57 protein-coding genes and 1 pseudogene (1 of these 58 only partly in view) are annotated in these 54833 nt (G+C 62.6%); 25 read left to right on the top strand and 33 right to left on the bottom strand.

What is annotated here, in order from left to right; all coding sequences use genetic code 11:
- Positions 1-153 precede the first annotated feature (153 nt).
- Complete coding sequence (gene leuA, locus CO670_RS14190) at positions 154-1878, top strand: 2-isopropylmalate synthase (RefSeq protein ID WP_097590810.1); 1725 nt, start codon at positions 154-156, stop codon at positions 1876-1878.
- A gap of 310 nt (positions 1879-2188) precedes the next feature.
- Here the strand turns inward: leuA and CO670_RS14185 are convergent, their stop codons facing one another.
- The 4 genes from CO670_RS14185 to CO670_RS14170 all read right to left on the bottom strand — a co-directional run bounded on the left by CO670_RS14185 (position 2189) and on the right by CO670_RS14170 (position 5356).
- Entirely contained in the window at positions 2189-3031 is an 843-nt protein-coding gene (locus CO670_RS14185; RefSeq protein ID WP_088673043.1) for an anti-sigma factor, read from the bottom strand.
- A gap of 1 nt (position 3032) precedes the next feature.
- The gene (locus tag CO670_RS14180) at positions 3033-3542 is read right to left on the bottom strand and encodes an RNA polymerase sigma factor (RefSeq protein ID WP_097590809.1); all 510 of its coding nucleotides are present in this window, start codon (positions 3540-3542) and stop codon (positions 3033-3035) included.
- A 186-nt stretch (positions 3543-3728) separates the two neighbouring features.
- The gene (locus tag CO670_RS14175) at positions 3729-4289 is read right to left on the bottom strand and encodes a hypothetical protein (RefSeq protein ID WP_097590808.1); all 561 of its coding nucleotides are present in this window, start codon (positions 4287-4289) and stop codon (positions 3729-3731) included.
- A gap of 158 nt (positions 4290-4447) precedes the next feature.
- Positions 4448-5356, bottom strand: a complete 909-nt coding sequence (locus tag CO670_RS14170; protein ID WP_097590807.1) for a metallophosphoesterase — start codon at positions 5354-5356, stop codon at positions 4448-4450.
- 70 nt (positions 5357-5426) lie between these two features.
- Between CO670_RS14170 and CO670_RS14165 the strand changes: the two genes are divergently transcribed.
- Positions 5427-5906: an NUDIX domain-containing protein gene (locus CO670_RS14165; RefSeq protein WP_097590806.1), complete on the top strand. Its 480-nt coding sequence runs from the start codon at positions 5427-5429 to the stop codon at positions 5904-5906.
- A 30-nt stretch (positions 5907-5936) separates the two neighbouring features.
- On the opposite strand, the gene CO670_RS14160 is transcribed toward CO670_RS14165, so the two are convergent.
- Positions 5937-6947, bottom strand: a complete 1011-nt coding sequence (locus CO670_RS14160; RefSeq protein ID WP_097590846.1) for a glutathione S-transferase family protein — start codon at positions 6945-6947, stop codon at positions 5937-5939.
- Between the two features lie 227 nt (positions 6948-7174).
- On the opposite strand from CO670_RS14160, the gene CO670_RS14155 reads away from it, so the two are divergent.
- On the top strand, positions 7175-7738 hold the full coding sequence (locus CO670_RS14155) for an N-acetyltransferase (protein ID WP_097590805.1): 564 nt from the start codon (positions 7175-7177) through the stop codon (positions 7736-7738).
- A 6-nt stretch (positions 7739-7744) separates the two neighbouring features.
- Here CO670_RS14155 and CO670_RS14150 read toward each other — a convergent pair whose 3' ends face one another.
- The 5 genes from CO670_RS14150 to CO670_RS14130 are packed head-to-tail and all read right to left on the bottom strand — an operon-like array spanning position 7745 to position 14991.
- Positions 7745-8161, bottom strand: coding sequence for a GNAT family N-acetyltransferase (locus CO670_RS14150; protein WP_097590804.1), 417 nt, complete (start codon positions 8159-8161; stop codon positions 7745-7747).
- A 4-nt stretch (positions 8162-8165) separates the two neighbouring features.
- On the bottom strand, positions 8166-10235 hold the full coding sequence (locus CO670_RS14145) for a hypothetical protein (RefSeq protein WP_097590845.1): 2070 nt from the start codon (positions 10233-10235) through the stop codon (positions 8166-8168).
- Between the two features lies 1 nt (position 10236).
- The gene (locus CO670_RS14140; protein WP_097590803.1) at positions 10237-13050 is read right to left on the bottom strand and encodes a DUF4159 domain-containing protein; all 2814 of its coding nucleotides are present in this window, start codon (positions 13048-13050) and stop codon (positions 10237-10239) included.
- Complete coding sequence (locus CO670_RS14135) at positions 13047-13967, bottom strand: DUF58 domain-containing protein (RefSeq protein ID WP_097590802.1); 921 nt, start codon at positions 13965-13967, stop codon at positions 13047-13049. The genes CO670_RS14140 and CO670_RS14135 overlap by 4 nt, the downstream gene beginning before the upstream one ends.
- A 13-nt stretch (positions 13968-13980) precedes the next feature.
- Positions 13981-14991, bottom strand: coding sequence for a MoxR family ATPase (locus CO670_RS14130; protein WP_097590801.1), 1011 nt, complete (start codon positions 14989-14991; stop codon positions 13981-13983).
- 158 nt (positions 14992-15149) lie between these two features.
- On the opposite strand from CO670_RS14130, the gene CO670_RS14125 reads away from it, so the two are divergent.
- From CO670_RS14125 to CO670_RS14115, 3 genes are read left to right on the top strand one after another with little or no spacing between them, the layout of a single operon-like run.
- Positions 15150-15773 carry a DUF1285 domain-containing protein gene (locus tag CO670_RS14125; RefSeq protein ID WP_097590800.1) on the top strand — a complete coding sequence of 208 codons (624 nt, stop codon included), beginning with the start codon at positions 15150-15152 and terminating at the stop codon, positions 15771-15773.
- A complete protein-coding gene (locus CO670_RS14120; RefSeq protein WP_088690072.1) occupies positions 15770-16420 on the top strand; it encodes a CoA pyrophosphatase in 651 nt (216 codons plus the stop codon). Before CO670_RS14125 ends, CO670_RS14120 begins: the two co-directional genes overlap by 4 nt.
- Positions 16417-17682 (top strand): CCA tRNA nucleotidyltransferase, encoded by a 1266-nt coding sequence (locus CO670_RS14115; RefSeq protein ID WP_097590799.1) that lies wholly within the window; start codon positions 16417-16419, stop codon positions 17680-17682. Before CO670_RS14120 ends, CO670_RS14115 begins: the two co-directional genes overlap by 4 nt.
- A 170-nt stretch (positions 17683-17852) precedes the next feature.
- Here CO670_RS14115 and CO670_RS14110 read toward each other — a convergent pair whose 3' ends face one another.
- From CO670_RS14110 to hemF, 3 genes are all read right to left on the bottom strand, one after another.
- Complete coding sequence (locus CO670_RS14110; protein WP_010029983.1) at positions 17853-18038, bottom strand: DUF1059 domain-containing protein; 186 nt, start codon at positions 18036-18038, stop codon at positions 17853-17855.
- A 112-nt stretch (positions 18039-18150) separates the two neighbouring features.
- Positions 18151-18414: a hypothetical protein gene (locus tag CO670_RS14105; protein ID WP_097590798.1), complete on the bottom strand. Its 264-nt coding sequence runs from the start codon at positions 18412-18414 to the stop codon at positions 18151-18153.
- Between the two features lie 103 nt (positions 18415-18517).
- Positions 18518-19429, bottom strand: coding sequence for an oxygen-dependent coproporphyrinogen oxidase (gene hemF / locus CO670_RS14100; RefSeq protein ID WP_097590797.1), 912 nt, complete (start codon positions 19427-19429; stop codon positions 18518-18520).
- 174 nt (positions 19430-19603) lie between these two features.
- Between hemF and CO670_RS14095 the strand changes: the two genes are divergently transcribed.
- The gene (locus CO670_RS14095) at positions 19604-19864 is read left to right on the top strand and encodes a hypothetical protein (RefSeq protein ID WP_088673060.1); all 261 of its coding nucleotides are present in this window, start codon (positions 19604-19606) and stop codon (positions 19862-19864) included.
- Positions 19865-19867: 3 nt separating this feature from the next.
- On the opposite strand, the gene CO670_RS14090 is transcribed toward CO670_RS14095, so the two are convergent.
- Together CO670_RS14090 and CO670_RS14085 are read right to left on the bottom strand one after the other, a co-directional pair.
- Positions 19868-21514 carry a Na/Pi cotransporter family protein gene (locus CO670_RS14090; RefSeq protein WP_097590796.1) on the bottom strand — a complete coding sequence of 549 codons (1647 nt, stop codon included), beginning with the start codon at positions 21512-21514 and terminating at the stop codon, positions 19868-19870.
- A 193-nt stretch (positions 21515-21707) separates the two neighbouring features.
- Entirely contained in the window at positions 21708-22169 is a 462-nt protein-coding gene (locus CO670_RS14085) for a tRNA (cytidine(34)-2'-O)-methyltransferase (protein ID WP_097590795.1), read from the bottom strand.
- Positions 22170-22552: 383 nt separating this feature from the next.
- Between CO670_RS14085 and CO670_RS14075 the strand changes: the two genes are divergently transcribed.
- Complete coding sequence (locus tag CO670_RS14075; protein WP_097590794.1) at positions 22553-24409, top strand: ABC transporter ATP-binding protein; 1857 nt, start codon at positions 22553-22555, stop codon at positions 24407-24409.
- A 95-nt stretch (positions 24410-24504) separates the two neighbouring features.
- A complete protein-coding gene (locus CO670_RS14070; RefSeq protein WP_097590793.1) occupies positions 24505-24774 on the top strand; it encodes a ribbon-helix-helix domain-containing protein in 270 nt (89 codons plus the stop codon).
- A 344-nt stretch (positions 24775-25118) separates the two neighbouring features.
- On the opposite strand, the gene CO670_RS14060 is transcribed toward CO670_RS14070, so the two are convergent.
- Positions 25119-25349 carry a CopG family transcriptional regulator gene (locus CO670_RS14060; protein WP_097590792.1) on the bottom strand — a complete coding sequence of 77 codons (231 nt, stop codon included), beginning with the start codon at positions 25347-25349 and terminating at the stop codon, positions 25119-25121.
- A 162-nt stretch (positions 25350-25511) separates the two neighbouring features.
- Between CO670_RS14060 and CO670_RS14055 the strand changes: the two genes are divergently transcribed.
- A complete protein-coding gene (locus CO670_RS14055) occupies positions 25512-27425 on the top strand; it encodes an ABC transporter ATP-binding protein (RefSeq protein WP_097590791.1) in 1914 nt (637 codons plus the stop codon).
- Here the strand turns inward: CO670_RS14055 and CO670_RS14050 are convergent.
- The gene (locus CO670_RS14050; RefSeq protein WP_097590790.1) at positions 27381-28313 is read right to left on the bottom strand and encodes an endonuclease/exonuclease/phosphatase family protein; all 933 of its coding nucleotides are present in this window, start codon (positions 28311-28313) and stop codon (positions 27381-27383) included. The genes CO670_RS14055 and CO670_RS14050 overlap by 45 nt on opposite strands.
- 286 nt (positions 28314-28599) lie before the next feature.
- Here CO670_RS14050 and petA point away from each other — a divergent pair, with 286 nt between their 5' ends.
- From petA to CO670_RS14030, 4 genes are all read left to right on the top strand, one after another.
- Positions 28600-29178, top strand: coding sequence for a ubiquinol-cytochrome c reductase iron-sulfur subunit (petA, locus tag CO670_RS14045; RefSeq protein WP_097590789.1), 579 nt, complete (start codon positions 28600-28602; stop codon positions 29176-29178).
- 14 nt (positions 29179-29192) lie between these two features.
- Entirely contained in the window at positions 29193-30473 is a 1281-nt protein-coding gene (locus CO670_RS14040; protein ID WP_097590788.1) for a cytochrome b N-terminal domain-containing protein, read from the top strand.
- Between the two features lie 25 nt (positions 30474-30498).
- Positions 30499-31380, top strand: a complete 882-nt coding sequence (locus CO670_RS14035; RefSeq protein ID WP_097590787.1) for a cytochrome c1 — start codon at positions 30499-30501, stop codon at positions 31378-31380.
- A 114-nt stretch (positions 31381-31494) separates the two neighbouring features.
- Positions 31495-32037 (top strand): adenine phosphoribosyltransferase, encoded by a 543-nt coding sequence (locus tag CO670_RS14030; RefSeq protein ID WP_097590786.1) that lies wholly within the window; start codon positions 31495-31497, stop codon positions 32035-32037.
- Between the two features lie 17 nt (positions 32038-32054).
- Here CO670_RS14030 and CO670_RS14025 read toward each other — a convergent pair whose 3' ends face one another.
- Positions 32055-32522 (bottom strand): MaoC family dehydratase, encoded by a 468-nt coding sequence (locus tag CO670_RS14025; RefSeq protein ID WP_097590785.1) that lies wholly within the window; start codon positions 32520-32522, stop codon positions 32055-32057.
- Complete coding sequence (locus tag CO670_RS14020; protein ID WP_097590784.1) at positions 32519-33010, bottom strand: MaoC family dehydratase; 492 nt, start codon at positions 33008-33010, stop codon at positions 32519-32521. Before CO670_RS14020 ends, CO670_RS14025 begins: the two co-directional genes overlap by 4 nt.
- A 193-nt stretch (positions 33011-33203) precedes the next feature.
- Between CO670_RS14020 and CO670_RS14015 the strand changes: the two genes are divergently transcribed.
- Complete coding sequence (locus tag CO670_RS14015; RefSeq protein WP_097590783.1) at positions 33204-34283, top strand: hypothetical protein; 1080 nt, start codon at positions 33204-33206, stop codon at positions 34281-34283.
- Positions 34284-34302: 19 nt separating this feature from the next.
- On the opposite strand, the gene ychF is transcribed toward CO670_RS14015, so the two are convergent.
- Positions 34303-35406: a redox-regulated ATPase YchF gene (ychF, locus tag CO670_RS14010; RefSeq protein WP_097590782.1), complete on the bottom strand. Its 1104-nt coding sequence runs from the start codon at positions 35404-35406 to the stop codon at positions 34303-34305.
- Between the two features lie 330 nt (positions 35407-35736).
- On the opposite strand from ychF, the gene clpS reads away from it, so the two are divergent.
- Positions 35737-36048, top strand: coding sequence for an ATP-dependent Clp protease adapter ClpS (gene clpS, locus CO670_RS14005; RefSeq protein WP_097590844.1), 312 nt, complete (start codon positions 35737-35739; stop codon positions 36046-36048).
- 6 nt (positions 36049-36054) lie between these two features.
- On the opposite strand, the gene CO670_RS14000 is transcribed toward clpS, so the two are convergent.
- The 5 genes from CO670_RS14000 to CO670_RS13980 all read right to left on the bottom strand — a co-directional run bounded on the left by CO670_RS14000 (position 36055) and on the right by CO670_RS13980 (position 41250).
- On the bottom strand, positions 36055-36474 hold the full coding sequence (locus CO670_RS14000; protein ID WP_097590843.1) for a GNAT family N-acetyltransferase: 420 nt from the start codon (positions 36472-36474) through the stop codon (positions 36055-36057).
- A gap of 34 nt (positions 36475-36508) precedes the next feature.
- A complete protein-coding gene (gene pth, locus CO670_RS13995; protein WP_097590781.1) occupies positions 36509-37240 on the bottom strand; it encodes an aminoacyl-tRNA hydrolase in 732 nt (243 codons plus the stop codon).
- A gap of 93 nt (positions 37241-37333) precedes the next feature.
- A complete protein-coding gene (locus CO670_RS13990; protein ID WP_097590780.1) occupies positions 37334-38059 on the bottom strand; it encodes a transporter substrate-binding domain-containing protein in 726 nt (241 codons plus the stop codon).
- A 23-nt stretch (positions 38060-38082) separates the two neighbouring features.
- A complete protein-coding gene (locus CO670_RS13985; protein ID WP_097590779.1) occupies positions 38083-40434 on the bottom strand; it encodes an EAL domain-containing protein in 2352 nt (783 codons plus the stop codon).
- 207 nt (positions 40435-40641) lie between these two features.
- Positions 40642-41250, bottom strand: a complete 609-nt coding sequence (locus tag CO670_RS13980; protein ID WP_097590778.1) for a 50S ribosomal protein L25/general stress protein Ctc — start codon at positions 41248-41250, stop codon at positions 40642-40644.
- Positions 41251-41598: 348 nt separating this feature from the next.
- On the opposite strand from CO670_RS13980, the gene CO670_RS13975 reads away from it, so the two are divergent.
- Together CO670_RS13975 and CO670_RS33640 are read left to right on the top strand one after the other, a co-directional pair.
- On the top strand, positions 41599-43062 hold the full coding sequence (locus tag CO670_RS13975; protein ID WP_097590777.1) for a hypothetical protein: 1464 nt from the start codon (positions 41599-41601) through the stop codon (positions 43060-43062).
- 51 nt (positions 43063-43113) lie between these two features.
- Complete coding sequence (locus tag CO670_RS33640; protein ID WP_280951344.1) at positions 43114-43248, top strand: hypothetical protein; 135 nt, start codon at positions 43114-43116, stop codon at positions 43246-43248.
- Positions 43249-43331: 83 nt separating this feature from the next.
- Here the strand turns inward: CO670_RS33640 and CO670_RS13965 are convergent, their stop codons facing one another.
- The 6 genes from CO670_RS13965 to lgt all read right to left on the bottom strand — a co-directional run bounded on the left by CO670_RS13965 (position 43332) and on the right by lgt (position 49296).
- Entirely contained in the window at positions 43332-44264 is a 933-nt protein-coding gene (locus CO670_RS13965) for a ribose-phosphate pyrophosphokinase (protein ID WP_088673086.1), read from the bottom strand.
- A gap of 94 nt (positions 44265-44358) precedes the next feature.
- Positions 44359-45171, bottom strand: coding sequence for a hypothetical protein (locus CO670_RS13960; protein WP_097590776.1), 813 nt, complete (start codon positions 45169-45171; stop codon positions 44359-44361).
- 93 nt (positions 45172-45264) lie between these two features.
- Positions 45265-46416 (bottom strand): Xaa-Pro peptidase family protein, encoded by a 1152-nt coding sequence (locus CO670_RS13955; protein ID WP_097590775.1) that lies wholly within the window; start codon positions 46414-46416, stop codon positions 45265-45267.
- A 5-nt stretch (positions 46417-46421) separates the two neighbouring features.
- Complete coding sequence (gene pgeF / locus CO670_RS13950; protein WP_097590774.1) at positions 46422-47216, bottom strand: peptidoglycan editing factor PgeF; 795 nt, start codon at positions 47214-47216, stop codon at positions 46422-46424.
- A gap of 111 nt (positions 47217-47327) precedes the next feature.
- Entirely contained in the window at positions 47328-48428 is a 1101-nt protein-coding gene (locus CO670_RS13945; RefSeq protein ID WP_097590773.1) for a class I SAM-dependent methyltransferase, read from the bottom strand.
- A 19-nt stretch (positions 48429-48447) separates the two neighbouring features.
- Positions 48448-49296 carry a prolipoprotein diacylglyceryl transferase gene (gene lgt, locus CO670_RS13940; RefSeq protein WP_097590772.1) on the bottom strand — a complete coding sequence of 283 codons (849 nt, stop codon included), beginning with the start codon at positions 49294-49296 and terminating at the stop codon, positions 48448-48450.
- Between the two features lie 203 nt (positions 49297-49499).
- Here lgt and CO670_RS13935 point away from each other — a divergent pair, with 203 nt between their 5' ends.
- From CO670_RS13935 to CO670_RS13920, 4 genes are all read left to right on the top strand, one after another.
- A complete protein-coding gene (locus tag CO670_RS13935) occupies positions 49500-49760 on the top strand; it encodes an accessory factor UbiK family protein (protein ID WP_064684479.1) in 261 nt (86 codons plus the stop codon).
- Positions 49761-50151: 391 nt separating this feature from the next.
- Positions 50152-50652 (top strand): YbjN domain-containing protein, encoded by a 501-nt coding sequence (locus CO670_RS13930; RefSeq protein ID WP_088673092.1) that lies wholly within the window; start codon positions 50152-50154, stop codon positions 50650-50652.
- On the top strand, positions 50653-51480 hold the full coding sequence (gene proC / locus CO670_RS13925) for a pyrroline-5-carboxylate reductase (protein WP_097590771.1): 828 nt from the start codon (positions 50653-50655) through the stop codon (positions 51478-51480). It begins immediately after the preceding gene.
- A gap of 11 nt (positions 51481-51491) precedes the next feature.
- The gene (locus CO670_RS13920) at positions 51492-51833 is read left to right on the top strand and encodes a tRNA-binding protein (RefSeq protein WP_097590770.1); all 342 of its coding nucleotides are present in this window, start codon (positions 51492-51494) and stop codon (positions 51831-51833) included.
- Between the two features lie 8 nt (positions 51834-51841).
- Here CO670_RS13920 and CO670_RS13915 read toward each other — a convergent pair whose 3' ends face one another.
- Positions 51842-52543: an MBL fold metallo-hydrolase gene (locus tag CO670_RS13915; RefSeq protein WP_097590769.1), complete on the bottom strand. Its 702-nt coding sequence runs from the start codon at positions 52541-52543 to the stop codon at positions 51842-51844.
- Positions 52544-52830: 287 nt separating this feature from the next.
- On the opposite strand from CO670_RS13915, the gene CO670_RS13910 reads away from it, so the two are divergent.
- Both CO670_RS13910 and CO670_RS13905 read left to right on the top strand, forming a co-directional pair.
- Entirely contained in the window at positions 52831-53448 is a 618-nt protein-coding gene (locus CO670_RS13910; RefSeq protein ID WP_097590768.1) for a DUF1236 domain-containing protein, read from the top strand.
- A gap of 245 nt (positions 53449-53693) precedes the next feature.
- Positions 53694-53963, top strand: a complete 270-nt coding sequence (locus CO670_RS13905; protein WP_088673097.1) for a hypothetical protein — start codon at positions 53694-53696, stop codon at positions 53961-53963.
- A 98-nt stretch (positions 53964-54061) separates the two neighbouring features.
- On the opposite strand, the pseudogene CO670_RS33360 reads toward CO670_RS13905, so the two are convergent.
- Positions 54062-54185: pseudogene (locus CO670_RS33360) on the bottom strand (branched-chain amino acid aminotransferase); the annotation flags it as partial.
- A 348-nt stretch (positions 54186-54533) separates the two neighbouring features.
- Here CO670_RS33360 and CO670_RS13895 point away from each other — a divergent pair.
- A protein-coding gene (locus CO670_RS13895) for a MarR family transcriptional regulator (RefSeq protein WP_097590767.1) crosses the window boundary here: on the top strand, positions 54534-54833 show its 5' portion. It continues 192 nt past the right edge of the window; the window shows 300 of its 492 coding nt (coding positions 1-300); the start codon lies at positions 54534-54536; its stop codon lies off the right edge, out of view.

The following is a 54833-nucleotide window of genomic DNA, read 5'->3' as shown; positions in this document are numbered from 1 at the left end:
CGCCCGGCGGCCGAAAGCCCGCCCGGCCATCGCTCCTCGCGACTCACTTTCAAAATTGACGTAACGACCGACGAAGGTCCGCATTTGTTTATCGCCAAGCCCGACGTGATCGGCTAAGAGGCGGAACGAATGCCGGGACGAGGAGACAAGACAATGGACAACACCACCAGCCGATCCTCCGCAGGCGCCAAGGGTATGCCCGACGCCGCGGTGAAATACCGGGCCTATCCGCAGGTAAGCATCCCCGACCGTACCTGGCCGACGAAGACGATCACCAAGGCGCCTGTCTGGTGCTCGGTCGACCTGCGCGACGGCAACCAGGCGCTCGTCGATCCGATGGGTCACGACCGCAAGGCGCGCATGTTCCACCTGCTGCTGGAGATGGGCTTCAAGGAAATCGAGATCGGTTTCCCCTCGGCTTCGCAGACCGATTTCGACTTCGCCCGCTGGTGCGTCGAAGAGGGCAACGTTCCCGCAGACGTTTCGCTGCAGGTGCTGGTCCAGTGCCGTCCCGAGCTCATCACCCGCACCTTCGAAGCGCTGGAAGGGGCAAACCAGCCGATCGTGCATTTCTACAATTCGACCAGCGAGCTGCAGCGCCGCGTCGTCTTCGCCAAGGATGTCCAGGGCATCAAGCAAATTGCCGTCGATGCCGCCAAGATGATCACCGACATGGCCGCCAAGGCCGGCGGCGGTTATCGTTTCGAATATTCTCCGGAGAGCTTCACCGGCACCGAGCTGGAGGTGGCGCTGGAAATCTGCAATGCCGTCATCGAGGTGGTGAAGCCGACGCCCGACAACAAGCTGATCATCAACCTGCCGTCGACCGTCGAGATGGCGACGCCGAACGTCTATGCCGACCAGATCGAATGGATGTGCCGTAACCTCGACAACCGCGAAAACCTGATCGTCTCGCTGCATCCGCACAACGACCGCGGCACCGGGATCGCCGCCGCCGAGCTGGCCTTGCTGGCAGGCGCCGACCGCGTCGAAGGCACACTCTTCGGCAATGGCGAGCGCACCGGCAATGTCGATGTCGTGACGATGGCGCTCAACATGTTCACGCAGGGCGTCGATCCTGGCATCGACTGCTCGAACATCGAGCGCATCAAGGAAGTGTTCGAATATTCGAACCAGATGGCGATCTCCGAGCGTCACCCCTATGTCGGCGAGCTGGTCTATACCGCCTTCTCCGGTTCGCACCAGGATGCTATCAACAAGGGCATGAAGGCCGCACAGGTCGCCAACCATCCGGTCTGGGAGGTGCCTTATCTGCCGATCGATCCGCGCGATGTCGGCCGTTCCTATGAGGCGATCATCCGCATCAATTCGCAGTCCGGCAAGGGCGGCATCGCTTATATCCTGCAGCAGGATTACGGGCTCAACTTGCCGCGCAACCTGCAGGTCGAATTCCGCGAAGACATCCAGCGCATCACCGACGTCGAGGGCAAGGAGCTTCCCTCGAAGCGCATCCATGACCGCTTCATCGAGCGATACGTGACGCAGCCCGATGCGCGCCTCAGGTTCGTCGATCACCACACCTATCCCGATACGGAGCGTAAGGGCCAGCGGATCGTCGCGGCCGAGATATCGGACAATGGCGAGATCAAGCGCATCGAAGGGCGCGGCAACGGCCCGATCGACGGTTTCATCAACGCACTGTCGCATTATCTCGGCATCGAGATGTCGGTCGAGGATTATTCGGAGCATTCGCTGCAGCACGGCTCGAATGCGGCGGCGATCTCCTATGTCGAGACCTCCTATCCCGGCGGCAAGCTCTTCGGCGCCGGCATCAATACCAACATCGTCGCGGCCTCGCTGGAAGCGATCGTCTCGGCCGCCAACCGGGTGCTCGAGGTGAAGGCCGGCAAGGCCTGATCTGCGAGGGTTCAGGCCGCGACCGTGCTGGCATGGCGCGGCCTGACGAGGAGATTGGCTTCGTTGAGTCTTCACTGAGCGCTAGCGAAACGCAATGAAAGAAGTGCCGTGCGGCCCCCTCATCCGCCCTACGGGCACCTTCTCCCCACTGGGGAGAAGGGGGAATCGAGACGTCACGGCATATCTCTTCTCCCCTCGGGGAGAAGGTGCCGGCAGGCGGATGAGGGGGCTACCGATGCTGATGGTCGATTTTGTTATGGTTCCGCCAGCTCCGCTGGCGGTAATCATTCGACACAGGCGATAGTCGGTATCAAATCGCCGTGGCGATCTTCATGGCGAGCTGGCCGAGGGTTGCTTCGGCGGAGGGGCCGGCGAGCACATAGGAGGTGCCGGCATTGTGCCATGTCACGAGGCCGATCTCGTCCTTGATCGTTTCCTTGAAATCGTCGGTCTCGGGCGGCTGCGCGTCCTTGCGGAAGCAGATGGAGATGATGTCGCCGTCGGAATTGGAATAGACGAGCTGGCCGACAGGGCGGTTGTCGCCGAGAATGACGCGGGCGCCCTGGAAGGTCCAGGATTCGGCGCTGAGATCGGGCACGCGGAAGGGCACGCCGATCGCTGTCGTCAGCCAGCTGGAGATTTCCTCGGCCTGCGAGGCCGGCACTTCGACAAGGTGGCGGGGTTGGCGGATCAGCAGGCGCTGATAGGCGGTGACGTCGCCGAGCCAGTCGCTGGTGTTGGCCGGAGCCGCTGTCGAGGTCGTGGTGGCGATCTCGTCGGCATCGGGGCTGACGCCGACGAAATAGCCGATGCCGCAGCCGACGACGAAGAGGATGAGGGCGGCGGCCAGCGCCTGCGGGCCGCTCGGCGCCAGCTTCACCGGCGGGCGGGTGGCGCGCTGGGCGATCGGCGTCTTCGGCGGCTGCGTGCTCTTGATCGAGCGGACGAGGGCAAGCGGGACCGGTTCCTTCAGCACATCGTCGAGGCGGCGGCGGCCGAAATCGGCGCCGTGACGGAGCTTCTCATGCAGCCGGCGCGCATTCTCGTCGCTTGCCAGACGCTGCTCCAGTTCGTGCCGCTGTTCGGGCGAGACTTCGCCGTCGAGGAGGGCGGTGAGCTGGGCTTCGAGCGGCAATTTCCTAAGATCGAGCAATTCAGTACCTGTGGATGGGGTGGGTGCCGGCAAGTCCGGCGAAATGCAGCCTTGCGGCGGCAAGCTGGGAGACGACGCTTGCCGCGGAAATGCCCATGATGTCGGCCGCCTGCTGGTAGCTGTGGCCTTCGACGTCGACGAGCAGGAAGACGCTGGACACGCCGTCCGGCATTTCGGAGATCATGCGGTGGATCGCGTCCGGATCGACCGAGGCCGAGCGGTCGCGCGCGGCATCGCGAATGTCGGTGACGTTGCCGCGGGCGGAGGCTTTTGGCTTGCGCTTACGGCTGTCATCGGTCCATTGCTGGCGGGCAAGCGTGTAAATCCAGCTTTCCAGCCGGCCTTCGCCGTTCCACTGATGCCCCTTGGCAATGGCGCGCAGACAGACGGTCTGGACGAGTTCATCGGCAACGGCAGCCTCACCCGCGAGCGTGATCGCGAAGCGGCGAAGGCGGGGCAGGAGGCCGACGAGATCACGCCGGAGGTCGATGGTCGTTGCGGGCTGACGCATTGTCTATCCAAGAAGCATTCACGATGGTTTCGCGGACGAAGGTTCGCCGTCGGGCGCGAAACCGGCTTTTATCGGCACCGGAGATGCAGGTACTTTATGAAACAAGTCTCCTGCACTTCGCAAGCATTCGGTCGTCTTATCCCCTTTTCCCAAGGGATTTTCGCAATCTAGCCCGCAAAGCTTGCGTCAATATGTCCTGTAGCCGTTCAGGCTCTGCAGCAGGGAGCGATAGGCCCAGGTGCCTTCGCCGCCGCGGTCGCGGATTTCGACGAGCTGCACGCGGGCGCCCTGGATATCTCCCTGTTCGACCAGCGCCATGCCCATGTAGGAGCGGGCGAGGATGTAATTTTCATCCGCTTGCAGCGCCTTGCGGTAGTAGGACATGCCGAGTTCCATGCGGCCGGCCTTGCGGTTGGCATAGCCGAGATAGTTCAGAATGCGCGGGTCGTTCTGATTGTCGGCAAGATTGAGCACGGTGATGGCGTTTTCATACTGGCCGTAATAGGCGAATTCACGGGCGAACTTATAGAGGTCGTCGTCGTTGAAGCTGCTCTTCTTCGGGGTGACGCATTCCTTCTTGGTCTTGTCCCAGACCTTGCCGCCGGTGCAGGTCTTGGTCGTCTCCGTCTTCGGCGGCGGATTGGTGTCGTCGTTGCTGTCGCCGGCCGCGAAGGCGGCCGTTGCCATGCCGAAGGCAAAACCGGCGGCAAGTGTCACTCTGCACAGGCGATGGAAGGGGGAAGTCATTGGCGGCTCCGTTCTGAGGCGATGCAGTTGGTCGGATTGTACGCTTAACGCCGGAAATACCAAGAGGGTAAGCAATGCCGGTGACAAATGTTGCGGCGCCGGCCGGACAGCTTCCGAGCTTGCTTCAAGTGCCGCACAAACAGAGTCTACATTCTGCGCTAACGCGCGAAAATATCGACGCTTTCCGGCATGACCGCGTCGCCCGCCCGGTTCAGGCTGAAGCGCTCGCCGGTGAGCTCCCAGGCGCCCGGAGAGCCGTCGATGGAAAAGAGGTTATAGGCCGCCGGCGGCTTGATGCTGCCGGGTCCCTGCGAGGCCGAAGCGATGCCGACGACCGGCACCGGCTGCACCTGGCCGCGCAGCCAGTGCAGCGTGTTCAGATGCGTGTGGCCGTGCAGCACGAGCTCGGCGCCGCCGGTCGAAATCACGGCCGCGAAGCGGCGGATGCCGATCATGCGCTTGTGGAAGGCGGTGGCGCCGCGGATCGGCGGATGATGGATCATGACGACGCGGAAGAGGCCGGCTTCGCCGGCCGCGCGCAGCATGTTCACCGTGTCGCGGGCCTGGCGCGCGCTGAAAAAGCCGGAGGCGGCGAAGGGGGGCGTGGCGACGGCCGTGGAGCAGCCGACGATCGCCACTTTGTCGCGGACGCGCAGATAGGGAAAGATATGGCGGTCTTCCTGCCAGTGCGGCGAGGCGAGGTCGCCACGGACGTAATCATACCAGGCGCGCATCGACTTCTCATAGGCGCCCGGCACGTAGGCGTCGTGATTGCCGGGAACGACCGAGGTGTCGGCAGGATCGCCGAGCGCGCGCAGCCAGGCGGCGGCGGCGCGGATCTCGATGCCGCTCGCCAGATTGACGAGATCGCCGGTGACGGCGAGGTGATCGGCCTGATGGGCGCGGATATCATCGAGCAGCAGATCGAGCGTGCTGCCGAAAAGGTGCTTGCGTCGGTTTCGATGCCAGTTCACAAAGCCGGTTATACGTTTTGAAAACAGCTCTTGAATGGAAAGACGGGGCAGCGGTCCGAGGTGGACGTCTGAAATATGCGCGAGCTTGAACATGCTACGAGACATAGACCAGCTTATTGACAAATCAAACACATCCGGCGCGACGAAAAGCCGAAACGGAACGATGGTGGATAAAGAGAAGCGGCCCCCTCACATCAGGCTGGCGCTACGCCTGCTGCATGTCTATTTTTCCTTCGCCCGCGGCATGACCATGGGCGTCAGAGCCGCCTGCTTCGATGCGGAGGGCCGGATATTCCTCGTGCGGCACAGCTATATCGGCGGCTGGCATATGCCCGGCGGCGGGCTGGAGCGCAACGAGACGGCCGAAGAAGCACTGGTCAAGGAGCTGCGCGAGGAGGGCAACCTCAGGATCATCGGCAAGCCGCATCTGGTCCAGGTCTATTTCAACACCACCACCACCCGGCGCGACCATGTCGTGTTCTACCGGGTGACCGTCGAGCAGACGGCGCCGCGGCCGCCGGACTGGGAGATTTCCGACAGCGGGTTCTTCTCGCTCGACAGCCTGCCCGAGGGCACGACCGAGGCGACGTATCGCCGCCTCGCCGAGCTTCGGGGCGAGCAGGAGCCCGACCACCGCTGGTAAGCGTCAGGCCGCGTAGAGCAGCTTAAAATCCTACAGCGTCCTTTGCGCGTCTGAAAAGACGCGCGGCGCTGTAGCACGACCATGAGGCCTGTCGAGATCGAGCGCCGGGCCGACGGGAACGATGCCGGTCGGGTTGATCGTCTTGTGGCTGCGGTAATAGTGCTGCTTGATGTGCGTCAGGCTCACCGTCTCGGCAACGCCTGGCGTCTGGTAGAGATCCCTGAGATAGCCGGGCAGGTTGCGGTAATCGGCGATGCGGCGGATGTTGCACTTGAAATGGCCGACATAGACGGGATCGAAGCGCAGCAGCGTGGTGAAGAGGCGCCAGTCGGCCTCGGTCTGCCTGTCGCCGAAGAGGTAGCGGCCCCTGCCCAGGCGCTCGTCGAGAATGTCGAGCGTTTCGAAGAGCTTGCCGACATTTTCCTCATAGGCTTCCTGAGTGGTGGCGAAGCCGGCCTTGTAGACGCCGTTGTTGACGGTGTCGTAGACGGTGGCGTTCAGCGCGTCGATCTCGGCGCTGAGATGTTCCGGGTAGAAATCGGCCTTCGAGCCCGTCAGTCCGTCGAAGGCGCTGTTGAACATGCGGATGATCTCGGCTGATTCATTGTTGACGATCGTGCCGGTCTGCTTGTCCCAGAGGACGGGGACGGTGACACGGCCGGAATAGTGCGGGTCGGCCTTGACGTAGATCTGCCAGAGGGTGGCGGCGCCGAAGAGCGGGTCGCCGGTGGCGCCGTCGCCGGTCTTGAACTCCCAGCCGTTCTCGAACATCAGCGGATGGACGACGGAAACCGAAATAAGCTCCTCAAGCTTCTTCAGCTTGCGGAAGATCAACGTGCGATGTGCCCAGGGGCAGGCGAGCGAGACATAGAGATGGTAGCGTCCGGCCTCGGCCTTGAAGCCGCCGCCTCCGGAAGGACCGGCCGAACCGTCCGGCGTCACCCAGTTGCGGAACTGCGAGGGCTGCCGCTTGAATTGACCCTTGCTCTCCTTCGTGTCGTACCAGACGTCATGCCAGACGCCGTCCATCAGCATTCCCATGATCTTCATTCCCTAAATTGCGTTGGGGCCGAAGTTAGCTGAGATAGCGGGGCTTTGCAGGCGGTAAAGATTGAACAGTGCGTCACGTCGTCCACGCGGCTGCATAATTCGGTGTGCTGCCGTGTGCATTTTGCGTTGGACGGCGGAAATTTTTCCTGCTATCGGCCTTTTCACGATTTGAGAGACTCCTGCCTGATGTTCATTTCCAGAAACCCGCGACGACGCTGATGCTCCCGAACGCCCAGGGCGTGTTCGAGACCCATCAATCTGTCCATCCGGTTTCTGTCATCATGTACAAGCACGATCTCGTCTATCTCACTGAAGACGCGTCTCATGACGCCGCCATCGAACACATCAACGAAGAAGCCTTCGGTCCGGGCCGCTTCACGCGTGCCGCCGCGCGCATCCGCGAGCAGGGGCCGCATGATATGTCGCTGTCCTTCATCTGCACCGACAATGGCGAGACGATCGCCTCCGTGCGGATGACGCCGGTGCTCGCCGGCACGGTAAAGGGACATCTGCTCGGGCCGCTCGCCGTCCGGCCCTCGCACAAGAATATAGGCATCGGCCGCGAACTCGTGCGGATTGCGGTGGAAGCGGCAAGGCGCAAGGGCTCGGAAGCCGTCATCCTGGTCGGCGATCCGCCCTATTACGGCCCGCTCGGCTTCGAGAAGGTGAGCTATAACGCGCTTGCCTTTCCCGGACCGGTCGATCCCGGCCGCGTGCTCGTCGTTCCGATCGCCGAGGGCGTGCATGAGCGGCTGACGGGCACGATTGCCTGGCGCGAGTGATGAAGCCTACAGGTTTTTCCTGAGAAAGCTGCGCGTGCGGCCTTCCGGAAAATCCGCGAGTTCGCCGAAGACTTCGTAACCCTGGCGCAGATAGGCGCCGAGAGCCTGCGGGTTGAAGGTATCGATCCAGGCGCCGCGGCAGCCGCGGGCTTTCGCCTCTTCTTCCGCCTTTGCGAGAATCCTGCCCGCGAGACCGGTCCCGCGCAGCGTATCGGGAATATAGAGCATCTGGATAAAGAGCCAGCCCCAGGCGGTAAAGCCCGACAGGCCGCCGGTCACCTTGCCGTCGGTATCGCGGATGAGGACGGCGAGCGGCCGGCGATCCGCGGGGCCGACATCGCCTGTGTTGAAGGCCGTGAGCGCATCGGTGATCGCCGCCAATTCCTCTGGTGAGGGCGACGCGGTGAGCTCGAACTCCGGCATGTGATTACCTTCCTTCGCGCCACCACATGGCGCCGAAGGCGAGCAGCAGGATGCCGACGCCGGCGAAGCCGGCAAAGAGCGGCAGCGTGTTGATGCCCTTCAGAACCGTCTCGCTGGTCATGCGGATCATCATGCGATCGCTGTCGGAGACGCGGACCTGGCCGCGCACCGGCAGGATCGGCGGCACGCTGACCGCGCCGCTGTCGCTGGCGACGCGGGTCACGAGACCCTTGCTCCTGTCGGCGACCGGCTGCAGCACATCCGTCGTCGAGATCATCGCCTTGAATTCCGGGGCATCGACCGCGCCGATATGGACGAGCGTCGACAGCCTGCCGTTCTGGATCTCGAAGAGGCCGATCTCGTCCATCCTCTTCTCGGCCTTGTAGAGGCCGGGTTCGGTCTGGGTGAGCGGCAGGGTTTCGGTCTTGCCGGAGGGGTAACGCACGGTGGCGTTGCCCGGATTGTCGCCGATCGTCTGGCGGGTGACTTCAAGCGTGCGGCCGGAGGCGCGCGCCGTCAGCGCTTCTTCCTCGAGCGCCGGTTCCTTCATCAGCCAGTGGGCGATCCGGCGATAGAGCGAGACGTTCGGACCGCCGCCTTCGAAGCCGCGCGCCCAGAGCCAGCCCTGGTCGGAAAGCAGCATGGCGACGCGGCCCTGGCCGGAGCGGTTCAGGACCAGCAGCGGATGGCTGTCGGCGCCGAGCATGATCGTCTCGCCTTCCGGCTTCTCGACGTCGACGCTGCGGAACCAGCGGCCCCAATGCGGCGGGTCCTCGCCCGAGCCGTCCAGGCCGCGCGTGACGGGATGCTTGCGGCCTTCGTCGGAGAGGCGGGGATAGAAGGCCTTCTCGATCATCTGGCCGGTGGGCATGGCCGGCAGCACCGTGGAAAGCGGCGTCATCGCGATGGAATCGGGGCCGGCATGTTCGGGGCCGGCGGCGATCAGCAGCGCGCCGCCGTTTTCGACATATTGCGCGATGTTGTCGTAATAGAGCAGCGGCAGCACGCCGCGATGCTGGTAGCGGTCGAAGATGATCAGGTCGAAATCCTTGATCTTGTCGACGAAGAGTTCGCGCGTCGGGAAGGCGATCAGCGACAGCTCGTTGATCGGCGTGCCGTCCTGCTTTTCCGGCGGACGCAGGATGGTGAAGTGGACGAGATCGACCGAGGCGTCGGATTTCAGCAGGTTGCGCCAGGCGCGCTCGCCGGCATGCGGCTCGCCGGAGACGAGCAGGACGCGCAGGTTCTGGCGGATGCCGTCGATGACGTGGACGGCGCGGTTGTTGGCGGCGGTGACTTCGCCGGGAAGCTCGGCGACCGAGAATTCGAGCACATTGCTGCCGCCGCCCGGCACCTTGAAGGAGAAGGGCGTATCCTGGCCGGGCGTCGCCCGCAGGGTGGCGATCTCATTGCCGTTCAGCTTCACCGTGACATCGGCGGTGCCGCCGGGGCTCGGGCCATCGTCGAAGACGCGTAGAATGACCTGCTGTTCCTCATTGACGATGCCGAAGCGCGGTCCCTTGATGACTTCGATGCGGCGGTCGAATTCGTTGGCCTTGCCGGTCACCAGGCCATGGATCGGCGCATCGAAGCCGAGCGCCTGATTGGCGGCCGGGACATCATGGACCTCGCCATCGGTCAGCATGATGGCGCCGCCGACGCGCGAAGGCGGGACATCGGCGATGTTGGCGGCCAGCGCATCGAAGAGGCGCGTGGAAGGCACGTCCGAATTGACGTCGCCTTCGACATCGATGAAACGCGGCTCGATCTGGGGAAAGCGGGCGAGCTGTTCCTTCAGGGCCGCAAGCGCCTCGTCGGTCATCTCTACGCGGTCGGGCGTCTGCTGGCTCTGGCTGCGGTCGACGATGACGGGGACGATCGTCGACAGCTGATCGCGGTCCTCCTGCAGGAGCACGGGATTGGCAAGGGCCGTCAGCAGGGCGGCCGCCGCCAGCGTCCTGATCCAGGCGCCGCGGACACCGCGCCAGATCGCGAAGGCGGCGATGAGCGCGCTGAGGCCGGCCAGTGCGGCCAGGATCGGCCAGGGCAGGAAGGGCGAAAAATCGAACGTCATCTCATTGCCCCAGCCGTTCGAGGAGGTCGGGAACATGAACCTGGTCGGTCTTGTAGTTGCCCGTCAGCATGTACATCATGATGTTGACGCCGGAGCGGTAGGCATATTCGCGCTGCATTTCGTCCGACGGCACGGTCGGCAGCATCGGCGTGCCGTTCGCGTCGATCGCCCAGGCGCCGGCGAAATCATTGCCGGTGATCAGGATCGGCGAAACGCCGTCGGCCGTCGCGGCCGATTTTTCGGTCGCTTCGCGCCCGCCCTGCCTGGCTTCGATCCAGAGGGGGCTGCCGGTATAGCGGCCGGGGAAGCTCGACAGCAGATAGAAGGATTTCGTCAGCACGTGATCCGATGGCACCGGCTCCAGCGGCGGAATGTCGAGATTACCGAGGATTTCCTGCAGCCGCTGGCCGTTGGCGCTGACATTGCCGGCATTGTCCAAGGCGCTGATCTGATCGCGCGTATCGAAAAGCACGGTCCCACCGTTGCGCATATAGGCGTCGATGCGGCTGATCGCGGCCGAGGAGGGCATCGGCGCCGTCGCCGAAATCGGCCAGTAGATGATCGGATAGAAGGCGAGTTCGTCCTTGGTGAGGTCGAGGCCGACCGGCGGCGCCGGTTCCAGCGTCGTGCGGAAGGTCAGGAACTGGGTGAGACCCTCGAGGCCGCGCTCCGAGATATCGTCCACCTCCTGCTCGCCGGTGACGACATAGGCGAGATGGGTGTTGTCCAGCCTCTCCAGCACGAGGTCGTCGCCGGGCCTTGTGTCGTTGGCATGCGAGGTGCCGAGCTGCATGAAGAAGCCGGCGCCGATGGCAACCGCGAGCATCGCCGCCGTGCGCACGGCCGGGCGCGAGCGTGAGAAGGCGCCGTTCATGAAGAGGACGATCAGGCTGTCTGCCAGAAGCAGCAGAAAGGCGAGGAGGAAAAGCGCGGGCTTCGCCGACCAGCTCTCACCGCCGATCAGGCCTTCGCGCACGGCATTGGTGCCTGTCGTGTCGAGCGGTTTCAGTTCGGCCTCCTCGGGCAGAACGTTGAGGGAGGTGAAGCCGTCTTCCGAACCGTAGAGCCCGGGCGGGTTGTCGAAATTTGCCGTCGGTTCGGCGCCGGCCTTGGGAATGAGTGGCCGCGCCGAGCCCGTTTCCGAGACGAGCGTGCCTTTAGCCGTCAGCATGCGGTAGGGCGGCAGGGTTTCGGAAACACGGGCATTGCCGCGCGCTTCCGAGGTCACGCCGCCGGAGCGCGATATCTGCAGGAGATGGCGCAGCATGTCGACGAAGGTGCCGGAGATCGGCAGATCGGACCAGGTCGCTTCGGCGGTGACGTGGAAGAGGACGATCTGGCCGGAGGAGAGCTGCTTCATCGTGACGAGCGGCGTGCCGTCGGCGAGGCTTGCCCAGGTGCGTTCGGCAAGATCGGGCGTCGGTTCGGCCAGCACCTGCCGCTTGACGACGACGTCCGCCGGGCGGGCTATGCCGGCGAAAGGCCCGAAATTCGGAAATTCGGCCAGCGACTGCGGCTCGCTCCAGGACAATGTGCCGCCCAGCGCCCGTTCTCCCTGGCGCAGGATGACCGGGATCAGCGGATCGTCGGCGGGGACGGCCGCCATGCGCGGACCGGCGAAACGCAGGAGCATGCCGCCATTCGATATCCAGCGCGTCAGAGGTTCGTAGGTCTCCTCCGGCAGCCGGCCGATATCGGCCATGATGATGATGGAGGGATTGCTGGCGAGAAGCTTCGGTATCGCGACGGCAAGATCGGAATCGGTCGGCTGGATCAGATCCGCATAGGGCTGCAACGCCCGCTGGATGTAATAGAGCGGCGAGAGCAGCGGCTGGAATTCATCGGCGCCGGTGCCGGCCAGCAGGACGACGCGGCGGCGCTTGAAGGCGTCGTCGAGAAGGTGCACGGCGCCGGCCGTTGCACCATTGTCGACGCTGACCCGGGCGAAATCGTTGCGCATCTCGAAGGGAGCGGTGATCGAACTTGTCGCCACGCTCTGGCCGGGACGGAAATCCACCCTGCCATTGGCGATGGAACGGCCCTGGGCGTCGACGGCGTTGAGCGCCACGGATGCGGGGCGCGAACTGTCGAGCCGGGTAACCTTGACTGTCATGGCGTCGGCCGCATTGTTGGCCGCGGTGACGGCGACCGTCTTCGAGGCATCGCCCTCGATCAGCCGGAGGTCGGCGGGCTGGAGTTCGGCGAGCCTGCGCACGATCGCATCGTCGTCCCTGGCGGTGGCACCGTCGGTCAGGAAGGCGAGGGTGCCGGGCTTGACGCCGTTCAGGGCGCCGCGCAGCGCCTGGAAGGCGCGTTCGCGGTCCGGCACCAGCGGGCGCGGCTCGGCGGCGTGCAGCTTGTCTCGCGCCGCCGCTGCCGTGCCGGGCACGGCATCATTGGCCGGATCGGCGGTAAAGGCGATCGAGACGGGCACGCCGGCGGATTCGGCATCGTCCACCAGCGCGTCGGCGGTCTGGATGCGGCGTTCCCAATCGGGCGCCGCCGCCCAGCTGTTGTCGACGAAGAGCACGAGCGGACCGCCCGATGCGAGCGAATTGGTGCGCGGATTGAAGACCGGATCGGCGATCGCAAGGATGATGACGGCGGCAAGCAGCATGCGCAGCAGGGTCAGCCACCAGGGACTTTGGGCCGGCGTCTCCTCGCGCTTCAACACGGAGGCGAGGATCTTCAGCGGCGGGAAGACCTCGCTCTTCGGGCGCGGCGGCGTCAACCGCAGCAGCCACCAGATGACCGGCAGGGCGATCAGAGCGCCGAGAATGGCGGGATAGGCGAAAGCGAAGGGAAGGGCGTTCACAGCTGCCCTCCATGCGTCGCCTTGGCCGGCATGCCGGACAGATACATGTGCACCGCGACCAGCGCTTCGGAGGCAAGATGATCGGTGCGGTGGGTCGTGAAGGTCCAGCCGAGATGGCGCAGCGACTGGCCGAGGCTCTCCCTGCGGACGAGGTAGGCGTTGCGATAGGCATCGCGGATATGTTCGGCGCGGCCGGAGATCAGCTTGGCGCCGGTCTCCGGATCGGTGAATTCGGTGCGGCCGCTATAGGGGAAGATCTCTTCGGCCGGATCTGCGATCTCGACCACGTGGCCGCGCAGGCCGCGGCGGGCAAGCGGGCCGAGGCGCTCCATGATCGCAGGCGCATCATCGAGGAAATCGCCGATCAGCACGAGATCGCTCCAGCCGCGGATCATCGCCGTTTCCGGCAGGCCGCCGGTCAGCGGCGCATGCAGGAGGGCCGATGCCAGCCGCTCGGCGGCGTTGCGCGTGGAGGCAGGTTCCATGATGCCGGGGCAGCCGATGCGCTCGCCCGAGCGGGAGAGTATTTCGGCCAGCGCCAGCATGACGACCAGCGCGCGGCTTTCCTTGGAGACGCTGCCGTAGCTCGACTTGTACATCATCGAGGGCGACATGTCGCACCAGAGCCAGATCGTGTGCGCCGCCTCCCATTCGCGCTCGCGCACGTAGGTATGGTCGTCGCGGGCGGAGCGGCGCCAGTCGATGCGCGACAGGCTTTCGCCTTCGGCATAGGGACGGAACTGCCAGAAATTCTCGCCGATGCCGCGTTTGCGCCGGCCATGCCAGCCGGCGATCACGGTATTGGCGATGCGCTTGGCTTCCACCAGGCAATCCGGCATCAGGGCGGCGCGCTGCCGTGCGCGGGAAAGGGCATCGCTGCCTGACGTCGGGTTGACGATCTGTCCGATAGATGCCACGCGTCCGGCTTCCTTATCCCTTTGCCTGCTTGACCAGTCCGGCGATGACGTCGCGCACCGACATGCCTTCGGCGCGGGCGGCAAAGGTCAAAGCCATGCGGTGCTGGAGAATGGGTTCGGCAAGCGCGAAGACATCGTCGAGAGACGGGGCGAGACGGCCTTCGTAGAGCGCGCGGGCACGGGCGCAGAGCATCATCGCCTGGCCGGCGCGGGGGCCGGGACCCCAGGCGACGTTCTTGTCGGTCGAAGCATTGCCCTGGCCGGGGCGGGCGGAGCGCACCAGCGAAAGGATGGCGTCGACGACGGTCTCGCTCACCGGCATCTGGCGCACGAGCGTCTGGATCTCGATCAGCCGCTGCGCATCGATGATGGCTTCCGGCCTGGTTTCGCCGAGGCCCGTCGTCTCGAGCAGGATCTGGCGCTCGGCGGCGAGTTCGGGATAGTTGACGTCGACCTGCAGCAGGAAGCGGTCGAGCTGGGCTTCGGGCAGGGGATAGGTGCCTTCCTGCTCCAGCGGGTTCTGGGTGGCGAGCACATGGAAGGGTGCGGGAAGATCGTAGCGCTGGCCGGCGATGGTGATATGATATTCCTGCATGGATTGCAGGAGCGCCGACTGGGTGCGCGGCGAGGCGCGGTTGATCTCGTCGGCCATCAGCAGCTGGGCGAAGACGGGGCCTTTGACGAAACGGAAGGAGCGGCGGCCACTATCGTCCTGATCCATCACTTCGGAGCCGAGAATATCCGAAGGCATCAGGTCGGGCGTGAACTGAATGCGGTTGGCGGCAAGGCCGAGCACTTCGCCGAGCGTCGTCACCAGCCTGGTCTTGGCAAGGCCGGGGACGCCGACGAGCAGGGCATGGCCGCCGGAGAGCACCGCGAGAATGGTGTTCTCGACGACGCTTTCCTGACCGAAGATCACTTTCGAGACTTCCCCGCGGATAGCGGCAATATCGGAGAGCGCCTTCTCGGCGGCGGCGACAATCGCCTTTTCATCGAGGCTGGCTTCGGTCTTCATTATACCCATAGGCATCTCCAACGGCTGAAATCATTCGGCAGCGAATCGGCGGATTTATACATCTGCCTCATACTCGATAGAGTTATGGAGATGCGACGGGCTGACAAGTTCGTTACGAATGACTATCTCGTGACTTCACTTCGTTAAGGACAAACCGGGACGGAAGAATGGCAGCCGAGGAAATCAGCGGACAGGCGGATGCAGCGGGGCTTGCCGCGCTGATTTCGCGCGCGTCCGAGGAAAACAGCGGCAAAAAACGTGGGCTTCCGCCGGTCGAGCGGTGGAATCCGCCTTTCTGCGGCGATATCGACATGGAGATCAGGGCCGACGGCACCTGGTTCTACATGGGCACGCCGATCGGCCGGCCGGCGCTCGTGCGGCTGTTTTCGACGGTTCTGCGCAAGGACGAGGACGAAAAGACCTATCTCGTAACTCCTGTGGAAAAGGTCGGGATCAGGGTCGCTGACGCGCCCTTCATCGCCGTGGAGATGAGCGTGACGGTGCGGGAGGGCGGCCAGGTGCTGACGTTCCGCACCAATGTCGGCGATGTCGTGGAGGCGGGAGGAGAGCATCGGCTGCGCTTTGTAATTGCGGGCGGCAATGCCGAACTGAAACCCTATCTGCATGTGCGCGGGCGGCTGGAGGCGCTGGTGTCACGCGCGGTGATGTATGAACTGGCGGCACTCGGCGAGATCATCGACGTGGAGGGGCAGGCGATGTTTGCGGTCCGCTCCGCCGGCGAGGTCTTTCCCGTCATGCCTGCCGAAGAACTGGATGCGCTTTCCCGATGAATGATGCGATCACCCAACGTCATCCGCTGTTTTCCGCAGCTGAATTCCGCCGCCGCGCGCTCAACCAGAATGGCGGGCCGGTGGATCACGCCTGGCGCGATCATGGCGACCATGTACTCAATCCCGACATCGTGGCCGAGGTGGCGACCTTCAAGCTGCGTGATGCGGCGGTGCTCGTGCCCGTCGTCGACGACGGCGAGGAAGCGCGGGTGATCTTCACCAAGCGCACGGCGACGCTGCGCAAGCATTCCGGCCAGATCGCCTTTCCCGGCGGTTCGATCGATCCGGCCGATATCTCGCCCGAAATGGCCGCGATCCGCGAGACGGAGGAGGAGATCGGTCTTGCCGGCTCCTTCGTCGAGACGGTCGGCCGGCTGCCGAACTATCTCGCCTCGACCGGTTTCCGCATCACGCCGGTGCTCGGGGTCGTCAAGCGGGGCTTTGCGCTCAGGCTGAATCCGGCCGAGGTGGACGACGTGTTCGAAGTGCCGCTTTCCTTCCTGATGAACCCGGTCAATCACAGCCGCGACAGGCGCGTCATCGACGGCATCGACCGGCATTTCTACCGCATGCCCTATGAAACCAGGATGATCTGGGGCATCACCGCCGGCATCGTCCGCACGCTCTATGAAAGGCTTTATGCATGACCGGCATTGCCGACCAAGCATGGTTCCGCGATCCGGCGCTCGGCCGCATCCTCGCGTTTCTGAACGCCGATGACGGGGCCGAGGGCGGGGAAGCTCGCGTGGTGGGCGGCGCGGTGCGCAACAGCCTGATGGGGCTGCCGGTCAGCGACATCGACATCGCCACGACGCTGACGCCCGAGATCGTGATCGAGCGGGCGGCGGCAGCCGGCATCAAGGCGGTGCCGACAGGCCTGCAGCATGGAACGGTGACGCTCGTGATCGACGGCAAGCCTTTCGAGGTGACCACGCTACGCACCGACGTCGAGACCGACGGACGCCATGCCAAGGTCGCCTTCAGCACCGACTGGAAGGCCGATGCGGAGAGGCGGGACCTGACGATCAACGCGCTTTATGCCGATGCCAAGGGCGAGGTGGTGGATCTCATCGGCGGGCTTGCCGATATCGAAAGACGCAACATCCGCTTCATCGGCGATGCCGCAACGCGGATCGCCGAGGATCATCTGCGCATCCTGCGCTTCTTCCGTTTCTTTGCCTATTACGGTTCCGGACGGCCGGATGCCGAAGGTTTGAAGGCCTGTGCTGCGGCGCGCTCGAAACTGAAGACGCTGTCGGCCGAACGCGTCTGGTCGGAACTCAGAAAGCTGCTTAGCGCCGACGACCCCGGCCGGGCGCTGCTCTGGATGCGCCAGGTGGCGGTCCTGACGGAAATCCTGCCGGAAACCGAAAAATGGGGGATCGATGCGATCCCTTCGCTGGTCGCAACCGAAAAGGCGCTCGGCTGGACGCCCGATCCGCTGCTACGCCTTGCGGCGATCGTGCCGCCCGACGCGGTGCGGCTGGAGGCGCTTGCGGCCCGGCTGAGGCTCTCGAATGCGGAAGCGGCCACTCTCAAGAACTGGGCGATGGCGGCGCCGGTCAACGACGAAATCTCGTCGGCCGCCTTCGAGCGGCTGCTCTACCGCAACGGCGCGGACGGCATCACGACGCGCCTGAAGCTGGCGCTTGGCGTCGCACGCGGGAAGGCCGAGGGCGATCTCGGCGAAATGGCGCGCTCGGCGCGGCTCGGCAAGCTCCTGGATCAGGCCATGACGTGGAAGAAGCCGCAGTTTCCCGTGAATGGCGCTGATGTGATCGCTGTGGGCATTCCATCCGGCCCGCGCGTCGGCGAACTGCTTGGCAGCCTGGAAAACCAGTGGGTGGAGGAGAATTTCGCTTCCGATCGAGCAGCCTTGCTCGCGAGGCTGCAGGAACGCGTGCAATAGACGACCCGGCGTCGCGTCCGGTGGACGCGGCGCTGCTATCGTCGTGGATGCTAAAGCACGTCGCGATCTTTCAGATTCGCTCCGCGCTTTAGGTCTTTGTTTTTACGCGTGTCGTTATCGCAAAACCGCGCACACTTTTGCGCGACACGCTTTAGACTTCGCCACAGCCGTCAGGCGGCGGTCGCTTCGTCGCGGATTCGGGCCTTGATGTTGTCAACCATGTTTTCGCGTATGGTCGTTTCGCCGTGAGCGGTCTTCAGATGCTCGACGGCGCGGCGGACCACTTCTGCGTCATTATCCGCCCGGGTGTGCCAGGCGCAGCCGGGAACGAGCGTGCCGCATTCGAAAAGTCGCATGGTTTTCTCCTCTGTCTGAAACACAACGGCCATCGCGCTTTCACGCGATTGATGAATGTATGTGGGAAGAGAAGGTTCCGGCCGGCATAGGCTGACGACCGGAGAAGGTCTTTCAGTCGGGCATCGCCCAGGCTTTGTAAGTTTCCGAGAGATGGCCGGGCGTGTTGCAGTTGGCTGCTTCGGTCTGCAGCTCCTCCGGCGACTTTCCGCCGGCCAGTTGCAGCTTGACCTGCTCGATGAAGCAGGAGAGCGGCAGATCCGAGCCACTCTTGGCCCGCAGTTTCTCGGCGATGCGTATCAGGAATTCAGGCGTGTCGATGGCACGGAATGTTTCCTGGACATCCGTGGACGCAGGCGAGCCGCTTTGTGTCGTCATGACAATCCTCCTCCGATTGTTACGCACGTACATATAAAGTTAGGACTCACTGAATTTTTATGAAGGACCCTCGGTTCGAATTTATCGACGAGATCTCACAGTCTCACGGCCAACGTACGACGGGAGGCAGCGAGGACAGAATGGATTCCACGTTGCCGCCGGTCTTCAGGCCGAAAATCGTGCCGCGATCATACAGCAGATTGAATTCGACGTATCGGCCGCGGCGGATCAATTGTTCGTCCCGATCGGCCTCCGTCCACAGCTTGTTGAAGTTGGAACGGACGATTTTCGGATAGACCATGGCAAAGGCCCGGCCGACATCACGCGTGAAGGCGAAATCGGCGTTCCAGCCGCCGGCTTCCTCGCTCGAATGCAGCCAGTCGTAGAAGATGCCGCCGATGCCGCGGGGCTCGTTGCGGTGCTTCAGGAAGAAATAGTCGTCGCACCAGGCCTTGTAGGCATCGTAGTCGGCGACGGCATGGTTCCGGCAGGCGATCTCCATGGCCTTGTGGAAGAGCTGGCTGTCCTCGTCCTCCTGCGTGCGGCGGCGCGACAGCACCGGCGTCAGGTCGGCCCCGCCGCCGAACCAGCGGCTCGTGGTGACCACCATGCGGGTGTTCATATGCACCGCCGGCACGTTGGGATTGACGGGATGGGCGATCAGCGAGATGCCGGAGGCCCAGAACCGCGGATCCTCCTTGGCGCCCGGGATCTGGGCGCGAAAATCCGGGGAGAATTCGCCGTGGACGGTGGAGGTATGGACGCCGACCTTTTCGAAGACGCGGCCTTCCATCATCGACATGCGGCCACCGCCGCCGGCGCCGTTTTCGCGCGACCAATCCTTGGCGACGAAGCGGCCGGGCTCCTGATCGGAAAGCGGACCTTCCAGCTCGTCTTCGAGCGCTTCGAAGGAGGCGCAGATCGTATCGCGCAGGCCTTCGAACCACTTGCGGGCGGCTTCCTTCTTTTCCTCGATATCGTCAGGCAAGCCGATCGGCAGTTCCGGTCTTTCCATGTCACGCCTCCAGCGGTCGGCATCCGTCAGGGCGACTCGCTCATTCTAGATTGCCCGCCACATCTAGCAGGTGGCGGCGCCTCTCGCCAAGCCGAGACGGGCCGCGGCCCGGCACCAAGATTCGACTCGCAAATCAAGTATTTCGATACTACCTTTTCCGAAGAGGTAGGTTTGATGGCAAAAATTCCAGGACCTCCGTCCTTCGACGGCCTGAAGCGCAGAATGGCGAAACACCGGGCGGAAAATTCTGCCCGCAAGAAGGACCATTTCGTGCGTGAGACATATTGCCTCGGCCTCATCGACGCCCGCGCCAAGGCGCGCGAATGGTTCGACGAATATCCGAAAGCCGCTTATTGGACCGAGGTGGAAAGCTGGCGCCAGCTCGAGGGCGACCAGATCGAATTCACCATGCGCCGCCTGCCTTCGGCAGATTGACCGTCACTCCACGGCAGTCCGCACGCGGCTTTCGATCAGCAGGCCGTTTTCATCCATGATCGGATGCGCCACCGAGACGATATGGGCGTTGATGCGCTTGAGATCGCGCAGCATGTCGAGATGCAGCGAACTCGTCTGCAGGCTGTCGGTGCGGCCGTCGCGCAGGCGTTCGAGATGGCGCTCGGCGGACTGCTTCTCCATCCGGCGCACCTCGACCTTTATTTCCATCATCTGGCGCGCGAGATTGAAATCGCGGGTGACGAAGATCGTCTGGGCGACGTGCAGATTGTCGATCGTCAGGTCGAAAAGCTTGCGCAGTTCCTGATGGCCGTCGTCGGAAAATCTGAGGCCGAGGGCGATCTTCTTCCTGACCTGCTCCAGCAGTCCCTTTTCGATGATGTCGCCCATATGTTCGAGATTGATGGCGTAGTCGATGACGACGATGGAGCGGCGGGCGTTTTCGTCGCTGAGGCCTTCGCGGCCGAGCTTCGAGAGATAGACCTTGACCGCCTGCTGCAGCCGATCCACTCGCTCTTCGAGAGCCGTGATCTCGGCAAGCTTGGATGCGTCGTTGCGTTCGAACGCTTCGGAAACCCGGATCAGCATGCGCTCGATCAGATCGCCGATGCCGAGCACTTCGCGGGTGGCGCTGGCAAGGGCGATGACCGGTGTCGAAAGTTCGTGGGCGTCGAGATATTTCGGGGCGGTGTCCGGTTCGGCCTGGTCGGGGACCAGCCGGGTCATCAGGGCAGCGAGCGATCTCGAGAAGGGCCAGGCGAGCGCGGCGAGCAGAAGGTTGAAGAGCAGATGCGCATCGACGGGCAGCTTCGACGGCCCGAATGGCAGCATCTCGATGATTTCCGCGCCATAGCCCGCGAGCGGCAGGGCGATGAGGCAGCCGAGCGTGCGGACGGCGAGATTGCCGAGCGTGACGCGCCGTGCCGAGGCCGGGCCGGACATGGTCGCGACGACAGGGGGGATCGCGCCGCCGAGATTGGCGCCGAGCACGAGCACGATGACGAGTTCGGCGGAGATCAGGCCGGCCGAGGCGAGCGACAGGATGAGCACCACCACTGCCAGGCTCGATGACGAGACGAAGGCGAGCGCTGCCGAAAAGAGGAGCGCCACGGGCAGGGCGCCGTCCAGCAGGCCGATGAAGGCGGCAAGTGCGGGAGAGGCGCGCATCGGTTCGGTCGCAAGGCTGAGGAGATGCAGCGACAGCAGCATCAGCCCGATGCCGATCAGCGCCGCGCCGCCGCCCTGGCGGGTGCTGGAACGGCTGCGGTAAAGCACGATGCCGGAGAGGATCAGCAGCGGGGAGAGCCATTCGATGCCGGTGGCGACGATCCAGGCGGTGATCGCCGTGCCGACATTGGCGCCGAGCAGGACGATCTGCGCCATGCGCGGCTTGATCAGATCACGTTCGACGAAGGAGGCGGTCATCAGCGCCGTTGCCGTCGAACTCTGCAGCGCGACGGTCGCCACCAGCCCCGACAGGAATGAGCGAAGGCTGCCCCGCGTGCCGGTCGCGAGCCCCGTTCTCAACCGGGCGCCGAAGGCTCTGGACACCCCGTCCTTTATCTGCGCGAGGCCGAACAGCAGCAGTGCCACGGCGCCGAACAGGTTGATCATGATGATCGTGGAATCCATTTTCTTGTTTTTATTCCGCTTTCGTCAGACTAGAGGGGCATTGGCCGGAGATCTAATCTTCGCAAGTCGTTGAAACTGTGAAGATCGGGCGAGATTTTTGGTTGTCCGGCTAATAAATATACGCCGGTTTGATCGATTGACAATGTCGATTTCCGACAGTTCCCAGCTATTCGGCAATCCAGGCGGGCGGCGATCAAGCCCAGACGGTCTGGCGCATCGCCTCGCCGACGATCATGGCTGCCGAGACGGCGACGTTGATCGAGCGCTGGCCCTCGACCATCGGAATGAGGATGCGGGCCTCGGCTTTCTCATGCACGTGATCCGGCACGCCGGCGCTCTCGCGCCCGAAAAGCAGGATGTCGTCGTCGCGGAAGGCGAAGTCGGTGTAGCGATCGGCGGCCTTGGTCGAGGCGAGGATCAGGCGGCGGCCGGTGGTGGCGCGCCAGGCTTCGAAGCGGTCCCAGCTGACATGGCGGGTCAGCGCGGCGGCGGCGATATAATCCATGCCCGATCGTTTCAGGTTGCGGTCGGAGACGTCGAAGCCGGCAGGCTCGATCAGGTCGACCGCAAAGCCGAGGCAGGCGGCAAGGCGCAGGATCGTGCCGGTATTGCCCGGAATGTCCGGCTGGTAGAGTGCCAGTCTGAGGTTCGTCATTCGGGCGCCGCCTGTTCGTTTCGACGCCGGAGGCCTAATACAACCGTGATTTCGAAGCAACAGGGCGTGGTTCGGCCGGAAACGATCGATTTCGGCCAGTATAGGGCTGGAAATTTCACGTTTTTCGCGTTATGCAAACACGGCTTCAATCGTCAGCAGGGAGGGCCACATGAATATTTTGCTCATTATGCGCTTTCCCGTCGTGATGCCGATCAAGGCGACATGGCGCCGCTAGAGCGGGCTTCTTTCTAAAACTTCCCTTTTGATCCATTGTGCGGCTGTTTCAGCCTCGCCCCTTGAACGTTCGGTTCCCATATGTGCTTGCATGGCGCCCAGATGGCGCGAGGCCGGGAGCCGAAACGCTGACGTTTCGGAGCACTTTCATGTTTGGCTGGTTCGAACAGCGACTCAATCCCTTTCCGAGCGAGGAGCCCGTGGCCCCGCCGAAAGGCCTCTTTGCCTTCTGCTGGCATTACAGCAAGCCGGCAGCACCCTGGCTTGGCCTGATGGCCGTGCTGACGGCGTCGATCGCCGTCGGCGAAGTGGCGCTCTTCCAGTTCCTCGGCGACATCGTCGACTGGTTGACCAATGCCGATCGGGCCACGTTCATCGAGACGGAAGGCCACAAGCTGTTCTGGATGGGGGCGCTGGTGCTTGTGGGCTTGCCGCTGGCGGCCGGGCTCGATTCCCTCATCATGCACCAGATTCTGCTCGGCAATTACCCGATGATGGCGCGCTGGCAGATGCACCGCTTCCTGCTGCGCCACAGCATGACATTCTTCGCCAACGAGTTTGCCGGGCGTGTTGCGACCAAGGTGATGCAGACCTCGCTTGCCGTGCGCGAAACGGTCATGAAGATCCTCGACGTCTTCGTCTACGTCGTCAGCTATTTCCTGACGATGATCATCGTGATTGCGGCGGCCGACTGGCGGCTGATGATCCCGATCCTCGTCTGGCTTGCTATCTATGTCGGCATCGTCTCCTATTTCGTGCCGCGGCTTCGCAAGATCGCGGCGATGCAGGCGGATGCGCGCTCGATGATGACGGGCCGAGTGGTCGACAGCTATACGAATATCGCGACCGTCAAGCTGTTTTCGCATGCGGGCCGCGAGGAGGTCTATGCCAGGGAGGGCATGGACGAGTTCCTGCAGACCGTGCACAAGCAGATGCGCAAGGTGACGCTCTTCCATATCAGCGTCTATCTGAACAACTGCGTGGCGCTCTTCGTCGTCTCGGGCCTGTCGATCTGGTTCTGGTTGAATGGTGCGATTTCGGTCGGCGCCATCGCCATCGCCATCGGCCTTGCCATGCGCGTCAACGGCATGTCGCAATGGATCATGTGGGAAGTCTCGGCGCTGTTCGAGAATATCGGCACGGTCTATGACGGCATGGAGATGATGAGCAAGCAGCACGACATCATCGACAAGCCGGGCGCCCCCGCGATGACGGCGAAGAAGGGTGCGATCCATTACGACCGCATCCGCTTCCACTACGGCAAGAGCAAAGGCGTCATCGACAACCTGTCGCTCGACATCAAGGCCGGCGAGAAGGTGGGCCTGGTCGGCCGCTCCGGCGCCGGCAAGACGACGCTGATGAACCTGCTGCTGCGCTTCTATGACCTGGAGGCCGGCCGCATCACCATCGACGGGCAGGATATATCAGGCGTCTCGCAGGAGAGCCTGCGCTCGCTGATCGGCGTGGTGACGCAGGATACCTCGCTGCTGCATCGCTCGATCCGCGACAACATCGCCTATGGTCGGCCGGAGGCGACCGATGCCGAGGTGATCGAAGCCGCAAAACGCGCCAATGCCTGGGAGTTCATCGAGGGGCTCTCCGACATGCAGGGGCGCCAGGGGCTTGACGCCCAGGTCGGCGAGCGCGGCGTCAAGCTCTCCGGCGGCCAGCGTCAGCGCATCGCGATCGCCCGCGTCTTCCTGAAGGACGCGCCGATCCTGGTGCTCGACGAGGCGACCTCGGCGCTCGATTCGGAAGTCGAGGCAGCGATCCAGGAAAACCTCTTCGCCCTGATGGAGGGCAAGACGGTAATCGCGATTGCCCACCGGCTGTCGACGCTGACCGAGATGGACCGGCTGATCGTGCTCGACAAGGGGCGGATCATCGAGGCCGGCTCGCACGGCGAACTGATCGAGAGCGGCGGCATCTACGCCGACCTCTGGAACCGCCAGTCGGGCGGCTTCCTCTCCGATCACGCCGAAGAGGCGGAAGAGGCGGCGGAATAAGATGAGGCCCTCCCGGCGAGAGCGGGAGGGCTTCTTAACAGTTGAGAACAGTTAAGAAAATATGTTATCTTGCTGAACTCAACGAGGATTTTCTCATGGCGACCGTGACAATCTCATTGCCTGATAGCTTAAAGGCATTTGTCGAAAGCCAAATGGCCAGCAAAGGCTATGGCAACGTCAGCGAATATTTCCGCGGTCTCGTTCGTGATGCGCAGGAGCGCGAAAACGAGGCGCGGCTCGAGGCCTTGCTGCTTGAAGGTTTAGCATCAGGCAATGCCATCGAGGCAACGCCCGCATTCTGGAGCGATCTCAGAAAAGAGGCCGCGCAGTTGCTGGTTGCGCAAAGCAAGAAGAAATCGCCGTGAAGCTTGCTATCAAGCCGGCCGCTCGGGAAGATATTCTCTCGCAGTTTTCTTATCTTGTGGAGCATGGCGGCGAGGATCTCGGTCAGCGATTCCTGCTTGCCGCGGAGCAGTCCTTCACGCGTCTTCTGGAACATCCGAATTCCGGCACGCGAAGACATTCGCCAATTCGAATTTGGCCGGCGTAAGATCGTGGCCCGTACAGGGTTTCGAGGATATTCGCGCCTATTATATTTTAGAAAATGAAGTGGTTACGATCTTGCGTGTCCTGCACGGGCGCCGGGATATTATCGGCATTCTTGGCGGGAATTGACATCCCCGGCAATGATGCCGCGCCATCCGTTATTTCAAAGACTATCAGCCCAGTCGATCACGCGGTCGTGTTCGACGACGACGATGGTGTTGGCGGCGGCGAGCGTGCGCAAAGTGGCGATGCGGCGGCGCTCCTCGGTGTCGAGCCAGGCGGCGATGGCCTCGATGACGATCTGGTCGCGCGGCAGGGCGAGGTCGAGCGCCAGGGCATCCAGCCTTGCTGCAAGCGGAAGCGGAATATGCGCATCGAGCATTTTCGTTTCCATGAGCCTTCCCTCCGGTGAAGCGCGATCGTATCGTCAGATTGTGACGGGTTCGGGAGCATTCAATGGCGATGCCGCCGATGTTATCGTTTATTACCAAAATATAAGGTTGCGTCCGCTCTTCATTCCCTTTGCCCCTTCTCGCAATCCGCCTATATCGCTTCCATGTTCCTGCGCCCCATTCTACGCCTGTTCGAAACCTGGATCGATCCGTTTCGTCCACGCGCCAAACTCCAGCCGCCGCGCACAACGCTCGGCTTCATCTGGTTCTATATCGGCCAGGCGAAGATGCCGTTCATCGCCATGCTCATTCTCGGCGGCGCATCGGCGGCGATCGAGGCCGCGCTCTTCTGGTTCGTCGGGCGCCTGGTCGATATCCTCGCCAGCACCACGCCCGGCGCCGGCTGGAGCGGTCTTCTGGCGGCCCATGGCGGCGAGCTGTTCGGCATGCTCGCTCTCATTGGCGTCGCGCGTTTCGTCGTCGCCTTCCTGATCGCGCTCGTCGATCAGCAGGTGATTACGCCCGGCTTCTACAATCTAGCACGCTGGCAATCCTATCTCCATGTCTCCCGGCAATCATTGTCGTTCTTTCAGAGCGATTTCTCCGGACGCATCGTCACCAAGGTCTGGTCGGCAGGGCAGGCGACCGGCGATCTCGTCACCTCGCTGATGGAAAGCGTCTGGTTCGTCGGCATTTATGCCGCAACGACGCTCGCGCTCGTCGCCCGGCTGGATTTTTCGCTCGCCGCCGTCGTGCTGTTCTGGCTCATCGCCTTCGGTTTCCTGGCTCGCCATTTCGTCCCGCGCATCCGTTATCATTCCCGCGAAACGGCGGAAGCCGGATCGATGCTGAACGGGCGCATGGTCGATTCCTACAGCAACATGCAGACGCTGAAGCTCTTTGCGCGCGACGAGGAGAGCGACCGCTACATGCGGCAGGGCTTCGACATCTACCAGGATACGGTGCTGCGCTTCACGCGGTTCATCACCGGGGTAAGGGCGTCCATGGCGCTGCTTTCCGGCCTGATGATCGTGACGATGGCGGGTCTCAGCGTCGATCTCTGGCTGCGCGGGCTGGTGAGCTCGGGCGCGGTGGCATTCTCGCTGGCGCTGGTGCTGAGGCTGAATTTCCTGCTCGGCCGGCTGATGACGCAGTTTAACGGCATCATGCGCAATCTCGGCACCATCCAGAATGCCGCGGAGCTGATTTCCCAGCCGCTCGGGCTCGTCGACCGGCCCGACGCGAAGACGCTGGTGATCCGCCAGCCCGGCATTCGCTTCGACAATGTTTCCTTCCATTACGGGCAGGGCCACCTGCCGGTCGTCGAGAATTTCTCGCTGACCATCCGCCCCGGCGAAAAGGTCGGCATCGTCGGCCGTTCGGGCGCGGGCAAATCGACGCTGATGAACCTGCTGCTGCGCCTCTACGACATCCAGGAGGGCCACATCCTTGTCGACGGGCAGGATATATCGGCCGTCACGCAGGAATCGCTGAGGACGCAGATCAGCGTCGTCAGCCAGGACACCTCGCTGCTGCACCGTTCGGTGCGTGACAATATCCTCTTCGGGCGGCCGGATGCCGGCGAGGAGCGGCTGATCGAGGCGGCCAAGCGCGCCGAAGCCATCGACTTCATCTCCCGCCTGCAGGATCAGCAGGGCCGCAAAGGCTTCGATGCGCATGTCGGCGAGCGCGGCGTCAAGCTTTCGGGCGGGCAGCGGCAGCGCATCGCCATTGCCCGCGTCATGCTGAAGGACGCGCCGATCCTGGTTCTCGACGAAGCGACCTCGGCACTCGATTCGGAAGTGGAAGAAGCGATCCAGTCCAACCTCCATCGGATCATGGAGGGCAAGACGGTGCTGGCGATCGCCCACCGGCTGTCGACGATCGCTGCGCTCGACCGGCTGATCGTCGTCGATCTCGGCCGAATCATCGAGGAGGGCAGCCATGGCGAGCTGCTTCGCCGGGGCGGCCTCTATGCCGAACTCTGGGCGCGCCAGTCCGGCGGCTTCCTCGCCGCCGATGAGGATCAGGGCTCAGGGATCGACGACGAATTCCGCCACGAGGCCAAAATGATTTGATCCGAAGCTGTTCTCGATGCGGCGGACCGATTTCAGCCGCAGGGGCGCTTTGCTGAAGATATGATCGATCGGAATGCCGAAGGGGCCGGCTGCGATCGGCCATGTCGCGGGTTCCAGCAACACCGTGCCCAGGCCCTGGCTGCGCATGAGATACTGCACGTCGGGCGCCAGGATCGAGGTGTTGAAATCACCGGCGAGCACAAGCGGTCCCGGCAGGGAGGGAATAACCTCGGCGAGATCTGCAATTTCCAGGCCGTGGAACTCGTCGTAATAAGGCTTGGTCAGGTGCGCGGCGAGAAAATTGACCTTCCGGCCGTCGAAATCGATCGTCGAGATCGTCAGCCGGTTGCGCCAGAGGAGCCCGAGATTGCGGATCCGGGGCTCGATCAGCGGGCGCTTCGACAGCACGAGCGTATCGCATTGCTCCATGCCGATGCCGCAGCCGACGTAATAAGGGTAGGTCTTCAGGAGCCGCGGCAGTTCGGACAGCAGCGGCTCGGCTTCCAATATGTTGACGACGTCGGCACCCGAGGCGAGGACCATGTCGGCAATGGCCGCGCCGTTTGCGAAATTATCGTTTTCAATGTTGAAGGACATCAGCCGGAAGAGGGCCGGGCGGCTCTCGTCGACGGCGGGTTCGACGAATTCGCGCGCCATGACGATGCCATGGACGGCAAGGACCAGCGATACGGCGAGCGTCAGCAGCGCATACCAGTGCCGCTTGACGAGGAGGGCCGCAACGGAGGCGGCCGCTGCGGCCACAGCGAGATGGACCTGGAAGCTGTAAAAGAAGGAAAGCAGATAGAAATTCGTGACGTAGCGCAGCGAGACGATGGCGAGGACGAGCGTGGTCAGCACGCTGAATACGCAGAAAATCGTGTCTCTCATTCGCTTCGGTCCGGCTCGCTGGCTTGGCTGCCGATGCGCCTATCACGCCGGCTTTTTTGTTGCAATGCAGCATAATCGCGAGCTGGTATTTGCCTTAAAAAATTCCTCCGAAATTTCCCGCGACATTGTGCCCTCATCCCCTTGTCAAGGCTGGACATAATTTGCGATCAAGCTTAGAACGCGCCGGATTGCCGGGGAATCTATGGCCGAATTGTGTCCAGAGAGATTCGTTGGTAGAGGGGGCAGGGCGGAATTCCGCGATAATTGCGCAGAGGATGGTTAAGCCGTGAGCGAACACGAAACGACAAGCGAGGCTTCGACAGAGCCCACTCGCCGTGATTTCCTTTATCTCACCACTGGTATGGCTGGTGCCGTCGGCGCCGCTGCGGTTGCGTGGCCGTTCATCGATCAGATGCGCCCGGACGCGTCGACGCTGGCGCTGGCTTCCATCGAAGTGGATGTCGCAAGCCTCGAGCCCGGCATGTCCTTGACGGTGAAATGGCGCGGCAAGCCGATCTTCATCCGCAACCGCACGCCCGAGGAAGTCAAGGCGGCAGCCGATGTGCCGCTGTCGGACCTCAAGGATCCGGTGGCCCGCAATGCAAACCTTCCTGCCGAGGCTCAGGCAACGGGCGTCGACCGCTCGGGCGGCGAAGGCAAGGAAAACTGGATCGTCATGATCGGCACCTGCACCCATCTCGGCTGCGTCCCGCTCGGCCAGGCCGGCGAATACAATGGTTGGTTCTGTCCCTGCCATGGCTCGGTCTACGATACGGCCGGCCGCATCCGGAAGGGTCCCGCGCCTGAGAACCTGGCGATTCCGACCTTTTCATTTGTGTCCGATACCAAAATCAAGATCGGTTGAGGGGAGACTGATTCATGAGTGGCCATTCCAGCTACGAACCATCAACCGGCTTCGAAAAATGGGTCGATGCGCGCCTGCCGCTGCCGCGCATGGTCTATGACAGCTTCGTGGCATATCCGGTTCCGAGAAACCTGAACTATGCCTATACCTTCGGCGCCATGCTCTCCGTCATGCTGGTCGTGCAGATCCTGACGGGCATCGTGCTCGCCATGCATTACGCCGCCGACACCATGATCGCCTTCAACTCCGTTGAAAAGATCATGCGCGACGTCAACCACGGCTGGCTGCTGCGCTACATGCATGCCAACGGCGCATCCTTCTTCTTCGTCGCCGTCTACCTGCACATCGCCCGTGGCCTCTATTACGGTTCCTACAAGGCGCCGCGCGAAATCCTCTGGATCCTCGGCGTCGTCATCTACCTGCTGATGATGGCGACCGGCTTCATGGGCTACGTTCTGCCCTGGGGCCAGATGTCCTTCTGGGGCGCGACCGTCATCACCGGCTTCTTCTCGGCCTTCCCGATGATCGGCGAATCGCTCCAGCAGTTCCTGCTCGGCGGTTTTGCCGTCGAACAGCCGACGCTGAACCGGTTCTTCTCGCTGCACTACCTGCTGCCCTTCATGATCGCCGGCGTCGTCGTCCTTCACATCTGGGCGCTGCACGTCACCGGCCAGACGAACCCGACGGGCGTCGAGGTCAAGACCAAGACGGATACCGTGCGCTTCACGCCCTATGCGACGATGAAGGATGCGCTCGGCGTTTCGGTCTTCCTGCTGGTCTACGCCTATTTCGTCTTCTACATGCCGAACTTCCTCGGCCATGCCGACAACTACATCCCGGCCGACCCGTTGAAGACGCCGGCCCACATCGTTCCGGAATGGTACTTCCTGCCGTTCTACGCGATGCTGCGTTCGATCACCTTCAACATCGGCCCGATCGACTCCAAGCTCGGCGGCGTGCTCGTCATGTTCGGCGCGATCATCGTGCTGTTCTTCCTGCCCTGGCTCGATACCTCCAAGGTTCGCTCCGCGGTCTACCGTCCCTGGTACAAGCTGTTCTATTGGCTGTTCGTGATCAACGCGATCATCCTCGGCTGGCTCGGCTCTCAGCCGGCGGAAGGGAGCTTCGTCATCATCTCGCAGATCTGCACGCTCCTCTACTTCGCCTTCTTCCTGGTTGCCATGCCGGTGCTCGGCCTCGTAGAGACGCCGCGCCGCATCCCGAACTCGATCACCGAAGCGGTGCTCGAGAAGCGCAACAAGACAGCTGCCGCCAGTGCAGCGGCCAATGCGTAAGCGCGCGACGGAAGGGAACAGAAACATGAAAACGCTTGTTGCAAGCATTCTCTCGCTCGCTCTCGTGGCCGGTCTCAGCAGCGCTGTCCTGGCCGAGGAGGCGCCCGCCGAAGGTGCGGCTCCGGCCCATCACGCGGAAGGTGAGACGCCGCATTATCCGTTGAAGCATCCGAAGGAGGAGGAGTGGTCTTTCGCCGGTCCGTTCGGCCACTATGACAAGGGCCAGCTCCAGCGCGGCCTCAAGGTCTACACGGAGGTCTGTGCAGCCTGTCACTCGATGAAGCTCGTGCCTTTCCGCATGCTCGGCGAACTCGGCTATTCCGACGCGCAGGTGAAGGCCTTCGCTGCGAATTACGAGGTCCAGGATGGTCCCAACGCGAGCGGCGAGATGTTTACCCGCAAGGCGGTGCCTTCCGATTACTTCCCGTCGCCTTTCCCGAATGCCGAAGCTGCGGCTGCGTCCAACAATGGCGCGGCTCCGCCCGATTTCTCGCTGATCGCCAAGGCCCGCGCCGTTACCCGCGGCTTCCCGCAATTCGTTTTCGACATCTTCACCCAGTATCAGGAAAGCGGCCCGGATTATATCCATGCACTGCTGACCGGCTATGAAGAGCCGCCGGCGGGTTTCCAGGTGCCACAGGGTGGACATTATAACCCTTATTTCAATGCTGCCGCCGTCCTCGCAATGCCGAAGCCGCTCTCCGATGGTCAGGTGACCTATGACGATGGCGCGCCGGCGACCGTCGACCAGTATTCCAGGGATGTCTCCGCCTTCCTGATGTGGGCTGCCGAGCCGCATCTCGAAGAGCGCAAGCGCACCGGCTTCATGGTCATGGTCTTCCTGGCGATCTTTACGGTGCTGATCTACCTGACGAAGCGCTCGGTCTACGCCAACAAGGAACATTGAGCGCTTTCCGATCGACATTCAAAAGGCGGCCTTGGGCCGCCTTTTTTGTTGGTTACGCCCCGGGCAGTTGATAGGGTGCGCTAAGTTTCATGCCCTCGCAGATATGGACTTTCCATGGACAATACGACTTCGGAGCTTGCAGCCAGCATCCGCTCCATTCCCGATTACCCCAAGCCCGGTATCATCTTCCGTGACATCACCACGCTGCTCGGCAACCCGCGCGCTTTCCGCCGGGCGGTCGACGAACTGGTGCAGCCCTATGCGGGCACGAAGATCGACAAGATCGCCGGCATGGAGGCACGCGGCTTCATTCTCGGCGGGGCAGTGGCGCACCAGCTTTCCTCGGGCTTCGTGCCGATCCGCAAGAAGGGCAAGCTGCCGCACGATACCGTGCGCATCGCCTACAGCCTGGAATATGGCGTCGACGAGATGGAGATGCATCGCGATGCGATCCAGCCCGGCGAGAAGGTGATCCTGGTCGACGACCTGATCGCCACCGGCGGCACGGCGGTCGGGGCAACGAAGCTTTTGCGCCAGATCGGCGCGGAGGTGGTCGGCGCCTGCTTCGTCATCGACCTGCCGGATCTCGGCGGCCGTCGGAAGCTGGAAGAGCTCGGCGTCAAGGTGCACACGCTGGTCGAATTCTCCGGGCACTGAGCCCGATTCCGAGGGCGTCAGTCGAATTCCAGGACGCCGCTTTCAAAGCGCATGACGGGATCGCCGTTCTGATTGACGCCTTCGCACAGAATGGTGTTGAGGTGCCAGCCCGGCCGCGACGCGAGCGGCCGGCTGGAGAGGAGGGCGACGGAATAGGTCACGACGTCGCCGACGAAGACCGGCCGCAACCATTGCAGCTTCTGGAAACCGGGAGAGGGGCCGAGGTTCGGCGCCGTCTGACCCTTTTCAGCGAGCGCAATCCTCTGCCTTTCCCAAAAGGCGAGGAAGGTCTTCATCCAGGCGGCCGTGGTGTGCCAGCCGGAGGCGCAGAGCCCGCCGAAGAGCGTGTCTTTCGCGGCTTCCTTGTCGATGTGAAAACGCTGCGGATCGTAGCGGGTGGCAAAATGGAGGATGTTTTCCTCGGTGAAGGCATAGCTGCCGATCTCGGCCTTCTCGCCGACGGCGTAAAGTTCGGACATTCTCATGCCGGCCGCTCCGAGCTTATGTCGCTCTCTTCCGAAGGGGGACGCATGCGGATCATGACCGAATTCTCCGAGAGGCAGACGAGTTCGCCGCGCTGATTTTCCAGGACGTGGCGGAATTTCGCGATGCCCATGCCGGGGCGCGAGCGCATCGGCCGCGCTTCGAGCACGGTCGAGTGACCCTGCAGCGTATCGCCTGAAAGCACCGGCTTTCGCCATTCCATGAGATCGATGCCAGGCGCACCCTCGCAAAACGCGTTCAGGATGTAGCTGTCGGCCATCATGCGCATCAGCATCGCAGACGTGTGCCAGCCGGAGGCGGCAAGCCCGCCAAGGATACTGGCGCGGCCGGCGGCCTCGTCGATATGCATCGGCTGCGGGTCGAATTCCCTGGCGAATTCGATGATTTCCTCGGCAAGCACCAGCTTCGGGCCGAGGGGGAAGCGACGGCCGGGCTCGAAATCCTCGAAGGCAAGCTTTTCTTCCGGCATTCGCTCCTCCGCATATGCAGCGCCTAGAACAGGATGATTTTAGGCCGACTCGACCTAAAGATCTGAATCCCGTTCTACATTAAAGAGTTAGGGCATGATGTCGCCCGAAAACCGCTCACACTTTTCGGCATCATGCTCTAGTGCTTACAATAGCATTCAAGCGGGCTCAATGATTCCGGGGAGAGAAACCGGCATGACTGATCTGAGGTCGATACTCGACGAGGCGGCGCGCCAGGGGCTGATTTCACCGGAGGCGGGCGGACGGCTTCTGCCCTTCCTGACCGAGCGCGGCGTGGCGGTTATCGAGCCGCGGCCGGTAGCCGCGGACGGACCGGCCTGGTCGGACACGGAGACGCCGCGCTTCGTGCGCGGGTTTCACGACGTGCTGATCACCATCGGCGTCATCGTGGGGCTTTGCGGGCTGTGGGGACTGTCGGCGCTTTATGCCGTGCCGGTTGCCATCATCGTGCTTTCGGAAATTCTGGTGCGCCGCCAGCGGCTCGCTTTGCCGGCGGTCAGCCTGACGATCGCACTGTTCTGCTGGATATGTCTGCTGATGTCCCAGTTCTTCCCGCCGTGGACGCCGAACGCTCAATCCTTCGGAGCGGAGGCGACGCAGTTCGTCGCCGGCTTCCCGGTCATTCTCGGCGCCTATTACGCCCGCTACCGCGTGCCGCTGTCGCTGGCGCTCTCCATCATGTCGGCGCTTGCCTTCGTCCTCACCCTGCTTCTGCGGCTGGTGCAATGGGCAAGCGGCAATCCGGCGTTTTTCCTCGATCATCCCGCCGTTCTGGCACTGGTTGGGCTGATCTGCGCACTCGGACTGTTTGGGCTGGCGCTCTATTTCGATCTCGGCGACCGGCTGCGGCGGACGACCCGTTCGGATATCGCTTTCTGGCTGCATCTCGGGGCGGCGCCGGCGCTGCTCTACAGCACCGTTTCCCTGCTGTCGTTCGGCGCAGATGTCCGTATCTTCGACGTCGCGAACATGTCGTCGCGGACACCCGTGGTCGTCGCGACGGTGGCGGCGCTGATGCTGATCGGTCTCGTCATCGACCGTCGCGCCTTCGTGACCTCGGGGCTGCTGTCTCTCGGCGTCGCGATCTTCAGCGTCTTCCGGCAGGGAAGCGCCACGGTCGACACTTATATTTTCACGACGCTGATTATCGTCGGCGCGATCGTATTGATCATCGGCACCGGCTGGATGCCGCTTCGGCGGCAGGTGCTGCGCGCACTGCCGCCGGCAATCGCAAACAGGCTGCCGCCGGGCTGAGGCGGCAGCGCTCGTTTATTCAGGTGTTGAAGCGGAAGTGGATGACGTCGCCGTCCTGGACGACATATTCCTTGCCTTCGTCGCGCGCCTTGCCGGCATCCTTGGCGCCGACTTCGCCGTTGTACTTGATGTAGTCGTCATAGGCGATGGTGTTGGCGCGGATGAAGCCGCGCTCGAAATCCGAATGGATGACGCCGGCCGCCTGCGGGGCCTTGGTGCCGCGCTCGATCGTCCAGGCGCGCGTCTCCTTCGGGCCGACGGTGAAATAAGTGATGAGGTCGAGCAGCTTGTAACCGGCGCGGATCAGCCGGTCGAGACCCGCCTCGTCGAGGCCGAGGGCGGAGAGGAATTCCTTGGCTTCCTCTTCGGCAAGCTGCGCGACCTCGGCTTCGATCGCCGCTGAGATGATGACGGTTTCAGCACCCTGTTCCCTCGCCATGGCGGCGACGGCTGCGGTGAACTCGTTGCCGGTGGAGGCGTCGCTTTCGGCGACGTTGCAGACATAGAGCACCGGATGCGAGGTGAGCAGGTTGAGGCCCTTGAGGATGACGATTTCATCGGCGGCAAGCGTCGACAGCAGCGTGCGCACCGGCTTGCCCTCGTTGAGCAGCTTCAGCGAAGCTTCCATGATCGGCAGCATCGCCATCGAATCCTTGTCCTTGCCGGTGGCGCGCTTGCGCGTCTGCTCGGTGCGGCGCTCCAGGCTTTCGAGGTCGGCAAGCATCAGCTCGGTTTCGATCGTCTCGGCATCGGCGACCGGATTGATGCGCCCCTCGACGTGGGTGATGTCGCTGTCTTCGAAGCAGCGAAGCACATGCACGATGGCATCGACTTCGCGGATATTGGCGAGGAACTGGTTGCCGAGGCCTTCACCCTTCGAGGCGCCGCGCACCAGGCCGGCGATATCGACGAAGGAGATGCGGGTCGGGATCAGTTCCTTCGACTTGGCGATGTCGGCGAGCTTGCGCATGCGCGGATCGGGCACGGCGACTTCGCCGGTGTTCGGCTCGATGGTGCAGAAGGGATAATTGGCCGCCTGTGCGGCCGCCGTCTTGGTGAGCGCGTTGAAGAGGGTCGATTTGCCGACGTTCGGCAGACCGACGATGCCGCATTTGAAGCCCATGGCTAAAACCTGCTGTTCTTGAATTTGTTGCTGGTGCCTATGGGATAAAGGAGCAATGTGGTCAAGTCTTAGCGAGCTTTTAACGTTGCTCACTTGCCCAAGGAACGGTGCCGGCCTATTTTCGAGGGTGATCGCGGTTTCGATGTATTGCGGATTTCGTCATATGCACGGTCGCTGTTGCCGGCCGCAATGACATCCGGCTTCAACTCGGACCGCCAATTCCCTCTCGATCGAGGCCGGCAGCCACGGCGCACCGTCGAAAATTCGTCATCGATAATGATTAGTTGTTTTGAAGGTTCCTGACCATGTCATCAACGGGTGGATTTTCCGATGAGTGACAATGACGTTGCCCTGAAACAGAAGACCAAGGTGAAGCCGAAGCTGGACAAGCCGAAGCTCTACAAGGTCATTCTCGTCAATGACGATTATACGCCGCGCGAATTCGTCATCGTGATCCTGAAAGTCGTCTTCCGCATGAGCGAGGAGACTGGCTATCGGGTGATGATGACGGCGCACAAGCTCGGGTCCTGCGTGGTCGTGGTCTGCGCCAAGGACATTGCCGAGACCAAGGCCAAGGAAGGCATCGACCTGGCCAAGGAGATGGGCTTTCCGCTGATGTTCACCACCGAGCCCGAGGAATAGCTGCGCTCAGGGCCGGCGGATCTGATAGCCGGTCTTGTCCTGCAGGAAACCGCAATTCTCGTAGAAACGCAGCGTCGCCGGGTTTTTCGAGCCGGTGAGCAGCATCACCTTATAGCAGCCGGCCTTCCAGGCCTCTTCCACCGCGTGGCCGATGACGGCGCCGGCATAGCCGCGCTGACGATGGTCGGCATGGGTGACGACATTCTCAAGCAGCGCGTAAGAGGCGCCGCCCCGCGTCAGGTTCGGTATGATGATCAGCGTGACGGTGGCGGCGGCGAGGGTGCCGGCAAAGCCGATGAATACGGTCATGCCCGGCTGGGCGAGGATGGCGGAAAAGCGTTCCTCGGCCGTGGCGCCTTCGAGAGCAGGATCGGCCGAGTTGAGATGCTGGTAAAGGGTAATCAGACCCCCGAGGTCGTGGGCCATCGCGGGACGGATGACGAGATTGTCCGGCACCGGCCTATTCCCCCTTGTTGCCGAACATCTTCTTCAGCATCTCGGCCATGGGGCCGGTGGCCGGCAGCTTCGGCTGGTTGTTGTTGCGGGCCTGGCGGATATGCGACTGGCCGGCCGGCTTTTTCTCGCCGTCCTTGCTCTCCTTGCGCGGCTTCTCCTCCTCGGCCTTGCCGCCGAGCGCCAGCGCGATCTTGTTCATCAACTGCGAATCCTCGTTCCGCACCAGCATGTCGGCATTGTCGGCCAGCGTATCGAGAAGCGGTTCGAGCCAGGCCTTGTCGGCCTTGGCGAAATCGCCGAGCACGTGGTTCTGCACCATTTCCTTGACGCCGGGATGGCCGATGCCGAGGCGCAGCCGCCGGTATTCCTTGCCGCAATGGGCGTCCAGCGACTTGATGCCATTGTGGCCGCCATGGCCGCCGCCGGTCTTCAGCCGTGCCTTGCCAGCGGGAAGGTCGAGTTCGTCATAGATCGCGACGAGATCGGCCGGCTGGAGCTTGTAGAAGCGTATCGCCTCGCCGACGGCCTCGCCGGAGAGGTTCATGTAGGTCTGCGGCTTGATCAGCAGCACCTTCTGGCCGCCAAGCTCGCCTTCGGCGATTTCAGCCTTGAACTTCTTCGACCAGGGCGAAAAGCTGTGGCGCCGATAGATGGCGTCGACGGCCATGAAGCCGATATTGTGGCGGTTGCCGGCGTATTTGCCGCCGGGATTGCCGAGACCTGCGATGATCAGCATGGCCTGTCATTCCTTGCTTGAGCTTGTCCTGCGTTCACCACCCGGAAACGGAAGCAAAGTCAAGCGGAAAGGCCAGCGGCCCGTCCGGCTGCGTCAGTCCGACAGGTTCATGCCGTATTTCAGGAAGATCTTTTTCTGGTCGCCGTCGGCGATCAGCTTGTCGAGCGCTGACTGCATCTTGGCGCGCAGATCGTCCGGAAAGCTCTTTTCGCAGGCAATGCCCATCGGCTGGGCCGAGAGGATGGTCACCATCTCCACCGGCTGGTCGGCCTTCAGCTTGTCGTAATAGAGTTCGGAGATCGGCATCATGTCGATGCGGCCGCTCAGCAGCTTGCGCAGCGTCGCGTTGAAATCGCTGGCGACATCGAGCTTGGGGAAGCCTTTCTCCTTCAGGATCGTCTCGGTATAATCCTCGCGCTGGGTGCCGACCGTATATTTCTTCGCCTCTTCCAGATTGCTGGCCGTAACGCCCGAGCCCTTGCGGGTGATCAGGATGTTGCGGTCGATGAGCAGCGGCTCGACCCATTTGAACAGCGGATCGCGCGCGCTGTTATGGGCGGTGGCGAAGACGCAGGTCATCGGCGCCGTGCGGGCGAGGCTGAAAGCGCGCGCCCAGGGCAACACCTCGATCGTGTAGTCGACGCCGATCGCGGCCATCACCTTTTCGACCTGCTCGACGGTCGCGCCCTTGATCTCCTTGCCTTCACGGTAGTTGAAGGGGGCGTAGTCCTCGGTCGTGAAGGACACGGTTTGCGCATGGGCGGCCCAGGGGGCGGCCAAGGGCAGCGCCAGGAAGGCGAGAAGCAGGAGCTTTTTCATCGTGTCATCTCCTTATTGTGCGATCACGAGGCGCGGGCGACTTCGGACTGTGATTCCACCAATTCCTCGATCAGTTTGGCTGCCTGCTGCGGACGGTGGAAAAGGTAGCCCTGGCCGTAATCAAGCCCCATCTGGTGAAGCGTGCGGCATTCCTCTTCGGTCTCGATGCCCTCGGCGATGACGGTGCAATTCATCTTGTGCGAGAGGGTGGTGATGCTCTCGATCAGCATGCGGCTCTTCTGGCGCACGTCGTTGTCGCCATCGTTGATCGCGCGGGTGAAGGACTGGTCGATCTTGATGATGTCGACCGGGAAACGGTTGAGGTAGCTGAGCGACGAGTAGCCGGTGCCGAAATCGTCGAGCGCGATGCGGTAGCCGAAGCGGCGCAGTTCGGTGACGATCATGCGGATCTGCGGATTGTCGTGCATCAGCACGGCTTCGGTGATCTCGACGACGATGCGCTCGGGGCGGATGCCGTGGCGATTGACGATGGCGGCAAGGCGGGCGGGCAGGGCAGGCTCGAATTGCAGCGGCGAGAAGTTGATGGCGAGGTAGCTGTCCTGCATCCCCGGGATGCGGGAAATCTTGGCGAGGTTGGCGATCGCCTTTTCCATGATGACGTTGCCGACGCGGACGATCTTTGCCGTCTCCTCTGCAACGTTGATGATCTCGGCCGGCGGCATCAGGCCCTTCTGCGGATGGTTGAGGCGCATCAGCGCCTCGAAGCCGGCAATGCTGCGGCCGTTCAGGTTGACGATCGGCTGCAGGAAGGCCTCGAACCAGTTCTCGGCGAGGCCGGCTTCGATGTTGGCCTCGATCTCGGCGCGGCTGCGGGCGCGGTCGAGCATGGCGTTGTCGAAGAGCTGCGAACCGTTCTTGCCGTCGCGCTTCTTGGCATACATCGCCATGTCGGATTTCTGCAGCAGTTCGGCGGCGGTCGCGGCGTGGCTGGGGTAGATGGCGATGCCGATCGACGCGCTCAGATGCATGTCGGGACCGAAGGGCGTTTCGAAGATCGAGGCGATCTGCTCGCACATCACTCTGGCGCGCTTCTCGGCGTCCTGGGCCGGCAGCAGGATGGCGAATTCATCGCCGCCGAGGCGGGCCGCCTCGTCAAAGGGAGCTAGATGCCGCTTCAGGCGTTCGACGAGCTCGATCAGCGCCAGGTCGCCGGCCGCATGGCCCATATTGTCGTTGATCCACTTGAAACGGTCGAGATCGACGAAGAGGCAGGCAAGTTCATGGCCGGCCGCATCGGCGGCGGCGATCTTGTTGTCGAGAACGGCTTCGAAGCCCTGGCGATTGAGCAGCCCGGTCAGATGGTCGGTGATCGCCTGGCGATGGTTGCGATCCTCGGACGCCTTGAGTTCCGTCACGTCGGTCATGACCGAGAGCGAGAGGCGGTCGTTCGCGCCGGTTTCCGCTTCCGCTTCCATGATGAGGACGTCCATGATCCGGCCGTCCATGCAGACGAACTTGACGGTGACGGCCATGCCGTTTTCCGCCTCGCGGCGCTTGACGAACTTCTCGCGGGTATTCGAAGTGACGAGATTGGCGAAGTTGCGGCCGATGACGGCGGCGCGCTGATAACCCGTGGCGAGCAGCCAATAGTCGCTGACGGCGGTGATGCGGTCTTCCTCGTCGAGCGAGAAGAGCATGGCGGGCGTCAGATTGTAGATGTCGGTGGCGCGGCGGTGGGCGAGCTTCAGCTCCTTCTCTTCACTTTCGAGCTTGGTCTGCATCTCGTTGAAGCTGCGGGCGAGCCGTCCCATCTCGTCGTTCGATTGCCAGTCGACATGATGGCGGGAGCCGAGCTGCCGGGTGGCCTCGATCGCGGCCGTCAGCCGCATCAGCGGCTGGATGACGAAGATGCGGTTGCCGATCAGCGCCGTGCCGAAAACGGTCAATACCGCGAAAATGAAGATCGAGATGAAAACGACCTCTTCCTGCTTCAGGCCGGAAAACAGGCCGAGCGCGGGATAATAGACGCTGATGCTGCCGAGGTTCTTCGGGCCGTCGACGGTATTGTAGATGATGGCGCGCGACACCTGCACGAGCTTGCCATCGAAGGAGCGCGGAATGGTGGACTGGCTGACGTCGAGCTGGCCCGACTGATCGCGCACTTCCACCTTGACGATTGCTCCCTGGGAAACGACCGTCGCGCTGATCTGGGTGACGCTGTCCTCGTCGAGGTCCCAGAGGGGTTTTGCCAGCGCCTGGGCATTGGCGACAAGAAGAACGGAGATGTGGTCGCGTATTTCCTTGTCGGCGCGTTCGGAGGAAAGAAAAAGGAAGAGAACAAAGAGGGGGGCGACGAAGACGAGCAGCGCTCCGCACACTATCGCAAAAAATCTGTTCTCAACGGAATTGTGCATGGTTCCGTCTACTCCCCCAGGACCGGCCCTATTTGCTGTCTCGCTTCAGGGCGGGCTTCTTCACAGCTGACGGAGCATGCTTCCACAAATTCCTTAAATGTTGCTGAAACGGCAACCTTTCCGGGCAACGAAAAGCCCGCCTTCCCAGTGAACTAGGGCTAGTTCACGGGAAGGCGGGCCGTATGCTTTACAAATTGGTCGAAGCGATCAGGCTTCGGCTTCGCCTTCTGCGACGCTCTCGTCGACGCCGGCAGCCGGAGCAACGATGGTGGCGATCGTGAAGTCGCGGTCGATGACCGTCGTAACGCCCTTCGGCAGGGTGACTTCCGAAATGTGGATGCTGTCGCCGATCTTCTTGCCGCTGAGGTCAACGTTGAAGAATTCCGGGATCGCATCGGCCGGGCAATGAACTTCGACCGAGTGACGTACGATGTTCAGAACGCCGCCGACCTTGAGGCCCTGGGACTTCGCTTCGTTGATGAAGTGAACCGGGATTTCGACGGTCACCTGGGTGTTGCCGGAGACGCGCAGGAAATCGACATGCAGGGTGAAGTCACGGACCGGATCGAGCTGGTAGTCCTTCGGCAAAACCTTGTACTTCTTGCCGTCGACTTCGATGGTCGCCACGGTGGTCATGAAGCCACCGGCGTGAATGCGCTTCGTCACCTCATTGGTGTTGAGAGCGATGGCAATGGGGGCCTGCTTGTCACCATAGATGACAGCGGGGATCAAACCGTTGCGGCGAAGTTCACGGGCGGACCCCTTACCAACCCGTTCGCGCGCCTCGGCCTTGAGCTCGTAAGTTTCCTGGCTCATGGCTATTCCTTTCGAGGTTATTTGGAGAGTCCGGCGGCTGGCAAAAGCCTTGTTCCGTCGAACCGGAGGCGGGTTTCCCCATCCTCATCCGCGTTGCCTCCAAGGGTGTCTACGCGGACCGGTGGCCTATATTATAAGTCGCCCGGAAACGCAAGTTGCGGATTTGGGGCGCTTCCGCCGCCGCATGAGCGGCAAATCGAAAAGACAAGCCTCATTGAAATCGTTCGCAATCCACGTCCGGTCAAGCGGCAAAATTGCCAATGGCTGCCGCTGCTTGGCTTGACATCGGCGCGCTTCGCATCTTTGGATGGCCGCAATCAAAAAAGCGGCTGAGGAGAAAAACAGACTATGCGTCTCAAACTTGTCACGGCAACGAGCTTGCTTGCCCTTTGCCTTTTCACCACGGCCGAAAGCGCGGAGATCAACCAGGACGGCGCCAATGCGGTCAAGGAGACTTTGACGAAGCTGCTGCCGGAGGAATTGGCGAAGAGCGGCCTGATAACCGTCAATCCGGCCGGCACGCGCTATGAGGTCATCTACGATCTGGCGAAGCTGCTTGCCAAAGCCGATCCGGCGACGCTCACGGTCAAAGGGCTGACGCCGTTCTCGATGTTCGCCACGCCTCTCGACAGCGGGCTCTGGAACATCGAAGGCGACAACAACTTCAACGTCTCCGGTCATTTCAAGGGCCCGGATCAGAAGCCGACGGATTTCACCTATTCCATCGCTTCGCTTGTTTATACCGGCGTCTTCGACCCGGCGATCAGCTATCTGCGCTCCGGCACCTTCGCGGCCAAGGACATCAAGATATCGAGCAAATCCGAAACCGAGGAGGTCCATGCCAGCATCGCCAGCATGGACCAGAAGCTGAGTTCGGCGGATAGCCCGGGCGGCAACGGACGCGTCGATTTTGTCGGAACCGCCTCGATGTCGGCTTTCGTCGAGCAGGTTTCCGGGCTGCAGACGCCGCCCGTTGAAATCCGTGCCGACTCGGTCGATGTCGAGGCCAAGGTGAACGGCCTGCCGGCAAAGCAGATTCGCGAGATGGTCTTCTTCGTTCTCGATCATCTCGACCAGGATCAATTGAGCCCGGAAGAGAGCGACAAGATAAAGGGAATAGTGAAGGACGCCTTCCCGCTTCTGACCTCCTTCAGCGAGACGATCGGGGTCAACAATCTGACCGTCAGCAGCGAGATGGGCAAGGGCGGCGCCAAGGCATTCGGCTACAATCTCGCCATCGACGGACCGAGCGATGCCGTACGTTTCGGCTTCGGTTTCAATGCGCAGGAGATCAGCCTCGACACCCCGCTGATGCCGGCAAACTACGCCACCTTCATGCCGACCGACTTCGATTTCCAGCTTGCTCTCCCCAATCTGGATTTCGCCAGCCTCGGCGACGCCCTCATGACATTTGATTTCAACGATAAGGCGCCTGAAAAGACCGGCGAGGAGATGGGCAAGAAGCTCTTCCGCGACGGCCTGCTTACGGTGGAGTTTCCGAAGATCAGCGCCAAGTCAGGCGTCTACGACGTCGATGTGACGGGCAAGATCGAAGGCCGGGTCGATACCGAGAAGGACTATTCGATGGAGGCGACGATCCTTGCGCGCGATCTCGACAAGACGATCGCCGCGGTTCAGGAGCTTGCCAAGACCGATCCCGACCTCAACCAGGTCTCCTTCGGCATCATGATGGTGAAGGGTTTCGCCAAGACCGATCCGGACGGCCGCTCGCGCTGGGACATCAGCATCGGCCGCGACGGCGCCATTTCCGTCAACGGTCAGGTGGTCAAGGAAGCGGATCCGCAGCCGTAATCCTGCCGGACGGTTATAGAGCTTCGCGCGGCGTCGAAGCGGCGTTCGGTAGTGTCGATCGCCGCATCGTCGACCGAGGGCGAACTTGCAGCGCTCGACGCTGCGACCAAGCCGGCGCCGGTCTATCCGAACTGGTTCATCGACAATCTCGTCGATCAACAGCAGAAGACCGTTTTCAGCCGCTGAGCCGAGAATATCGCAATTGAAAAAGCCGTCCGCATATCATGCGGACGGCTTTTCATTGGAAATTGCGTGTCGGCCAGGCCTTATCAGTCGAAGAGGCTGGAGACGGATTCTTCCTGGCTCGTGCGGCTGATGGCTTCGCCGATCAGCGGGGCGGTCGTCACGACGCGGATATTATGGGCGGACTGCACGGCCGTCGTCGGCTGGATCGAGTCGGTGATAACGAGCTCGCGCAGCTTGGACGAGGTGACGCGGGTGACGGCGCCGCCGGAAAGCACGCCGTGGGTGATGTAGGCGGTGACGCTGGAAGCGCCCTGGGCGAGCAGCGCATCGGCCGCGTTGCAGAGCGTGCCGCCGGAATCGACGATATCGTCGATCAGCAGACAGTCCTTGCCGGTGACGTCGCCGATGATGTTCATGACTTCGGATTCACCCGGCCGATCGCGACGCTTGTCGACGATCGACAGAAGACAGTCGAGCCGCTTGGCAAGCGCACGGGCGCGAACGACGCCGCCGACATCGGGCGAGACGACCATGACGTTGCTGAGGTCATAGTGGCTCTTGATGTCGCGCGTCAGGACCGGCAGCGCGTAGAGATTATCTGTGGGGATATCGAAGAAGCCCTGGATCTGCCCGGCATGGAGATCGAGCGTCATGACGCGGTCGGCGCCGGCTTCGGTGATGAGGTTTGCAACCAGCTTGGCCGAGATCGGGGTGCGGCCGGAGGCGCGGCGATCCTGACGGGCATAACCGAAATAAGGAAGCACGGCCGTGATGCGGCGGGCTGAGGATCGGCGCATGGCGTCGATCATGATCAGCAGTTCCATCAGATGGTCATTGGCAGGAAAGGACGTGGGCTGGACGAGGAAAACATCCTCGCCGCGAACGTTTTCCTGGACCTCGACGAAGATTTCCTGATCGGCAAACCTTCGGACACTGGCTTTCCCCAAGGGAACATTGAGATAGGTGCAGATCGCTTCGGCGAGTTGCCGGTTCGAATTGCCTGCGAAAACCTTCATGTTGGTCCGCCTGTTATGCGCTGATAGCCGCGCTTTTTAGTCAGCTTCCCCGTGAATGCAAGGGCAGACTTTCATATTTGCAAAAAGTTTGTGACTAACCGCCCTGAGTCTGCCGCCAGGAGGTGAATTCCGCGATGGTTTTCGAGCCGATCTGCTGCATCATCGAGGCCGGGACGCCCGCCCAGGGGTCGGCCGCGGCCGTCGGCACGCTTTCCTGTCCCTGGATGCGGTGCAGCCGGGCGCCGCCATTGTCGAGAATGTCCCAGACATAGACGACGGTGACCTTGCCGTCATCGCTGAAGGCGGAGAGATAGCCTTTGAGGATATAGTCGCTGCTGGCGTCGTTCGAGCTCTTGATGGAAAGCCCATGCGAGCGCGCCTCGGCGCCAAGCTGGCGCGAAAGCGGGGTCACCGCCTGAACCGGCGCGCCGATGATCGGCAGGAAGCGGACGGTGTTGCCGCGGGCGGACGAAACCCCGGGATCGAGGGCGGCGGTCTGCCGCGGCTGCTGCGGCTCGGCCGGCGGAGCGGCGGGCTCGCCGCCGCTTGCCGGTGGCGGCAGCGATTGTCCCTCGATCGGGGTGGAGGCGGCTGGTGAGGAGCCGCTCCTCGACAAGGCGTCGGCCTGCTCCTGCATCGTCGTTGGAGGCGCGCCGGAACCGGGCCGGTAGGTCCGCTGCGTTTGGTCGTAGGCTGGGTGATAGCCGCTCTGCTGCGTATTCGCGGCGAATGCCGGCTGGCGGGTACCGGCCAGACCCTCGGCCTCGCTCTGCGTCACCGGGCTCGACGTTGCCGGTCCCGAGGAATCGCCGATATCGACCTGCGGTGTCAGCGCATCGGTCGTGTTGCAGGCGGTCAGCTGAGCCATGACGAAGAGGAGCGTGGGCACAATCGCAGCTCGCGTCATCCCTTGGTCCGTCCTTCCCATATTCACGTCAGCCCCGCCCGAATTTATGCGGGCGGGGATGGTCCTCTGTCAATTCCGGATTCTCACCGGGCTTCAGAGGCCGATGAAATCGAGCGGATGGCGCGACAGTGTCTGCGGCGCATCAGCCGTCGTCAGATAGGTCTGGCCGAGCGTCATGGCCGTGCCCGTGTCGGAATCGGCGATGATCATGTGCACGAAGAGCGACATGTTCGGCTCGATCGGCTGCGGATTGCCGACGTGGAACATCTGATGCTCCATCCAGGAGGGGGAGAAGCGGGCGCCGAGCGAGTAACCGCAGGCGTTCAGCCGGTGGCGGGCGAGGCCGCGCTCGTCCATGATGCGGGCATGCATGTCGAACACGTCGCCGAACGTATGGCCGGGCTTCAGCACGGTCTCGATCGCCTCGATGGTTTCGCGGCAGGCATTGTAGAGTTCGCGATGGCGCTGCTTCGGCTCGCCGATGACGATCGTGCGCATCATGGCGGCGTGGTAATGCGCGTAAGCGCCAGCCCATTCGAGCGTCAGCTGGTCGTTGGCGTCGAGCTTGCGGCGGCCGGCCTTGTAGCGGCAGAGCAGGGCGTCGGCAGCGGAGCCGATGATGAACTCGTTGGCGGGATAGTCGCCGCCGCCGGAAAAGATCGCGCCCTGCATGGCGGCGAGGATATCGGCCTCGTCGGCGCCGGGCTTCGTCAGCCGCAGCGCGGCATCGAGCGCATCGTCGGCGAGAGCGGCGGCGCGCTCGACATAGGCGATCTCCGTCGGGCTCTTGACGAGCCGCAGCCGGCTGACGAGGTAGGACGCATCGACGATCTGGCCGAAGGTGGTCAGCTGCGCGTCGAGCAGGCGGGCAACGCGGCCGGTCATGCCGTGCGTGTCATATTCGACGCCGATGCGGGCGCCGAGCAGGTCCATGTCGACCAGCAGGTTCTTCAGGTCGAGCGTCGGATCGGCGTTGACCCTGTCGACCCAGATGTGGACGTCGTCGAGGATCGAGGTGTGCTTGGCCTGGCGAAGATCGGCCGAGCGGGTGATCAGCGCCATGGTGCCGTCGCTCTTGACGATCAAAGTCTGGAAGAAGCAGTAGCCGAAGGTGTCGTAGCCGGTCAGCCAGTACATGCTTTCCTGGGCGAAGAGCAGCAGGGCGTCGAGCTTTTCTTCCTTCATCTTCTCGGTGAGGCGGGCAAGCCGGCTTGCGTACTCGGCCTTTTCGAAGTGCAATGCCATTCTGCTCAAATCTCCCTGATTGATATCGCTGAAATCTGGCGGCCGTAATCCGGCTCTTTGCGATGCGTCGTCCGGCGATAGGAAAAGAAGCGTTCGCTATCCGGATAGGTGCAGAGGCCGAGGCTCTCGGCGCGCACGCCGGCCTGCCTCAACCGCTCGACGGTCAGCGCCGGCAGATCGAACATGGCGTGGCCGGGCGTTGCCGAAGGCGCGAAGAAGCGCTGGTAATCCGGGTTCTCGGCGACGAAGCGTTCGACGAATTCCGGGCCGACCTCGTAACTCGCCTGGCTGATCGATGGGCCGAGGCAGGCAACGATATTGCCGCGCTCGGCGCCCAGCGCTTCCATGGCGGCGACGGTATTTTCGAGCACGCCGGTCAGCGCGCCTTTCCAGCCGGCATGGGCGGCGCCGATGACGCGATTGCCCGGATCGGCAAAAAGGATCGGTCCGCAATCGGCGGCGAGCACGCCGAGCACGATGCCCGGGGTGGCCGTGACCATCGCATCCGCCTCGGGGCGGGCGCCGTCGTAATCGGCACCGATCGTCACGACATCGGGAGAATGGACCTGATGCACGGTCGCCAGCCGCTCCAGCGGCAGGCCGAACCAGGCGGCGACGCGGCGGCGATTTTCCATGACATTGCCGCGCTCGTCGCTGGAGCCGAGGCCGACATTGAGGCCGCGATAGATCCCTTCGGAAACGCCGCCGGCGCGGGTGAAGTAACCGTGGCGGATCGTGTTGCCCGTCGCTTCGTTCAGCAGCGCGCTTTCGATCGGTGCGGGAGAGGCCGCGTCCTGCATCTGTGATTCCGGGGTTTTCAAAGGGGTTTGTATTATCCCGCGCGCATCGCATCGGCGGCGCGCGTCAAGTTGCTGCTTCGCGCGGATGTTGGCCCAGCCGCGTGCGCCCTGTCAATCCACCGGACGAAAGGGCATGAGATCGACGGCGGGGTGAGAGACCGCCATCGCCTTGAAGAGTTCTCCCATCCGGCCTTCGCCGGCGCCGGCAAGCCGGTCGACCGCCGTCTGGATGACCTGCTGGGTCTGCGGCTCGCGGTCGCGGCCGAGTGCGGCGGCCCGTTCGAGGATGCCGAGGCCGGTCAGAAAATCGCCCTGGTGCAGGGCGCCGTTCAGGTGGAGGCCGGCTGCGAGCGCCGTTTCTGCGAGCTGCTGGAAATCGACATGGCTCGTCAGGTCGGCTTCGCCGGGATGGGCGAGCGGCGGGTCGAATTCATGCATGCGCACCGCCTGCAGCGTATCGCCGAAGCCGGTGACGAGATGGCCGTAATCGATCGCCAGCGCCGTGCCGCCGAAGGCGCGCAGCCTCTCGCAGATCGCCATCATCACCGCCTGGCGGGCGGGCGAAATTTCGAAGAGCGTGCCGAGCGGCAGGTTTTGCACCGGTTCGGGCAGCAGCGCGGGATCGAGGCCGGCGACGCCGGCGGCGAAGGTCAACTCGCCATCGGCATCGAGCCCGACCATGCGCTCGCGGAAGCCGGTCTGCGTACGGACGAACTGGCGGATCGGGATCGCGTCGAACAGCTCGTTGGCGGCAATCAGGGTGAAGCCCGGCGGCACTTCATCGAAGCCGTCGTGCCAGGCGATCTTTTCGCCGTAGGATTCGAGTGTCTGGCTCTGCACGTCGCGCAGGCGCTCGCTGGTTTCGACGAGATGCACGCTCATCGTATCGAAAAGCGGCGGAGCGATGCGGGCGATGACACGCAGCATATCCGCCATCATCGTGCCGCGGCCGGGGCCGATCTCGATGAGGCGCACGCCGGCCGGCGTGCCGTGGCGCTGCCAGGCATGGACGATGAAGACGCCGATCATCTCGCCGAAGATCTGGTTGACCTCGGGCGCGGTGACGAAATCGCCGGAGCGGCCGAAGGGCTCGCGGGTGCGGTAATAGCCGTGTTCGGGATCGGCGAGGCAGAGCGAGAAATAATCGGTGACGCTGATCGGGCCGTTGGCCTGGATGATCGCCTTGATCTTTTCGCCTAAAGCGGTGGTCATGTCGCGCGTCCTGCCGTTGTCACAGCTGCAACGCAGCCTGGCGGCGGGCCCGGAGCATCGCCCAGAGGCCGAGCAGGATCATCGGCGAGGAGAGGACCATGCCCATGGTCAGCCAGCTGGTGCCGAGGAGGTAGCCGAGCTGGGCGTCGGGCTCGCGGAAGAACTCGACGAAGATGCGCGACAGCGCATAACCGCAGACGAAGACGCCGGAGATGAAGCCGGGGCTCTTCAGCGCGCGCATGCCATAGACGAAGAGAGCCAGCACCAGCAGCAGGACGATGCCTTCGAGGCCGGCCTCATAGAGCTGGCTCGGGTGGCGGGCGAAAGGACCGCCGGTCGGGAAGACCACGGCCCAGGGCACGTCGGTCAACCGGCCCCAGAGCTCGCCATTGATGAAATTGGCGATGCGGCCGAAGAAGAGACCGAAGGGAACGACGGCGGCGACGATGTCGAACAGGCTCCAGATCGGAATGGCATGGCGGCGGGCAAAGATGATCATGGCGATCGTCGTGCCGGCCAGTCCGCCGTGGAAGGACATGCCGCCGTTCCAGATCTCGACCGCGCGCACGGGATCGCGCAGGACGGCGGACAGGTCGTAGAAGAAGATATAGCCGAGACGGCCGCCGAGCACGACGCCGAGGGCCGCCCAGACGATGAAGTCGTCGAGCTGCGTCTTCGATAGCGGCGAACGATTGCCGGGCCAGAGACTGTCATTGGCGGCGATGCGGCGCGCATAGGCCCAGCCGAGCAGGATGCCGGCGACATAGGCCAGGCCGTACCAGTGAATCGCCAGAGGGCCGATCGAAATGGCGATCGGATCGATGTCAGGGAAAGGCATGATGGCAAGGAGATTGGCGGCTGTCGGCAAGGTTTTCCCATCCGTTAAGATCGGCGGAACATGCCGCCGCGATCCCCGACGGTCAAGTGCATTGTTCGTGATCGCTCTTGCGCTGCACGCTCTACGGAAGGCTATCCCGCGCAAAGCGCTTGCATCGCGGGTGGCGAAGCCCTACCTCAATCTTCGAGGCCCTGAAGGGCTGAATTCACCTTATGCGAAGGGAGAAAAACGCCATGACGACCGGAACGAACCGCATCATGGACGAGTTCGCCAAGCTGATGACCGATGCGGCCGGTGCCGCCCAGGGTGTCCGCAAGGAGATCGAGACCGCTTTCAACGCCCAGGCCGAGCGTTGGCTGAACAGCATGGACGTCGTCAAGCGCGAGGAATTCGAGGCCGTGCGCGAGATGGCGATCAAGGCGCGCGACGAGAACGAGGCGCTTGCGGCCCGCATTGCGGCGCTCGAAGCAAGGCTTGCCGGCGAAGGCCACTAAAGTTCCGACAGAATGCGGGACGCGGCATGGCTCCATTGCCCATGCCGCGTCCGTCACAAAAAATTCAGGTGAGTTTTCCACCTGTGGACACTGCCAAAAAAGCCAATACGCAGAGTCGCTTATTCTCCCTTCTGAATTGAGTTTCGAAGTGCTTTCCACAGTGGCCTTGCCCTATTTTCCGCTCAGGGGGCTGGCAGGTGGCAAGGGCCATTATACACTGATTTTAAATGATGATTCGAAGCGACTTGGTAAGCTCCGGGCAGGTTATCTGCGTTAAGTCTGGCAGCGGTTCAACGATCATCCGAGTGGTGGTTCCGGTATTTGCGTGTGTCTTTTCTTGTGTCTGTAACGGCAAGTTAGGTCGCATTCGTTCCGGTCAAGAAGGTGCTGCATGAACCTGATGGAATTGGAAGTCGAGCGTCAATCGAACCCGGTCGATATGATCGAGTACGTGGCCTCCAACAATGACTGGTCGTTCGAACGGTCCGGCGAGGACGAGATCGCAATGACGGTCGAAGGCCGCTGGGCGGACTACCATGTCTCCTTCTCCTGGATGGAGGAATTCGAGGCGCTGCATCTCGGCTGCGCCTTCGACATCAAAGTTCCCGACATCAGGGTCAACGAGGTGGTCAAGCTGCTCTCGGCGATCAACGGACAGGTGCTGATGGGTCATTTCGACCTGTGGCGCCAGGAAGATGTCGTCATCTTCCGCCAGTCGCTGCTGCTTGCCGGCGGCGCGGAGCCCACGAACCGCCAGGTGGAGGTGCTGCTTTCCAGCGCGCTCGACACCTGCGAGGCCTATTTCCAGGCATTCCAGTTCGTTGTCTGGTCCGGCATGGATGCGACGAAGGCGATGGAAGCCGTGCTGTTCGAAACTGTCGGCGAGGCATAGATGCCCGCGAACGCCTTCTCTTCGAAAAATCCCGTCGTCCTGATCGGCGCTGGAAACATGGGCGGAGCGATGCTCTCCGGCTGGCTGAAAAGCGGTGTTCCGGGCTCGGCGGTGGTTGTCGTCGATCCCGGCCCGTCGCCGGCGATGCTGGCGACCATCGGCGAGGCGGGGGCGACGCATCTGACCGTTCTTCCGGCAAAGCTGAGGGCGGGAGTGCTGTTCCTTGCGGTCAAGCCGCAGGTGATGGAGACGGTGCTGCCTGCGGTGAAGAGCGCCGTCGGACCGGACACGGTCGTCGTCTCGGTCGCGGCCGGCAAGACGCTCGGTTTTCTCGAAAAACATCTCGGCAAGGCGGCCATGGTGCGCGCCATGCCGAACACGCCGGCCATGGTCGGGCGCGGCGTGACCGGCGCTTTTGCCAATGCCGCGGTCAGCGATCAGCAGCGTGAGCGTGTCCATGGCCTTCTCAAGGTCTCGGGCCCGGTCGAATGGGTGCCTGAGGAAGCCGATATCGATGCCGTGACGGCGCTTTCGGGCAGCGGTCCGGCCTATGTGTTTTATCTCGTGGAATGTATGGCAGAAGCAGGCCGTAAACTCGGCCTGCAGGCGGACCTCGCCATGCGTCTTGCGCGGGAAACTGTCGCGGGGGCTGGTGAATTGTTGCACCAGTCCCCCGACGAAGCGTCGCGGCTGCGGCAGAATGTGACCTCTCCCGGCGGCACGACGGCGGCAGCGCTCGCCGTGCTGATGGCCGAGGACGGCATGCAGCCTCTGTTCGACGCGGCCCTTGTGGCGGCACGCAAGCGGGCCGAGGAACTGGCCGGCTGAGGGAGATCCGCATGGCCGAAGAGATCACCTACGCCGATTTCGAGCGTGTCGACATCCGCGTCGGCACGATCATAGAGGCCAGCCCCTTTCCGGAAGCGCGCAAGCCGGCATTCAAGCTGGTCATCGATTTCGGCCCTGAGATCGGCACCAGGAAATCCTCCGCTCAGATCACCGTGCATTATACGCTGGAAAGCCTGATCGGCCGGCAGGTGCTCGGCGTCGTCAACTTCCCGCCGCGCCAGATCGGGCCGTTCCGCTCGGAAGTGCTGACGCTCGGGTTCGAGGACGAGAACGGCGCGATCGTGCTTGCCGCGGTCGAGCAGGGTGTGCCGAACGGCCGGAAGATGATGTGAGCGTGCGCTCACACCTTTCTATCGGTCGTTACGCCTGATTTGCCCGCGCCGGATGTTCCTCCGGCTCTGATTTCCTGCAAAAACGGATTGTTCCGCCGTTCATCGCCGATGCGGCTGCCGGGGCCGTGGCCGCAGATGAAGCCGACATCGTCGCCGAGCGGCAGCACCTTGTCGCGGATCGAATCGAGAAGCTGCTGATGATTGCCGCCGGGCAGGTCGGTGCGGCCGATCGAGCCGTTGAACAGCACGTCGCCGAGATGGGCGAAATTCTGTGCGCGGTTGAAATAAATGACGTGGCCGGGTGCGTGGCCGGGCGCATGATAGACCTCGAATTCGTGGGCGCCGAAGGAGACCTTGTCGCCATCCTTCAGCCAGCGATCGGGCAGGACATTGCGCAATCCCGATATGCCGTATGTTGCGGCCTGGGTCTCGATCCGTTGCAGCAGGGGCAGGTCGTCCTGATGCGGACCGACCACTTGGACGCCGAGGGCTTGCTTCAATTCGCTGGCGCCGCCGGCATGATCGAGGTGGCCGTGCGTCAGCCAGATTTCCTTGATGGTCAGCCCGCTTTTTTCGATCGCCTGAAGGATGAGCGGCACGTCGCCGCCCGGATCGACGACGACGCCTTCCTGGGTCTCGGGATCGAAGAAAACGGTGCAGTTCTGCTGGAAGGGTGTCACCGGAATGATGCCGGCCTGGAGCATGCCCATAAGTGCCTCGCTTGGTGTCTCGTGTGCTCCGGGTATAGTCCGAAACCACGGCGAGGACAGCCGGAATCTTCCGCCGTGGATGCCTGTTTCACGCCAAAAAGACGGATTGCAACAAGAGTTTATGATGGTTCGGACCATCGCGGCGGGTTGGGGATGTCCGCTTTTATTAAATTTTTTCAGTGGCTTGCGGGAAGTCCCGTGCGCGCGTGGTTTCGCCTGGGGAAGCGGGAGGGAACATCGTGGAACGCCGCGCGTTGTCCGCCCATCGAAACCAAGGAGACGCTCACATGACCTTGAAAAGAAACATTCTGCTGGCTGGAGCCGTGCTCCTGGCGAGCGGTGGTCTTGCGCAGGCGGAGATGATGGCGACAACCGTCAATGATCTCAACGTCCGCTCCGGCCCCGGCCCGCAATATCCGGCAGTGGGTCTTGCCACGCGCGGCTCGACCGCGGTGCTCGACGGCTGCATCGAAGGCAGCCGCTGGTGCCGCGTCGACGTCAACGGCATGCGCGGCTGGGTCTATGCCGATTATCTGCAGGTCGACCGCGGCGGCACCCCCGTCATCGTCGAACAGCATCGCGCCGAGATCGGCGTTCCCGTCGTGACTTACGAATCGACCGCCAGTGTCGTGCCCGCCGATCCGCAGCCGGCGCCCGGCGACGAGCTGATCGGTCCGGTCGGCGCCGTCGAGACCATTACCCCGCCGGAAACGGTTCGCACCTATATCGATACCAACCCGACCGAAACCGTGCGGCTCGGCGGCGATGTCGTCGTCGGTGCGGAAGTGCCTGATGATGTCACCTTCCAGACGATTCCCGATTACGAGTATCGCTATACAAGGATCAACGACCGGCCGGTGCTGGTCGATCCCGGTACGCGCCGGATCGTCTACGTCTATCAATGACGTGATCGAAAGATGTGAAATAAAGGCGGCCCGCGGGCCGCCTTTCGTTTATGGCAATCTTGTTCTCGACTTGGCGTCCCCGGCCTTGGCCCTAGGCTGGCTGACGCCGTTCGCTGCTCATCTCTCCGCCTTAATCCCGCATCGGTTGATTTTCTTAACGCTTTCCTCCTGAATATGATAAAATACTAATATGCCGAAGGTTCGGCATATATGGGCGATCGGGGAGATCGCCAGAGGAGGAAATCATGGAAGCGCTACTTCCGTTTGTCGTGCAACTCATTGCCGGCGCCATCGGCGGCAACGCCGCGAGTGCCGCCTTGAAGCAGCACTCGATCAACGTCGTCGCCCGTACGATCGCAGGTGCGATCGGCGGCGTCGGCGGCGGCATGCTGCTCAGCATGGTCGGTGGAGAAGCGGCTATGGCCGGCCTGATCGCCGATGGCATCGGCGGCCTGATCGGCGGCGGCATTCTCTCGACGCTCGCCGGGCTGGTGATGGCGCGGGCGCACAGGTAAGAGGCCTGGCATTTGCCAGGCGACCGCGCGTCTTTTCAGACGCGCAAAGGACGCTGTAGCACCTTGAACGGCTGGCCGGGCCGATTGCGCGAGACGTCTTATTCGGCGGCGACCGCCGCCGGATAGGACTTCCTTCTTGTAGTCGTTCATCAGCGTTTCGGAGATCGTCGACGGCGTGAAGCGATACGGACCGATTTCGGAAACCGGGGTCACTTCCGCGGCCGGGTGAGTACGTGGATCTTGCGTCTTTCCAGGCGGCGAACTCGCCGTTGAACCACATTTCGCCGTCCAACTGATCGAAAAGGAAGAGAGGCGTCCCTGGTCTCTTCCGGCGCTCGACGCGCCATGCCTGTTGATTGTTGTCCCCATTACGTTTTATCCACAGACGCAAGGGGAAAATCGCGTATGCGTCGAAGTTGGGGGCGGGCTTTCGGTTCCAGGGAAATACAGTCCGTGCGGGGCTTCCGCAGAGTGTGGAAGGTCTCGCAGTGACGTAAATTTATGTCGATAAAGCTGACATATCTTTGCGAAGGTTTCCGGGGATGCGCGGAAAGAGAAAGGAAATACCGAGTGTCACGACAGACGGGAGCGAAAGCGGGCAAGCCGGAGCCGCTGGCCACGCCGATGGAAGATACCGACGTGATCGATTTCGAGATCATCGAGCTGTTCTTCTTCGCCTATCGCGACTTCGTTTCCGATCCTGACGCCATTCTCGAAAAAAGCGGCTTCGGCCGGGCGCATCATCGCGTCGTGCATTTCGTCAACCGCAACCCGGGCATGACGGTGGCCGATCTGCTGGATACGCTGAAGATCACCAAACAGAGCCTTGCAAGGGTGCTGAAACAGCTGATCGATTCAGGCTATATTCGC

Origin of the sequence: Rhizobium sp. J15, assembly GCF_002531825.1 — a bacterium.
Taxonomy (GTDB): Bacteria; Pseudomonadota; Alphaproteobacteria; order Rhizobiales; family Rhizobiaceae; genus Rhizobium.
The sequence above is the reverse complement of the archived record's forward strand: the minus strand, read 5'-3'. Positions and strand labels throughout refer to the sequence as shown.

Bases quoted from the DNA above. Each gene is read 5' to 3' on its own strand.
- CO670_RS13980 (WP_097590778.1), bottom strand. From the start codon at position 41,250: ATGAGCCAGGAAACTTACGAGCTCAAGGCCGAGGCGCGCGAACGGGTT.
- leuA (WP_097590810.1), top strand. From the start codon at position 154: ATGGACAACACCACCAGCCGATCCTCCGCAGGCGCCAAGGGTATGCCC.
- CO670_RS14000 (WP_097590843.1), bottom strand. From the start codon at position 36,474: ATGGCCCACGACCTCGGGGGTCTGATTACCCTTTACCAGCATCTCAAC.
- CO670_RS14040 (WP_097590788.1), top strand. From the start codon at position 29,193: ATGAGTGGCCATTCCAGCTACGAACCATCAACCGGCTTCGAAAAATGG.
- CO670_RS13935 (WP_064684479.1), top strand. From the start codon at position 49,500: ATGACGACCGGAACGAACCGCATCATGGACGAGTTCGCCAAGCTGATG.
- CO670_RS14110 (WP_010029983.1), bottom strand. From the start codon at position 18,038: ATGCGACTTTTCGAATGCGGCACGCTCGTTCCCGGCTGCGCCTGGCAC.
- CO670_RS14095 (WP_088673060.1), top strand. From the start codon at position 19,604: ATGGCAAAAATTCCAGGACCTCCGTCCTTCGACGGCCTGAAGCGCAGA.
- CO670_RS13915 (WP_097590769.1), bottom strand. From the start codon at position 52,543: ATGGGCATGCTCCAGGCCGGCATCATTCCGGTGACACCCTTCCAGCAG.
- CO670_RS14030 (WP_097590786.1), top strand. From the start codon at position 31,495: ATGGACAATACGACTTCGGAGCTTGCAGCCAGCATCCGCTCCATTCCC.
- CO670_RS13975 (WP_097590777.1), top strand. From the start codon at position 41,599: ATGCGTCTCAAACTTGTCACGGCAACGAGCTTGCTTGCCCTTTGCCTT.
- CO670_RS13910 (WP_097590768.1), top strand. From the start codon at position 52,831: ATGACCTTGAAAAGAAACATTCTGCTGGCTGGAGCCGTGCTCCTGGCG.
- CO670_RS14125 (WP_097590800.1), top strand. From the start codon at position 15,150: ATGGCAGCCGAGGAAATCAGCGGACAGGCGGATGCAGCGGGGCTTGCC.
- hemF (WP_097590797.1), bottom strand. From the start codon at position 19,429: ATGGAAAGACCGGAACTGCCGATCGGCTTGCCTGACGATATCGAGGAA.
- CO670_RS14115 (WP_097590799.1), top strand. From the start codon at position 16,417: ATGACCGGCATTGCCGACCAAGCATGGTTCCGCGATCCGGCGCTCGGC.
- CO670_RS14075 (WP_097590794.1), top strand. From the start codon at position 22,553: ATGTTTGGCTGGTTCGAACAGCGACTCAATCCCTTTCCGAGCGAGGAG.
- ychF (WP_097590782.1), bottom strand. From the start codon at position 35,406: ATGGGCTTCAAATGCGGCATCGTCGGTCTGCCGAACGTCGGCAAATCG.
- CO670_RS14175 (WP_097590808.1), bottom strand. From the start codon at position 4,289: ATGACTTCCCCCTTCCATCGCCTGTGCAGAGTGACACTTGCCGCCGGT.
- proC (WP_097590771.1), top strand. From the start codon at position 50,653: ATGCCCGCGAACGCCTTCTCTTCGAAAAATCCCGTCGTCCTGATCGGC.
- CO670_RS14035 (WP_097590787.1), top strand. From the start codon at position 30,499: ATGAAAACGCTTGTTGCAAGCATTCTCTCGCTCGCTCTCGTGGCCGGT.
- CO670_RS14020 (WP_097590784.1), bottom strand. From the start codon at position 33,010: ATGCCGGAAGAAAAGCTTGCCTTCGAGGATTTCGAGCCCGGCCGTCGC.
- CO670_RS13945 (WP_097590773.1), bottom strand. From the start codon at position 48,428: ATGACCACCGCTTTAGGCGAAAAGATCAAGGCGATCATCCAGGCCAAC.
- CO670_RS14050 (WP_097590790.1), bottom strand. From the start codon at position 28,313: ATGAGAGACACGATTTTCTGCGTATTCAGCGTGCTGACCACGCTCGTC.
- CO670_RS13985 (WP_097590779.1), bottom strand. From the start codon at position 40,434: ATGCACAATTCCGTTGAGAACAGATTTTTTGCGATAGTGTGCGGAGCG.
- CO670_RS14015 (WP_097590783.1), top strand. From the start codon at position 33,204: ATGACTGATCTGAGGTCGATACTCGACGAGGCGGCGCGCCAGGGGCTG.
- CO670_RS13920 (WP_097590770.1), top strand. From the start codon at position 51,492: ATGGCCGAAGAGATCACCTACGCCGATTTCGAGCGTGTCGACATCCGC.
- CO670_RS13955 (WP_097590775.1), bottom strand. From the start codon at position 46,416: ATGGCATTGCACTTCGAAAAGGCCGAGTACGCAAGCCGGCTTGCCCGC.
- CO670_RS14105 (WP_097590798.1), bottom strand. From the start codon at position 18,414: ATGACGACACAAAGCGGCTCGCCTGCGTCCACGGATGTCCAGGAAACA.
- pgeF (WP_097590774.1), bottom strand. From the start codon at position 47,216: ATGCAGGACGCGGCCTCTCCCGCACCGATCGAAAGCGCGCTGCTGAAC.
- CO670_RS13965 (WP_088673086.1), bottom strand. From the start codon at position 44,264: ATGAAGGTTTTCGCAGGCAATTCGAACCGGCAACTCGCCGAAGCGATC.
- CO670_RS14085 (WP_097590795.1), bottom strand. From the start codon at position 22,169: ATGACGAACCTCAGACTGGCACTCTACCAGCCGGACATTCCGGGCAAT.
- CO670_RS13990 (WP_097590780.1), bottom strand. From the start codon at position 38,059: ATGAAAAAGCTCCTGCTTCTCGCCTTCCTGGCGCTGCCCTTGGCCGCC.
- CO670_RS14130 (WP_097590801.1), bottom strand. From the start codon at position 14,991: ATGGGTATAATGAAGACCGAAGCCAGCCTCGATGAAAAGGCGATTGTC.
- pth (WP_097590781.1), bottom strand. From the start codon at position 37,240: ATGCTGATCATCGCAGGTCTCGGCAATCCCGGCGGCAAATACGCCGGC.
- clpS (WP_097590844.1), top strand. From the start codon at position 35,737: ATGAGTGACAATGACGTTGCCCTGAAACAGAAGACCAAGGTGAAGCCG.
- CO670_RS14090 (WP_097590796.1), bottom strand. From the start codon at position 21,514: ATGGATTCCACGATCATCATGATCAACCTGTTCGGCGCCGTGGCACTG.
- CO670_RS14180 (WP_097590809.1), bottom strand. From the start codon at position 3,542: ATGCGTCAGCCCGCAACGACCATCGACCTCCGGCGTGATCTCGTCGGC.
- CO670_RS14025 (WP_097590785.1), bottom strand. From the start codon at position 32,522: ATGAGAATGTCCGAACTTTACGCCGTCGGCGAGAAGGCCGAGATCGGC.
- CO670_RS14165 (WP_097590806.1), top strand. From the start codon at position 5,427: ATGGTGGATAAAGAGAAGCGGCCCCCTCACATCAGGCTGGCGCTACGC.
- CO670_RS14150 (WP_097590804.1), bottom strand. From the start codon at position 8,161: ATGCCGGAGTTCGAGCTCACCGCGTCGCCCTCACCAGAGGAATTGGCG.
- CO670_RS14170 (WP_097590807.1), bottom strand. From the start codon at position 5,356: ATGTTCAAGCTCGCGCATATTTCAGACGTCCACCTCGGACCGCTGCCC.
- CO670_RS14145 (WP_097590845.1), bottom strand. From the start codon at position 10,235: ATGACGTTCGATTTTTCGCCCTTCCTGCCCTGGCCGATCCTGGCCGCA.
- CO670_RS14155 (WP_097590805.1), top strand. From the start codon at position 7,175: ATGCTCCCGAACGCCCAGGGCGTGTTCGAGACCCATCAATCTGTCCAT.
- CO670_RS14120 (WP_088690072.1), top strand. From the start codon at position 15,770: ATGAATGATGCGATCACCCAACGTCATCCGCTGTTTTCCGCAGCTGAA.
- CO670_RS14070 (WP_097590793.1), top strand. From the start codon at position 24,505: ATGGCGACCGTGACAATCTCATTGCCTGATAGCTTAAAGGCATTTGTC.
- CO670_RS14055 (WP_097590791.1), top strand. From the start codon at position 25,512: ATGTTCCTGCGCCCCATTCTACGCCTGTTCGAAACCTGGATCGATCCG.
- CO670_RS13960 (WP_097590776.1), bottom strand. From the start codon at position 45,171: ATGACGCGAGCTGCGATTGTGCCCACGCTCCTCTTCGTCATGGCTCAG.
- CO670_RS14060 (WP_097590792.1), bottom strand. From the start codon at position 25,349: ATGGAAACGAAAATGCTCGATGCGCATATTCCGCTTCCGCTTGCAGCA.
- CO670_RS14160 (WP_097590846.1), bottom strand. From the start codon at position 6,947: ATGGGAATGCTGATGGACGGCGTCTGGCATGACGTCTGGTACGACACG.
- CO670_RS13905 (WP_088673097.1), top strand. From the start codon at position 53,694: ATGGAAGCGCTACTTCCGTTTGTCGTGCAACTCATTGCCGGCGCCATC.
- CO670_RS13930 (WP_088673092.1), top strand. From the start codon at position 50,152: ATGAACCTGATGGAATTGGAAGTCGAGCGTCAATCGAACCCGGTCGAT.